Origin of the sequence: Flavobacterium sp. (assembly GCF_021151785.1) — a bacterium.
Taxonomy (GTDB): Bacteria; Bacteroidota; Bacteroidia; order Flavobacteriales; family Flavobacteriaceae; genus Flavobacterium.
On the sequence record NZ_JAGKWP010000005.1, the window covers coordinates 1 to 46,105 of the forward strand.

At 31.6% G+C, this 46,105-nt stretch carries 38 protein-coding genes and 3 tRNA genes; 22 read left to right on the plus strand and 19 right to left on the minus strand.

The genetic code is table 11. From position 1 onward, the window contains the following. The 4 genes from QZ824_RS01050 to QZ824_RS01065 form a co-directional block, all read right to left on the minus strand. On the minus strand, positions 1-470 hold a 470-nt coding region (locus tag QZ824_RS01050; protein ID WP_291274191.1), incomplete at its 3' end, for a restriction endonuclease subunit S. Further along, positions 467-2,089, minus strand: a complete 1,623-nt coding sequence (locus tag QZ824_RS01055) for a type I restriction-modification system subunit M (protein ID WP_291274192.1) — start codon at positions 2,087-2,089, stop codon at positions 467-469. The genes QZ824_RS01050 and QZ824_RS01055, both read right to left, overlap by 4 nt. A 2-nt stretch (positions 2,090-2,091) precedes the next feature. Beyond that, complete coding sequence (locus QZ824_RS01060) at positions 2,092-3,138, minus strand: nucleotidyl transferase AbiEii/AbiGii toxin family protein (RefSeq protein WP_291274193.1); 1,047 nt, start codon at positions 3,136-3,138, stop codon at positions 2,092-2,094. Positions 3,139-3,163: 25 nt separating this feature from the next. Continuing rightward, positions 3,164-3,889, minus strand: coding sequence for a DUF6577 family protein (locus tag QZ824_RS01065; protein WP_291274194.1), 726 nt, complete (start codon positions 3,887-3,889; stop codon positions 3,164-3,166). A 380-nt stretch (positions 3,890-4,269) separates the two neighbouring features. On the opposite strand from QZ824_RS01065, the gene QZ824_RS01070 reads away from it, so the two are divergent. Together QZ824_RS01070 and QZ824_RS01075 are read left to right on the plus strand one after the other, a co-directional pair. Continuing rightward, positions 4,270-4,665 carry a hypothetical protein gene (locus QZ824_RS01070; protein WP_291274195.1) on the plus strand — a complete coding sequence of 132 codons (396 nt, stop codon included), beginning with the start codon at positions 4,270-4,272 and terminating at the stop codon, positions 4,663-4,665. Positions 4,666-4,804: 139 nt separating this feature from the next. Further along, positions 4,805-5,257 (plus strand): RadC family protein, encoded by a 453-nt coding sequence (locus tag QZ824_RS01075; protein WP_291274196.1) that lies wholly within the window; start codon positions 4,805-4,807, stop codon positions 5,255-5,257. 117 nt (positions 5,258-5,374) lie between these two features. Here QZ824_RS01075 and QZ824_RS01080 read toward each other — a convergent pair whose 3' ends face one another. Beyond that, on the minus strand, positions 5,375-5,605 hold the full coding sequence (locus QZ824_RS01080) for a helix-turn-helix transcriptional regulator (RefSeq protein ID WP_291274197.1): 231 nt from the start codon (positions 5,603-5,605) through the stop codon (positions 5,375-5,377). A gap of 116 nt (positions 5,606-5,721) precedes the next feature. On the opposite strand from QZ824_RS01080, the gene QZ824_RS01085 reads away from it, so the two are divergent. The 3 genes from QZ824_RS01085 (at position 5,722) to QZ824_RS01095 (ending at position 7,231) form a co-directional block, all read left to right on the plus strand. After that, positions 5,722-5,997, plus strand: a complete 276-nt coding sequence (locus tag QZ824_RS01085) for a hypothetical protein (RefSeq protein ID WP_291274198.1) — start codon at positions 5,722-5,724, stop codon at positions 5,995-5,997. A gap of 345 nt (positions 5,998-6,342) precedes the next feature. Beyond that, entirely contained in the window at positions 6,343-6,840 is a 498-nt protein-coding gene (locus tag QZ824_RS01090; RefSeq protein ID WP_291274199.1) for a hypothetical protein, read from the plus strand. Positions 6,841-6,847: 7 nt separating this feature from the next. After that, entirely contained in the window at positions 6,848-7,231 is a 384-nt protein-coding gene (locus tag QZ824_RS01095) for a hypothetical protein (RefSeq protein WP_291274200.1), read from the plus strand. Positions 7,232-7,285: 54 nt separating this feature from the next. On the opposite strand, the gene QZ824_RS01100 is transcribed toward QZ824_RS01095, so the two are convergent. The 8 genes from QZ824_RS01100 to QZ824_RS01135 form a co-directional block, all read right to left on the minus strand. Further along, positions 7,286-8,062, minus strand: coding sequence for a DUF5131 family protein (locus QZ824_RS01100; protein WP_291274201.1), 777 nt, complete (start codon positions 8,060-8,062; stop codon positions 7,286-7,288). 4 nt (positions 8,063-8,066) lie between these two features. Then, positions 8,067-9,464 carry a primase-helicase family protein gene (locus QZ824_RS01105; protein WP_291274202.1) on the minus strand — a complete coding sequence of 466 codons (1,398 nt, stop codon included), beginning with the start codon at positions 9,462-9,464 and terminating at the stop codon, positions 8,067-8,069. Next, positions 9,461-9,757, minus strand: a complete 297-nt coding sequence (locus QZ824_RS01110) for a helix-turn-helix domain-containing protein (protein WP_291274203.1) — start codon at positions 9,755-9,757, stop codon at positions 9,461-9,463. Before QZ824_RS01110 ends, QZ824_RS01105 begins: the two co-directional genes overlap by 4 nt. 135 nt (positions 9,758-9,892) lie before the next feature. Further along, complete coding sequence (locus QZ824_RS01115) at positions 9,893-10,810, minus strand: hypothetical protein (RefSeq protein WP_291274204.1); 918 nt, start codon at positions 10,808-10,810, stop codon at positions 9,893-9,895. Positions 10,811-10,932: 122 nt separating this feature from the next. Continuing rightward, positions 10,933-11,006: transfer RNA gene (locus QZ824_RS01120), tRNA-Asn, on the minus strand. A 37-nt stretch (positions 11,007-11,043) separates the two neighbouring features. Continuing rightward, positions 11,044-11,117, minus strand: a tRNA-Asn gene (locus QZ824_RS01125). Positions 11,118-11,195: 78 nt separating this feature from the next. Then, entirely contained in the window at positions 11,196-12,785 is a 1,590-nt protein-coding gene (locus tag QZ824_RS01130; RefSeq protein ID WP_291274205.1) for a site-2 protease family protein, read from the minus strand. Between the two features lie 74 nt (positions 12,786-12,859). Further along, complete coding sequence (locus QZ824_RS01135; protein ID WP_291274206.1) at positions 12,860-14,791, minus strand: M1 family aminopeptidase; 1,932 nt, start codon at positions 14,789-14,791, stop codon at positions 12,860-12,862. A 171-nt stretch (positions 14,792-14,962) separates the two neighbouring features. Between QZ824_RS01135 and serS the strand changes: the two genes are divergently transcribed. The 3 genes from serS to QZ824_RS01150 all read left to right on the plus strand — a co-directional run bounded on the left by serS (position 14,963) and on the right by QZ824_RS01150 (position 19,308). Then, entirely contained in the window at positions 14,963-16,234 is a 1,272-nt protein-coding gene (gene serS / locus QZ824_RS01140) for a serine--tRNA ligase (protein ID WP_291274207.1), read from the plus strand. Between the two features lie 103 nt (positions 16,235-16,337). Beyond that, complete coding sequence (locus tag QZ824_RS01145; RefSeq protein WP_291274208.1) at positions 16,338-18,122, plus strand: tetratricopeptide repeat protein; 1,785 nt, start codon at positions 16,338-16,340, stop codon at positions 18,120-18,122. 40 nt (positions 18,123-18,162) lie between these two features. After that, complete coding sequence (locus tag QZ824_RS01150; RefSeq protein ID WP_291274209.1) at positions 18,163-19,308, plus strand: cystathionine gamma-synthase; 1,146 nt, start codon at positions 18,163-18,165, stop codon at positions 19,306-19,308. Between the two features lie 233 nt (positions 19,309-19,541). On the opposite strand, the gene QZ824_RS01155 is transcribed toward QZ824_RS01150, so the two are convergent. After that, the gene (locus QZ824_RS01155; RefSeq protein WP_291274210.1) at positions 19,542-20,147 is read right to left on the minus strand and encodes a 50S ribosomal protein L25/general stress protein Ctc; all 606 of its coding nucleotides are present in this window, start codon (positions 20,145-20,147) and stop codon (positions 19,542-19,544) included. Between the two features lie 24 nt (positions 20,148-20,171). Beyond that, positions 20,172-21,113, minus strand: coding sequence for a ribose-phosphate pyrophosphokinase (locus QZ824_RS01160; RefSeq protein ID WP_291274211.1), 942 nt, complete (start codon positions 21,111-21,113; stop codon positions 20,172-20,174). A 147-nt stretch (positions 21,114-21,260) separates the two neighbouring features. Between QZ824_RS01160 and QZ824_RS01165 the strand changes: the two genes are divergently transcribed. Further along, positions 21,261-21,340: transfer RNA gene (locus QZ824_RS01165), tRNA-Leu, on the plus strand. 124 nt (positions 21,341-21,464) lie between these two features. On the opposite strand, the gene QZ824_RS01170 is transcribed toward QZ824_RS01165, so the two are convergent. After that, entirely contained in the window at positions 21,465-23,540 is a 2,076-nt protein-coding gene (locus QZ824_RS01170) for a M13 family metallopeptidase (RefSeq protein WP_291274212.1), read from the minus strand. A 229-nt stretch (positions 23,541-23,769) separates the two neighbouring features. Here QZ824_RS01170 and QZ824_RS01175 point away from each other — a divergent pair, with 229 nt between their 5' ends. Continuing rightward, positions 23,770-24,444 carry an SCO family protein gene (locus QZ824_RS01175; RefSeq protein ID WP_291274213.1) on the plus strand — a complete coding sequence of 225 codons (675 nt, stop codon included), beginning with the start codon at positions 23,770-23,772 and terminating at the stop codon, positions 24,442-24,444. Here the strand turns inward: QZ824_RS01175 and QZ824_RS01180 are convergent. Next, complete coding sequence (locus tag QZ824_RS01180) at positions 24,435-25,571, minus strand: ATP-binding protein (protein WP_291274214.1); 1,137 nt, start codon at positions 25,569-25,571, stop codon at positions 24,435-24,437. The genes QZ824_RS01175 and QZ824_RS01180 overlap by 10 nt on opposite strands. A gap of 21 nt (positions 25,572-25,592) precedes the next feature. Continuing rightward, positions 25,593-26,462: an aldo/keto reductase gene (locus QZ824_RS01185; RefSeq protein ID WP_291274215.1), complete on the minus strand. Its 870-nt coding sequence runs from the start codon at positions 26,460-26,462 to the stop codon at positions 25,593-25,595. A gap of 293 nt (positions 26,463-26,755) precedes the next feature. Here QZ824_RS01185 and QZ824_RS01190 point away from each other — a divergent pair, with 293 nt between their 5' ends. The 9 genes from QZ824_RS01190 (at position 26,756) to recO (ending at position 38,989) form a co-directional block, all read left to right on the plus strand. Further along, entirely contained in the window at positions 26,756-27,760 is a 1,005-nt protein-coding gene (locus QZ824_RS01190) for a MoxR family ATPase (RefSeq protein ID WP_291274216.1), read from the plus strand. 63 nt (positions 27,761-27,823) lie between these two features. Next, positions 27,824-28,690, plus strand: a complete 867-nt coding sequence (locus QZ824_RS01195; RefSeq protein ID WP_291274217.1) for a DUF58 domain-containing protein — start codon at positions 27,824-27,826, stop codon at positions 28,688-28,690. Continuing rightward, positions 28,690-30,297 (plus strand): hypothetical protein, encoded by a 1,608-nt coding sequence (locus tag QZ824_RS01200; protein ID WP_291274218.1) that lies wholly within the window; start codon positions 28,690-28,692, stop codon positions 30,295-30,297. The genes QZ824_RS01195 and QZ824_RS01200 overlap by 1 nt, the downstream gene beginning before the upstream one ends. Beyond that, positions 30,290-31,291: a VWA domain-containing protein gene (locus tag QZ824_RS01205; protein WP_291274219.1), complete on the plus strand. Its 1,002-nt coding sequence runs from the start codon at positions 30,290-30,292 to the stop codon at positions 31,289-31,291. Before QZ824_RS01200 ends, QZ824_RS01205 begins: the two co-directional genes overlap by 8 nt. Further along, positions 31,291-33,042 carry a VWA domain-containing protein gene (locus QZ824_RS01210; RefSeq protein WP_291274220.1) on the plus strand — a complete coding sequence of 584 codons (1,752 nt, stop codon included), beginning with the start codon at positions 31,291-31,293 and terminating at the stop codon, positions 33,040-33,042. Before QZ824_RS01205 ends, QZ824_RS01210 begins: the two co-directional genes overlap by 1 nt. Before the next feature lie 5 nt (positions 33,043-33,047). Beyond that, positions 33,048-34,796 carry a BatD family protein gene (locus QZ824_RS01215; RefSeq protein ID WP_291274221.1) on the plus strand — a complete coding sequence of 583 codons (1,749 nt, stop codon included), beginning with the start codon at positions 33,048-33,050 and terminating at the stop codon, positions 34,794-34,796. Next, positions 34,796-35,539, plus strand: a complete 744-nt coding sequence (locus QZ824_RS01220) for a tetratricopeptide repeat protein (RefSeq protein ID WP_291274222.1) — start codon at positions 34,796-34,798, stop codon at positions 35,537-35,539. The genes QZ824_RS01215 and QZ824_RS01220 overlap by 1 nt, the downstream gene beginning before the upstream one ends. 58 nt (positions 35,540-35,597) lie before the next feature. Then, positions 35,598-37,874 (plus strand): two-component regulator propeller domain-containing protein, encoded by a 2,277-nt coding sequence (locus QZ824_RS01225; protein ID WP_291274223.1) that lies wholly within the window; start codon positions 35,598-35,600, stop codon positions 37,872-37,874. A 401-nt stretch (positions 37,875-38,275) separates the two neighbouring features. Then, positions 38,276-38,989 (plus strand): DNA repair protein RecO, encoded by a 714-nt coding sequence (gene recO / locus QZ824_RS01230; protein ID WP_291274224.1) that lies wholly within the window; start codon positions 38,276-38,278, stop codon positions 38,987-38,989. Between the two features lies 1 nt (position 38,990). Here recO and QZ824_RS01235 read toward each other — a convergent pair whose 3' ends face one another. Then, the gene (locus QZ824_RS01235; protein ID WP_291274225.1) at positions 38,991-40,013 is read right to left on the minus strand and encodes a WG repeat-containing protein; all 1,023 of its coding nucleotides are present in this window, start codon (positions 40,011-40,013) and stop codon (positions 38,991-38,993) included. A 266-nt stretch (positions 40,014-40,279) separates the two neighbouring features. Between QZ824_RS01235 and ileS the strand changes: the two genes are divergently transcribed. The 3 genes from ileS (at position 40,280) to QZ824_RS01250 (ending at position 46,100) form a co-directional block, all read left to right on the plus strand. Beyond that, entirely contained in the window at positions 40,280-43,873 is a 3,594-nt protein-coding gene (gene ileS, locus QZ824_RS01240; protein ID WP_291274226.1) for an isoleucine--tRNA ligase, read from the plus strand. 41 nt (positions 43,874-43,914) lie between these two features. Then, positions 43,915-44,295, plus strand: a complete 381-nt coding sequence (locus QZ824_RS01245) for a TraR/DksA C4-type zinc finger protein (RefSeq protein ID WP_291274227.1) — start codon at positions 43,915-43,917, stop codon at positions 44,293-44,295. Between the two features lie 125 nt (positions 44,296-44,420). Continuing rightward, positions 44,421-46,100 (plus strand): T9SS type A sorting domain-containing protein, encoded by a 1,680-nt coding sequence (locus QZ824_RS01250; protein WP_291274228.1) that lies wholly within the window; start codon positions 44,421-44,423, stop codon positions 46,098-46,100. The last annotated feature ends 5 nt before the right edge of the window (positions 46,101-46,105 follow it).

A 46,105-nucleotide genomic window follows, 5' to 3' on the forward strand; every position in this document is an offset into this window, starting at 1 on the left:
TTATGAATTAAAGAATTAGCTTTATCAAGGACAGAGACAATTTTATTTTGAATATTAATATTTGGTAAATCAATTTTAAAATTTTTAATACTATTAATGGAGATATTTCTAATTATTGCTTCTTTAGCAGTATCTGAAATTTTCTGTGTTTCATATGATAGTTGATAAAAAATCCAGTCAATGTTTACTTTATTTGAATCCTTCGATGTTATTTTTAGTATTCTTTGATTTAATAAAGCTTCGGGTCCATTCCATTTAAAAGTTTTGATAGTTCCTGAAATACTCAGCAACAAATCTCCTTTGTTAACAATATACTTTTTGTCATAATACTCATTCCAATGTACAAAATTGTTATCGTTAGAATTCATGTTATTTATCCTTATTATAGGTATTCCGCTGTCTTGGAATCTACTAGCTTTCCATGCATTTCCAGACAAAAAATCACAAATATCTTCTAACTTTACCATCATCCTATTAAATTATTTAATTCTTCCATATCGGCTAAAATTTCATTTTCCAATACAATTAATTTTGCTAATATTTCTTTAGGGGGATCATAAGTTTGCTCGACATAAACATATTCTTTATAGCGGTTATAACTTAAATCTAAATCATTTTCTTGTATTTCAGATATTGGAACATAAAAATAAGATTTTCTATCTTTAATTTTGGATTTACTTCGATTATTAAATTCTTTTACTGTTTCTGGTAAGGGAAAATCTTTTAATCTTCTACGATTATCATCTAAAGAATAACCATCACTTTGTAATTCATAAAACCAAACTCTTTTTGTATTCCAATCTTCACTATTCTCTTTAATTTTTGTAAAAACTAAAATTGCAGTTTTTACACCAGTATAGGGTTTAAAAGCCCCACTTGGTAGAGATATTACTGCTTCTAAATTATTATCTTTTAATATGATTTCTCTTGTCTTTTTATGAGCATTTGAACTACCGAATAAAACTCCTTCAGGAATTATTACAGCAGCTTTTCCTTTAATTTTCAACATTGATGAAATCCTATCTAAGAATAATAATTCACTTGAAGCAGAATCAACTCTTAAATTAGAATTTAAGTCATCTCTATCTAATTTTCCAGTAAACGGAGGATTTGCAAGAATGATATCATAAAAATTAGTTTCATTATATGACTTACTTAGAGAGTCTTTATAATCAACTTTTGGGTTATCTATTCCATGCATTATTAAGTTCATTAACCCTAATCGAACCATTGTAATATCAATATCAAACCCATAAAAACTTTCATCTATTATTTTTTTTGTTTTAATATCTAAAATTGAAGAATACGAGCCAATTTCAAATCCATCTTCATCTTTTTCTATATTAATATTTCCATTTTTTCTAGCTAAGTCAGTAATTATAAACTGGTAAGCTCCAAGTAAAAACCCAGATGTTCCACAAGCAGGGTCTGCTATTTTATCTCCTAATTTTGGTTTTACCAATTCTGCCATTAGTTTTATTATGTGTCTTGGAGTTCTAAATTGACCATTTTTACCTGCCTGTGCAATTTCACTTAAAAGCATTTCGTATACATCTCCTTGAATATCTTGAAAATTATGTCCTTTTTCTGTCGCATCTTTCTCAATCTCAATAAATATATCGTCAATTTTACTTATTGCTTCAACTAATAGTGATGGCTTCTCAATTATAAAAACAGCATTTTGCATATACTTTGTAAAAGGAGAGGTTTCACCATTTAAAGTTTTAATAAATTGAAATACATTGTATCGGACATGTTGTAATAAAGCATCACTTGACTCTATTGTACTAAAATAGCTCCATCTTAATTCCGACTTAGGTCTTTGAGTTTTATTTTTTGATTTTTTTTCAGCTTCTGTTTCGTTTAAAATAAATTCTGGTTTATATTTTCCAGAAAATTTAGATGTATATTTTTTACCTTCTTTCTTAGCTTCATTTTCTCTTTTAGTTTCTATTTCATCCAATCTTTTCATGAATAACAAATATGTTATTTGTTCAATTGCTGATAATGGATTTGAAATACCTCCACCCCATAGAGTATTCCAAAGACTATTTATTAATGATTTTAATATAGGATTGTTGTTTAGCATAATTAATTATTATTTGAAGCTTTAAACCAATAGTAAAAAGCTTCTGGGTTACTCTTTTTTAGTTTATTTAGTTTGTTATGTTGCGGGTTTTCAATTAACCAATCTTTTATTTCTAATGGATTTTTGAATCTTTCTATAGCTGTCAATTTTCCTAATTGTATAAGTTTTGCTAGATAAGCCACTTTTGCTCCTGCGGTTATAGCTTCATCAATGCTGAATCTGTCAATAGTGAAATTGGTAAAATTTCTAATACCTTGTTGCAATTGATTGAATTCTTCCGACTTGCTATTTCTTTCAAATAAAGTGTAACAAGTATCTAATGTATCAGCTAAAACATTATTGGCATTTAAGTCAAGTTTTCTGAATCCTATTTCTTCCTGAACAACTTTCATATAGCTATTTATAACTACCTCCAAGTTTTCTATATTGTCAAAAAGAAAAGCAATATCATATAATTGTTTTATTATTTCTGTTGGACGGTTTTTAGAATATAATATCCCAGTAGTTCTTGGCGCAAAAGCAGTTAGTTTATCACCTAAAAGAGCTTCAAATGTAGGCATACTAATAATTACATCTTCTCCTGATGTTGAAATCCAAGAATGTTTTATGGGTAATTCTCTAATTTCAGGATATGGATTAGGAGTATATAAAATATCTAACAAAATTGGTTCAACATTACCATCTACAACACTTGTATAATACACTTTGAAATGTCCTATTGGAGCATCAGGAATATGTTTACGGTCATTATCATCTTCCCATTCACTAAATATTTTTTCTTTTACAATTTCTTGAATAGCCGTTTTTATATCTTCTTCCAAATGCTCAGTTATGATATCAATGTCAATTGAAAATCTTTTTGGAACTTCTGTTGCCAATAATAATGCTGTGCCTCCTTTGAATGTAAAACGCAGTCCTTTTAATCGAAGTTGTTCCAATAATGTTAATGCCCAGATTACTTTTTCAATAAGTTTGGGGTCAACACGCCTGCCTAGCTTATCTTTCAAGCTAGTTATCCATTCAATAGTATGCGTTTCTTTGTTTATCATTTGTATAATATTGGCAAAAATTAATTTATTTTGCCAAAGTTGTATTTATTCTTTTTTGTAATTCTACTTCTCTATTTCTTCGAGAGGCATATCGTTTCATTTTGGATTCATTAATTGTAAATTTCTTGTATGCTGATTTAAAAATATAATCCAATTCTCCTTGTTGAGCAGAAAATAAATTATCATCAATCAACATATCAACTAGCATTTTTTCAAGCATTGGAACATTAATATTACCTGTTTTAATTGTTGGCGATTCTGAGTTTAAATTTTTAACTATAATAGCATCATCAATTGAATTAATATACCTATCAAAAAACAAACTATCCGGATTAAGATATACATTTTTGAATTCAAAACTCAAGTTTGTAAAAACCTGTTCAACTGCACTTTTTTCTACTTCTACAACAATGAATTTTTTGAATGGTTGATGCAACATTAAATCATTTAGCCATGAAGTATTCCACACACAATAATCCACAAAAGGGTAGTTCTTGGTAATTCTAGAAGCTATTTTTTTCAACTTAGTATCTACTCTAGGATGAAAAACCCTTCTGTTTTCTAGCGTATAAACACCTCTTGTTACATTATTAATAACATCATTTTTCTTTAGGCGATATAGATAAGTATTAATGGTATTACTAGACCAACTAGGAAAATCTTTTTTTAATTCCCTTACAAGTTGATCACGAGACAAGACTTTGTTGTTCTTGAAGTAAACCTTTATTTTATTCTCTATGTTTTTTGGCATTTTATTGACCTTGAAAGGATAAAGATATAAAAAAATATTTAATATGTATAATTTCGGCAAAAAAAGCAATGTTTTGCCAAATAAATATTTTAAGGTTATTGATGAAATTTAAATATTTCTATTGTTTATAAAATAAAAATTTTTGAAAAAAATTTAGCCCCATTGGTTTTACACACACGCAACCCTCCGCACAAAACACCCCCGCCACTTCTAAAACCCACTAAATACCCCCACTTATTTGGAGCAAGAAAAGATTTCTTGTGCCATATTTTTTTCATTCAAAATTTTAGCTTACATAAATTCAAGGTGATAGTTGTAATTTTTGAAGTTCTGAGGAGTGTTTAAAGTTTGGCAAAGTTCAACTCAAAAAAATTAAATCAATGGTACGAATTGTAAACTATTTAAAAAGACAAGCAGAGGATGGTAGAGAATTCTTTGTTTTAGAAATTTCGGGAGGTATTGAAATGGTAAAAAGCCAAACCTCAAATCAGTTTTATGCAACTGCTAAAAAGGCATTTATTTCATCAACATTTGATGAGCAAACTTGTAAGGCTCTTATAGGTACTGAAATGTCAGGTAATGTAGTGAAACAAGAATGTGAGCCTTATGAGTATGTAAATAAAGATTCAGGAGAAGTAATGATGTTAAGCTACAGATATGTTTATACACAAGATGAAGCTATTACATCTAAAGAAGACAAATCTATTCATAGACTTCTAGCTGAAGAACATACTTTTTCAAGTAATGGGCATCATAAAGAAGAATTTGTAATGTAAAAAACAACAGTGACAAAGTGATAAGTTTTTAAAGAAGTAAATGAGAAAAATCATTCCGTAAATATTAGTCTTGACTGAATTAAATATTTTTCTGAATTTTAATTTTTACTCGTTTCTACTTTTTAGAAATAATATCACTTTGTCACTTTTTTATCCTATGGAAGTAGCTGAAATTAAAGTTTCCTATTCAAATACTAATCCTGATAGAGTCCAAGTCACAAATAGCCAAAAGATGTTTGAAGTGATTATGAAACATTGGGATTTAGATATTTTGGAGTATCAGGAACAAATGAAAGTAATATTGCTCAATAGGGCAAATATTGTATTAGGCATCTATGAGATGTCTAAAGGTGGTGTATCAGGAACTGTGGTAGATATCAGAATTATTCTAGGTGTGGCTTTAAAATGCAATGCATCAGCTATTATTTTAGTACACAATCATCCAAGTGGTAAGTTAGTACCAAGTGAACCTGATAAATCTATTACAAAAAGATTAAAAGAAGCTTGTAATTTGCTTGAAGTGTATTTACTAGACCATTTAATTATATCCAAATTTGGGTATTACAGCTTTGCAGATGAGGGTACTTTGTAACATATATTTAGGATGCTGTTACAAATATCTGTGCGAATGAATGTGTGAATGGGGAGGCTTTTTCGGGTATTTTTGATTAGCTTAAAAAAAATCAAGATATAATAATATAGCCAAAAGTTACAATTCAGGATTATTCGACTTCATTAATTCCTCCATTGTAATTTCAAGACCTTCACAAACTTCCATTAAGTAAAGGTAAGTTGGATTTATGCCACCTCTCTCTAATCTTGCTATTGACTCTCTATCTTTATTAATCTTATGCGCAAGCTGAGCTTGAGTCAAACCTTTTAACTCCCTTATATCTTTAATTTTTTTACCAAACTTTTGAAGTTCTTGTTCTTTATCCATTGAACAAAGTTTGGGCTTTGTAATAATTTTTAAAGGAACGGATGCGTTACGTTTGGATATATTTTGTATCTATGCATTATTATAGTATTTGATTGTAAAATATAAAAGTGTGTATTATGAACATAACAGAAAATGAGGACACTAATCCAAATGAAAGCTACCAAGAAGTTATCAAACAGATTCTAAAAGAGTTTGATGATGAGTTGGGTAGACTTGCCACTTTCAATGACTTTATTGAAAAACAAATTAGATTAAATGGGTATGAAACCACTAAAAATGATTATTCAGATTTGTTAGATACTTGGAGAAGTACCGGTAGGGATTACAATGCAGATGACACATTTTGTAAGTATTTCATAAATACAGAAACAAATAAAATAATACCACAATAATAAAATGAGAATTCATCTTAAAATCCTTCTAATAGCTACAGGAATGCTTTTGATTAGTTGTAATAATACAGATAAATCATTGTTGGAAGTTATACCAAAAGACTTAAATTCTCTAAAAAATATTTTAAAGTACTTGGCTATAATTTATATTCAAATGGCTTTAATTAGAGTTGTTCTTAACTTGATTTTTGGAGTTAAATTAAACATTAATTTAATATTATTTCTACTGTTTTTATATATCTATTTCTCCAATCAATTTGGATTTTTTAGATTATTTGTAATTACATTTTTGCCTAACATTTTTTACTTGATTTATCTCTATCTTAAAAAATTATATTCTGCTAAATGATAAGTAAAATTTATGAACTGCAAAAAAATCAACCTCTAAAAGTAAAGCAAATTAAAACTTGGTTGGTTGAAAATGAAAATTATGTAAATTTCCTTATTAGTGAAGCTAATTGCAGAAAATGGGTTGAATGGCTTCAAGAAAAATCTATTCATATTTACCCTTGTGTATGTTCTAAAAGAGAACAAGACTGCATATTTATTGAAACCTATTACCAATTAGATAGAGTTATACAACTACATCAGAAAGAGGAATACTTTAATATCCTAGTACAAGAATACAGGCAAATTGATACTGATAATGTTGCTTTGTCTAAATGGTTCAATAAATACAAAAAGTTAGCTTCTGAATTAGCTTTTGATACAGAAATATCAATTATGCTTGAGATAGAGCCCTATAAAACTTCAAAAATCAAACTCAATGAAAATGAGTTCAAAAACATCATTGAATTTCAAAAAATATTCAATGAATTAGAATACAATCAAATCATTAAATAATTCCAAAATGAAAAAATCTATTTTACTCTTATTCATTTTATCAATTTCATTATTTACAATTAGCTGTAGTAATGATGATAATGAAGCCAATAACACAAATACAATAGTACCAAAAACACTATTAGTTAGTACAAGTGTTCCTAATAATACATATGTAACGGTACAGATAAAAGACAGCAATGACAATATTCTTGAAACCAAAAAAGATTCACTTCACGCTCATTTTATTTTTAACATAGATAAGGGCTCAAAATTTACTTTGACTATGTCTGTGCCAAGTCAAACTTTTGCAGGTTCGTATCAACTTACAGAAGATTATGGAAATATTATTTTAGTTCAAGATAGCTTCACAAATCACTATAATTCATTTAGTGCTACTAAAAATTATTAAGCTATTATTAATGAAATTAAAATGGGGCTAAACAGCCCCATTTTAAATATTACTCTAGAAGTATATTTTATCATCTGAATATCTTAATCCGTTGGGAAATTCTCTAATTTGAAGATGTGGTGGGAATTCATTCATTTTACCACCTTTTTTTACATCTTGTAAATTATTTTCAATCGCAATATGTGTTCCTAGTTGTTTTACAAAAACAGGAATATCATATGATTTTAAATCATCAACTAAAATTTCTATCCAATCTAATTTACACTCTCTAAAACCATAATCTCCTTCCAACTCTCCACTTTCTCCACCAATAATTGCCCAATCAATAGTTTCTAAATGGCTTTCAGACAAATTTATTTCTTCTAACAACGGTTCGAAACTTACAAACTTAGTTTTACTTGGAATATCTTTTAATACGTCTATTCTGTTAACTCTATTTTGATTTTCTACAGAAACACCAATCCAAACATTTTCATAACCATCACCCCAATCCGAAGGTAAACATTCTAATATTCTCTCAGGTCTCTTGGTTAATATTTGATATACGTGAGGGGTGTTTTTTATTATTTCCCAAACCTCTGGTCTCCATTGATCAGCTTCTGAATTGAAAAAATCTGACCAAGAACAAGTAAATATTAAAGTTTGGGTTTCATTGCTTAAGGGCTTATAAAAAGTTTCTGGTTTTGATTTCAATACAATTGATGGGTCAACCCCATCATTGTATCTATCTCTGTACATATAACAAAATTTGCAGCCTTCTGAAATCTTTTTACATCCATACCAAGGATTGTAAGTTCCTCCTGTCCATTGAATACCTGTTTTACTTATCATAAATTTATTTTTTAATTATTACTTCGAAATATTGTTTCCCATTTGATTTTTTGTGGTCAAATTGATGACCTCTAAAATCTGCCCATATTGTTAACCATTTTGAAAACTGATTTGGACTTAACCCAAAAAACTCAGGTTTATATTTTTCTCTGAACTTCGCTAAGAAATCTCTTTTATCTATCCTACAATCCTCCTTAATCTCTTCATCCATAAATTCTACAAACTTTGGATGAGTTTCAGTTTTTAATCTATTATCAATTAAATTGATTGATTCAGGCTTTATTAATCCATACTTTAAATAATCCTTACAACAGATTAACATAAAAGAATCAAATTTGCTCCATTCATTTTCATCCCAATCATCAAAAAATCTATGACCAAATTCTTGAAACGGGGTTAGATGCTTGCCGTAGTGAGAGGAAATTTCAAATTCTATCTTTCTTCTTTCTTCTGAAAACCCCCTAACTCCAGAGACCATATAATTTGAACTAATAAGAATTTTGGGTGATTCAGAAAAAGGAATTACTTCTTCATTTTTGAATTTTTTCTCTAAAGAAAAATCTCCTGTAATAATCGCATAGAGACTTTCGAAATCAAAATCCTTTTTTACATCATCAAGAAAAATTACTTTATGATGTTTTTCAAGTCCGCTGAATAAAAAGTTTTTATTAAAATTTTTCCCTTCTTTAAAATAATATGGAACAATCATACCAATCCCTTTTGCAAATAATGATTTACCTTTTCCTCCTCTAGCTTCTTCTTGGTTTAAATCCATATCTTCGTCTAACAAGATTATAGCTGGACTATTAGTTTGGTCTTTAAAAGAATGGAGCATATATCCAATAACACTTCTTAAACTTGCAAATCTTTCAAGATTTTGACCAGCAAGATTATTTACAAATTTTGCAAATACCGCTTTTCTACAATCATTAGTTGGAATAAATGGTCTATCGATTATTTGATGCTTCCATACATATCCCTCATATTCATTATATGGCACTATTGAATAGTTCTCACTTGAAATTTTAACAACACCATTTTTATAAAAGAAGTGGGCTTCATTTGAATTTCCATTATTGAAATCAATTTCAATTCCTTTTAAATTTTTAATTAATGAACTTGAAGCATAGTCTTTTTTTAGAAATTCTTCATACACAATTTGATGATTAGATTCTTCAAGATGATTTCTTACTTCATCTGCTAATCTATAATCTTCAACTAACTCTACTATTGAATTGTTACTCACTTTTACCAATTCAAATTTTCCATTTTTGAGTATTAATTTTCTATACCCTAAATTTTCCCAAAAAGCCAATAGCTTTGTTTTTTCAATTATGACTTTTGGATTTCCATTGTTGGGAGCAACCTTATAGAAGCTCCCGTTTACATTGTCATTTGTCATTCTTTAATTTTTTTTAAATTATTAATTACTTCTTTTTTGATTTCTTCATTGGATGGTTGTTTATTGCTGAGCATCCAATTCATTAAATCTTCCCTTTTAAAATAAATTAGTTTCCCGTTGGGTTTGTAGAAACTAATAGCTCGTTGGTGAGTTAACTTGTACAGCATACTGGCAGATACATCCAGCAGAGCTAATGCTTCCTTGAAGCTTAAAACTTCTTTGGCAAGCCAACCCAAATTCTGAGTGGGTTCTTCAATGTTTCCCACTTCTGTTGCGAAATTTAGATTTTGCATTTTATCAATATTTCAATGAGCGTAACAGGTCTTTCCTGTTATCCGATGCAAAGAAAATTCAGAAATAAAATGACATAGCTTTACCATACCTTTACAGTAGTGTATAGGTATAATTGAAAATGAAGTAATTAATAATTAGTTAAAAATTGAATTTATGACAGAGTCAATTCTATCTTTTTGTGAAGGGTTACTAGAATTAGTAGATTTAGATTGTCTTATGTTTTTCAATCTATTGTTTGAGGGATCTCTAAACAAATAATGTATCTTTTTATTTAGGAGTGTTGAGGGAACATCTGTGATTAGTCCTTCTTCTATTAATTTTTCAATAAAGTAAAAGAGTGAAGATTTTGAAAAGCTACCATTTTTACCAATAACTAACCATTTGATACCATTAGTTACTTTACGCATGGTAAAAGCTTTTATAAAATCTTCCTTTGAAGATTCAATTAGAGCAGGGGATTGGATTAGTAAATCATAAAGTTTTTCAATGTTTGGAATTGTATCTTCAGGATTTAATGAATCCCAATTTAATGAATCCTCAGAATAATCTTCAATATCAATAAGGTTTGGAGAACTAGTATTAATAGATATTATTTTCTCAACTAGATATTTTTCTTGAATGTAATTTATTAAACCAACAATAGCATTTTTTACTATTGGTTTATCTAAATAAAGAGATTCTGTTTTTACAAATAAATCTTTTAATAATAGTATCTGAATATTTATGAACTCCTTTGGGCTAATACCATTATAAGAAATGCTTAAAACAATGCTGTCTAAAGATTTTTTGGCTTTAACAAATTCAGAGCTAATTGTAGAGTTGAAAGATTTATTAAAATCATAAGTAACTAATCCCTCGATTTGAGAATCTGTTGATTCATCATAGAAAAAATCCCAATAGGTAACTATTCCATTTTCATTATCAACTTTTTCAATCATTGAACCATAATGCTCAATTATTTCTGAAATATAAATTGTCTTAAGCTCATTAGATTTATCTTTTTCTAATAAACTTTGAAAGTATTCTAAAGGATTTTTGTTTACATTTTCCACAAATCAAATGTAGTAAAAAGAATAATAGTAATGTGGAGGTAAATAATAATTGTTGTACCTATGTTGTACCTGTATAAAAAGAGAAAGGCTCTACATTTCTGTAAAGCCTTTGCTCATCTAAGCTCCCCCTCTTGGGCTCGAACCAAGGACCCTCTGATTAACAGTCAGATGCTCTAACCAACTGAGCTAAGGAGGAATCACCTTAAAAGGTTAATATGTTTGCTAAAAAGTTGCTCCCCCTCTTGGGCTCGAACCAAGGACCCTCTGATTAACAGTCAGATGCTCTAACCAACTGAGCTAAGGAGGAAGATTACTATCTTTTTAGCGAGTGCAAATATAATTGAATTTTTAAATCCTCAAAAATATTTTTTCACTTTTTGTAAAATTATTTTCTACTCAAGATATCCATTACCCATTGATAAATATCTTTTCCGAATGTAAAAGCCATCAAAGTCAACAAGATAACCATTCCCGCAGTTTGAACATAACCTGCAGCTTTATCCGATAATTTTTTTCCTGTAACCATCTCAACAATCGTAAACAAAGCATGCCCACCATCTAAACCAGGTATTGGAAGCAAGTTCATAAAGGCTAAACCGATTGAAAATAACGCTGTAAAATTCCAAACGAACTCCCAATCCCACGTTTCAGGTAATTGACGTGCAATTCCAATTGGACTTTTAATTTGTTTATAAGCTCCTGTTTTTGGTTTTAATATCAGTTTAAACTGTTTTACATTATAAACTAACATTTGCCATGATTCTTTAATTGCTGCTGGAATCGCCTCAGAAATAGATAAATGATTAATTACTTGATATTGTTTTTTATCAAGAGCATTGAACATGATGCCTAATTTACCTTTTTCATTTACTTTTGTTATAACGTCCATAGCAACGCCATCACGAACTACTTGTAAAATAATTTCTTTGTTTTTATTTGCCTTCAAATAATCTGTAAATTCATTTAAAGTTTTAATTTTTTGTCCTTGAACACCAACAATACCATCCTTATTTTGCAATCCTGCTTTTTCTGCATTAGAACCCGATTCCACTTCTTGCACATAAACATCTAATAGTCTTGTTCGCAAATTAGGAAACACTGTTTCGCCAATTCCAATTGAACCCTCTTTATTGACGGGAACAGAAATTACAGTATCTTTCGCATTTCTAGTAATGATAAAATCAACTGATTTATTTTTATTTGCTTTTAGGTAATCTTTAATTTGGTCAAAATAAACAAACTTTTGTTCTTTAATTCCTTTTATTTGATCTCCAACTTTAAAATTGGATTTTGAACTGATACTATCAATTGTAATACCTTCAGAAATTTCAAATCTTGGTTTCACAAAGTTTTTACCTTCTGAACCTAATATCTCTCCAATTTGTTCATCTGTTAAATGAAGCTTAACTTGTTTTCCGTTTCTTTCAACAACAACTTCATTACTTAACAACACATCTACGATTAACCAATTGAATTTAGGCTGTAACTTTCCATCAACTGAAATAATTTTATCTCCGTTTTTGAAACCTACTTTTTCTCCAACTTCACCAAATGCCAATCCATTTTGTTGTAATTTTTCAGATGAAATATATTTTTGTCCAACTGATGCATACATTATGGTATATATCAACCATGCTAATAAAATATTAACGATAATACCCCCTAACATTACAATTAAGCGTTGCCAAGCAGGTTTTGAACGAAACTCCCATGGTTGTGGTTCCGATTGCATTTGCTCGGTATCCATACTTTCATCAATCATACCAGAGATTTTTACATAACCTCCTAGAGGCAACCAACCAATACCCCATTCTGTTTCACCTATTTTCTTTTTTACTAAAGCAAATCCAGCATCCATAAATAAGTAGAATTTTTCTACTCTCATTTTAAACATTTTTGCAGTAATATAATGTCCGAATTCGTGAAGAATAACTAATACGGAAAGAATAAAGATTATTTGAGCAAATTGAATCATTTTAAATCTATTTGGTATTAAAACGACAAAAGTAAGGTTTTCACCTTACTTTTTATCATTAATTTGTGATTAGACTATTTTTTTATAAAATTTTTATGAAATGTACCTTGTGAAGTCACAATTTTAGCAAAGTGCACTCCTGAGTTTAAATTAGAAATATCCATATCTTCATTTGTGTGGATTGCAACTAATTGTCCAAGTGAATTATAAATTTCCACTTGAACCAACTCAATATTAGTTGGTAATTGAACATGTAACTGAGTATTACTTGGAATAGGATACAATGAAATAGTACTTTCCAATTCAAAAATATCATTACCTAGAGTTACAGTATTATTTTTAGAAATAATATGTTTGTTAGGATCAAATTCTACACCTGTTACTGTGAAAGGAACAGAAACTACAAACTGTTGTCCATTGGAGGTATTATCTATGACAACATCGTGTATTACTCCTCCAGCCCCTGTAAAACGAATTTGTAATGGCATTTCAAAAAAAGAAACACTAGCATCTGATTGAGTTTGATTCACTGTGATTTTTGCTTGACCTGCTCCCCAATTTTGTGCTACTATATTGTATGAAGGGTATCCTTGATTGTATAACCAATCATTAAAAAACTCAGTTAAACTGCTACCATATACATTTTCTAAATGAGATTTTAAATTTGTAGTAACAGCATATCCATAAGCTAAAGAAGGATCTGCTAAATAATTCCGTAACGCTTGAAAAAAAGCAGTATCTCCCATTTTCCATCGCAACATATGAGTAATCATTGAACCTTTGTTGTAGGTTAAACGACTTGAAAAAATTCTGTTTACATTAGTCAAGTCTGAATCTTGTAAATAAACATATCCTGCAGTCTGAGAGGTTATATTAGTAATTTTATCTGCTTTCCAAGAAACAAATGCTGCAGCTCCATCGAGATTTTCATAAACCAAACCAGCCATATATTCTGTCAAACCTTCATTCAACCAAATATCTTTCCATGTTCCACAAGTAATTTTATCACCAAACCATTGATGCGCCATTTCGTGTGCAATTAAATCTCTACCAAAACTTCCCATAAAAGAAACGGTGGTGTGCTCCATTCCTCCTCCCCAACCAAATTGCGCATGACCATATTTCTCATTTCTGAAAGGATATGGTTCCAATATAGATTCATATAAATTAATAATTGTTGGTGTTGTTCCTAATTGTGTCGCGGCTGTTGCAGAACTATAACTCTCCGGATACAAATAATTTATAATTGGAAAATAAGGACTTATAAGTGTGCCGAGACCTCCTTGTTGATTATATATTTGGTAGTTTGTCACCGCAATGGCTACTAGATATGCTGGAATAGGATAACTATGCTTAAAATACGTTGTTTTATTAGAACCAACAGTAGTTACACTTTGTTCAAATCCATTTGCTACACTCACATATGCAGATGGCGCTGTGACGTATATGTCGACCATATTAACTTTATCATTCAAATCTTGTTTACAAGGCCACCAATCCCTAGCTCCATAAGGTTCTGACAAAGTAAAAATAACTGGAGTTCCATTGTGAGTACTTCTAGTAAAAGCTCCTTGAGTTTGAGGAGGTGAACCCGCATAAGTAATAATAACCGTTGCGCTATTTCCAGCAGATAAAGTGGTAGGCAAATTAATGACTAACTCATAATTAGCTTGTGAAAAAGTTAAATTAGCACTATTCATAGTAACGGAACTTACTACTAATGCTGTTGCCATATCAAAAGTCACCGTGCTCATATTGGATAAAGCTGTAAAAGTTGTTTTTACTACTCCACTAATATAAGGTGTCGTGTTATTTGGATCTACTGTAAAACGCAATTCATGATAAGTAATATCATAATTTTGTGTATTAGGGTTTACCTGAAGATTCATTGTTGTAGCGGCTGATTTCATTTCGGCCTCTACCATCCTACTAAAGTCTTCTTGATTTGTCTGAGAGAAACTCAGCAAGCAATACAATGAAAATAAGATTGGGGTAATTTTTTTCATTTTGCAACCAATTAAAAAGTTCTGTTTATTAATATATTAAGCGAAAATACTAATTTTTATTAGAAATTTTCAAAAATATCAACAGCAGCGTTATCAATTTAGCAAATGTTTATCTTAATTCATTACTATTTTAGCACAATTTAGTACATTTGCTATCCAAAATTATTAATCATGTTACAGGTAAATTTTATTAGAGAAAACAGAGAAGAAGTGATTAAGCGCTTGGCTAAGAGAAACATCGATGCAAGTGCTACCGTAGATCTTGTGATTGAATTAGACGAAAAAAGAAGAGCTACACAAGTAGAATTAGACAATCTTTTAGCAGAATCTAATAAATTATCCAAAGACATTGGTGAATTGATGAAATCTGGTGAAAAAGCAAAAGCCGAAATTTTAAAACAAAAAACAGCTCAATCAAAAGAAAAAGTAAAAGAATTGAATGAAGTTTTAAGTGCAACCGCTAATGAACTTCAGGAAGAATTATATAAATTACCTAATGTTCCTGCTGAAATTGTTCCAGAGGGTAAATCAGCAGAAGATAACATCAATGTGTATCAATCTGGTGAAATTCCAGCCTTATTTGAAGGTGCCTTACCACATTGGGAACTAATTAAAAAATATGATATTGTTGATTTCGAATTAGGCACAAAGATAACGGCACCAGGATTCCCAGTTTACAAAGGTAAAGGAGCTAAATTACAACGTGCTCTAATTTCTTATTTTTTAGACAAAAATATTGATGCTGGTTACCAGGAGTTCCAAGTGCCACATATGGTAAATGAAGCATCTGCATATGGAACGGGACAATTGCCTGATAAAGATGGACAAATGTATCACGATGCGAAAGACAATTTATATTTGATTCCAACAGCAGAAGTACCGGTTACCAATATTTTTAGAGACGAATTACTACAAGAGAATCAATTACCTATTTTGTGTACAGGCTACACACCATGCTTTAGAAGAGAAGCAGGTTCATGGGGTGCCCATGTTCGTGGTTTAAATCGTCTACACCAATTTGATAAGGTTGAAATTGTACGCATTGAAAAACCTGAAAACTCTTATGCCGCTTTAGATGGAATGGTAGAACATGTAAAAGGAATTTTAGATGAATTGAAACTGCCTTACAGAGTGTTGCGTTTGTGTGGCGGAGACATGGGATTTGCTTCAGCGTTAACCTATGATTTTGAAGTATTCTCAACGGCACAAGATCGTTGGTTAGAAATTTCATCTGTGTCAAACTTTGAAACCTTCCAAGCTAATCGTTTAAAACTAAGATTCAAAGATGCAACTGGTAAAAACCAATTAGCACATACATTAAACGGAAGTTCACTAGCTTTACCAAGAGTTTTAGCTGGAATCTTAGAAAATTATCAAACACCTGAAGGAATTATAATTCCAGAAGTACTAAGAAGATATACTGGATTTGACATCATAAACTAATCTGATTAAAGCAACTTCAAAAGAGTTGCTTTTTTTATTCTCTTAAAAAAAAGCCAACAACACACTTTATTAACCTAATTTTGTTATTTTAGTGGTTCAATTTATGAAAAAAACAGCCTATATCCTTATTTTTCTTTGTTCCTTATTAACATGGGGACAAAACGAACAATTAGCACAAAATTACTTTGACAAAGGCGAATTTGACAAAGCAGCTACTTTATTGGATGAAATTGTAAAAAAACAACCTGGTAACACATTTTTTGTTCAAAAATTAGCAGCAAGTTACCAGCAACTACAACAATATTCAAAAGCAGATCAACTTTTAACAGAAAAATATAACCAATACAAGTTACCAAGTTATTTAGTCGAATTAGGTTATAATTATCAATTACAAAAAAACCAATCCAAAGCTGACTCTTATTACGAAAAAGCATTCAAAGAAATTGAAAAAAACGCAAACTATGCATATAGTATAGCACAAGTATTTGAGCAAAAAACCTTATTACAATGGGCCTACAAATCTTATGAAGCAGGCCAAAAAGCCAATCCAAATATGAATTTTGATTATCAAATGGCTTTGCTACAAGGACAAATGGGAAATTTAGAAAGCATGACAACAAAACTATTTGATTATGCATACGCTAACCCCAATGCCTTGGTAAATGTACAAAACCAACTTTCTTATTTTCTTCAAGAAGACACAGAAGGAACTTTTTTAGCTTCATTGAAAAAAGAATTATTACTTAGAACACAAAAAAATCAAGATGTTTTTTGGAACCAGTTTTTAAGTTGGCTTTATATTCAACAAAAAGAATATAGTAAAGCGTTTATACAAGAAAAAGCTATTTACAAACGTAATCCTCAATCTTTTGAAGACATCATTCAATTGGCACAATTGTGTATCAACGACAATGACAACGAAACAGCCAATAATATTTTTCAATTCATTATTGATAATACGAACGATGAAGAAACTATAATTGTTGCAAATTATTACATCATAAAAAATCAAATTGAGAAAGCTAAACCCGAAGAATACTTAGCAATACAACAAAAACTAGACAACCTATTAACTCAATTTGGAGATTCTCCTTATGTTTTAGATCTTAAACTGCTTTCTGCTCAATTTTATACCTTTAATCTCAATCAATTTTTGCAATCAAAAACTATTTTAAATGGATTATTAGAAAAACCATATAACATTAGGCAAAAAGCAAAAATTAAAATGGAATATGGAGATATTTTAGTGTATGACGAAAAATTTAACCAAGCTATTATTTATTATGCTCAAATAGAAAATGATTTGCCTAATGATGAAATGGCACATGAAGCTTCTTTTAAAATGGCTAAAACCAGTTTTTTCAAAAAAGATTTTGAATGGGCTATGAAACAAGCAAAAGAATTAAAACAAGCATCAACTCTATTAATAGCTAATGATGCTGTAGAATTATTTTTACTCATTAGTGATAATTCAGCGGAAGATTCACTTCGTGTTGCTCTACAAGATTATGCAAAAGCTGAATTATTAGAATACAAAAACAAACCAACCGAAGCGTTAACTGCTTTTCTTCAAATCCTAGAGAAACATAAAGGTAATAGTATTGAACCAAGCACGATTTATCGCGTTGCCCGAAATTATGAAAAACTAGGGGAATACAACAAAGCTATCGCGTATTATGAACAAATTTTAGCCAAACACAAAGATTCTTATTATATAGATGAAGCCTTATATTTTAGTGCCGAAATCTATCGCAAATATTTAAACGAATCTGAAAAAGCAAAAGGCTATTATGAGAAAGTTGTCCTAGAACATCCTGATAGCATCTATTTTACAGCTTCCCGAACTCAATTTAGAACACTTCGAGGCGATAAACAAGCTGGAATATAAAGTTTCTTATCTTTGCAAAACAATTACAATATTAAATAAAATGAAATTTAACACTAAAGTAATACATGGTAACCAACACCATGATCCTAGTACAGGAGCTGTAATGCCTCCCGTATACCAAACTTCAACGTTCGTTCAAACTAGCCCTGGAAAGCCTTTAGCTGAATATGAATACAGTAGAGCAGCTAACCCTACAAGAACAGCTTTAGAAAATGCCTTGGCCAGTATTGAAAATGGGACTAGAGGTCTAGCTTTTGCTTCTGGATTAGCAGCAACCGATTCGGTAATGAAATTATTAAAACCTGGTGATGAAGTAATTGCAATGGATGATTTATATGGCGGAACGTACCGAATGTTTGCTCGTATTTATCAAGAATTTGGCATCAAATTTCACTTTGTCGACATGAATGATTTAGTAAAATTTGAAGGCTTAATCAATGCCAACACTAAATTGGTTTGGGTAGAAACGCCAACAAACCCTTTAATGAAGTTAGCTGACATTGCCGAAATCGCTAAAATCACTAAAGAACATAAGTTATTATTTGCCGTTGACAACACGTTTGCTACGCCATATTTACAAAAACCACTAGATTTAGGTGCTGATATTGTAATGCACTCAGCTACTAAATATTTAGGCGGTCATAGCGATGTGATTGCGGGTGCTTTGATTGTAAAAGACCAGGAATTAGGTGAAAAATTACATTTTGCTCAGTTTGCAACGGGCGGTACTTTAGGTCCTCAAGACAGTTATTTAGTATTAAGAGGAATCAAAACCTTGCATTTACGTGTACAAAGACATTGTGAAAACGGAGCTAAAGTAGCAGAATTTTTAGCCAATCATCCTAAGGTAGCACGTGTATATTACCCAGGATTAGCAAGTCATCCGTTCCATGAAATTGCCAAAAAGCAAATGATTGGCGGATTTGGTGGTATGGTAACCTTTACTTTTAAATCGGGAGCCAAAGCAGACGCAATTGATTTCTTAGAAAAATTAAAAGTATTCACTTTAGCCGAATCGCTAGGAGGTGTAGAATCGTTAGCCAATCATCCGGCATTAATGACACACGCTTCCATACCGGAAGACAAACGAAAAGAAATAGGTATCACAGATGATTTAGTTCGTTTAAGCGTTGGAGTAGAAGACATCGACGACTTATTAGCTGACATCGCACAAGCCTTGCAATAAATACTCTGAAACTCGTCTACAAGGCGAGTTTTTTATTTTAGGAGAACCCACTTGGGTATGAAAGAAAAATCCACAAGTTGTCCGCATTCGTTTTTTAAGGCTTCGAGAACCTCAGCTTGTAAAAGAAACTTAAAGAAAGTTCCCATCTAGTCTATACTTGACGTATTTTGAACTAAAGACATAAAAAAATCCCAATCTTTCGATTGGGATTTTGTATATAAGAAAATTGAAAATTATTTTTTCTTTCCTTTTGCAGCTTTCTCTGCTTTTGCAGCCTCTTGAGCAGCTTTCATCGCCGCACGAGAAATCTTCACTTTACAAACAACCGTATTATCTGGGTGTAAAATTTTGAAGTTGTTAACTGGTAATGAAGTAACATATAATTTGTTACCCATATCTAAATCAGAAATATTAGCTTCAACGAAATCAGGTAAATTAGCAGGTAACGCTCTTACTTTTAATTTACGTTGGTTTACTTGTAAATCTCCACCAGCCATAACACCTTTAGAATTACCTACAAATTTAACAGGCACTTCCATAGTTACTTCTTTAGCAGCATCTAATTCAAAGAAATCGATATGCATAATTTTATCAGAAACTGGGTGGAATTGAATATCTTGTAAGATACCATTGAATTTTTTATCCCCTAAATCAATCTCAACAGTGTGAGCTTCTGGAGTATAAACTAATTTAGAAAATGACTTTTCTTCAGCAGAAAAGTGAACTGGGTTTTGTCCTCCGTAAAGTACGCAAGGAACCATTCCAGCATTACGTAAGGCTTTAGTAGACACTTTACCTACGCTTTCTCTTTCAGATCCTTTGATCGTAATTGATTTCATAAGAAATAAATTAAAAATTAAAAATTACATTAAAAACTTTCCACTAATGGAATTATTGTTTTGAACCATGTGCATTACTTCTGCAAATAATGGCGCACAACTCACTACTTTTATTTTGCTTGACTCTTTCTTTAAAGGTATTGAATCCGTTACGATTAATTCTTCCAATTTAGAGTTTTCTATTTTTTCATAGGCTGATCCTGATAAAATAGCATGTGTACAAATAGCACGTACACTCAATGCTCCTTTTTCAATCATTACATCAGCTGCTTTTGCTAATGTTCCACCTGTATCTATCATATCGTCAACCAATATAACGTGTCTTCCTTTTACTTCACCAATCAACTCCATAGTATCAATAACGTTGGCTTGTTTACGTTGTTTGTAGCAAATCACCACATCTGATTCCAAGAATTTAGAATAAGCATAAGCTCTTTTAGAACCACCCATATCAGGAGATGCAATTGTTAAATTTTCTAAATGCAAACTTCTCACATAAGGTAAGAAAATGGTAGATGCAAACAAATGATCAACTGGTTTTTCGAAGAAACCCTGAATTTGGTCGGCGTGTAAATCCATCGTCATGATTCGCGTCGCACCTGCTGTTTCTAACAATTTAGCTACTAACTTGGCACCTATTGGGACTCTTGGTTTGTCTTTTCTATCTTGTCTTGCCCATCCAAAATAAGGAATCACTGCTGTAATATGACGTGCTGACGCTCTTTTAGCGGCATCTATCATTAACAATAGCTCCATTAGATTGTCTGCACTTGGGAAAGTAGAACAAACTAAGAATACACGTAATCCGCGAATTGACTCTTCAAACGAAGGCTGGAATTCACCATCACTATATTTTGAGAACGTTACTTTACCTAACGGAACGCCATAATGATTGGCAATTTTTTCCGCAAGATACACACTTTGAGAACATGCAAATATTTTTGCTTCCGGCTCGTTGTATGACATTTTAATTTGTTGTTTTGTAGTTAGTTAGTGTTGTGTTGTGTAAATCGGGTGCAAAGTTAGTAATTAAAATGAACTCTGAAAGTAATTTTTTAAGTATTTTTAAGTTTGTTTTTTTATAAAGTTTTATATATTTGCAACCACAAACAAGCCATGGTGGCGGAATTGGTAGACGCGCACGACTCAAACTCGTGTTCTTCGGAGTGTGGGTTCGATTCCCACCCGTGGTACAAAGCTCAGTGAAAACTGAGCTTTTTTTATTTCAACTAAAAATAAAAAACCGCAATAAATTACTTTTTACTAATAACAAGGCAAAAGAATAATTTATTGCGGTAAGTAAATAAAACTATAGAATTACCAAATTTTAACGCGTTTATCTGGCGCTACATACATTCCATCTCCTGGTTTAATATTAAATGCTTTATAGAACGCTTCAATGTTTTGCAATGGCACATAAGCTCTATACATTCCTGGCGAATGTGGATCTGTTTTTACTTGATTTTTAATAGCCTCATCACGCATTTTACTTCTCCATATAGTAGCCCAAGAAATGAAGAAACGTTGCTCTGGCGTAAATCCATCAATCAATCCAGGGTTTCCTTTTTCTTTTAAATAAATTTGTAACCCATCATAAGCTGCATTCACACCTCCTAAATCTCCAATATTTTCTCCTAAGGTAAATTTACCATCTACATAGATACCAGGTAATGGTTGTAAAGCAGAATATTGATCAGCTAAAGCACCTCCTAATTGAGTAAATTGTTTTAAATCATCTTCACTCCACCAGTTAATTAAATTTCCTTCTGCATTGTATCTTGAACCTGAATCATCAAAACCATGTGAAATTTCATGACCAATTACACCTCCAATTCCTCCATAATTTACAGCTTCATCAGCTCTGTAGTCATAAAAAGGTGGTTGTAAAATAGCTGCTGGAAAAACAATTTCATTATTTGTTGGATTGTAATATGCATTTACCGTTTGAGGAGACATACCCCATTCTTCCTTATCCACTGGTTTACCATATTTTTCGATATTTTTCTTATTGCTCCAACGACTTAAAGCTAAATTATTTTCAAATAGAGTTCCGCCTTGCTCAGGTCCTTTTATAGTTAAATCGCTGTAATCTTTCCATTTGTCAGGATAACCAATTTTTACTCTAAATTTTTTCAATTTAGCAATAGCATTAACTCGAGTAGCTGGTGTCATCCAAGGTAAATTATTAATTCTATTTTCATAAGCTTTGAAAACATTGGTAATCATAGCTTCTGCCTTTTGTTTAGCCTCTGCTGGGAATTTTTTTTCTACGTACAATTTACCCAATGCCTCACCTAAAGCACCATTCACCTCTGCTAAGGCACGCTCTGTGGCAGGTCTTTGTTTAATCGCTCCTGTTAACGTTTTACTATAGAATTCCCAATTAGCCTTCTCAATAGTGGTAGTTAACTCATCTGAAGCTCCTCTTAATAAAGTCCATTTCATATAAGCTTTCCATGCATCTACTTGATTTTCTTTAAAAAGTTGATCTAAAGCCGTTAAATATTTAGGTTGTGAAACCACTACAGAATCTAACTTTGGTAATCCCATTTTTTCAAAATATGCATCCCAATTATTGGTTGGAAACATTTTTTGTAAATCTGAAACAGACATTGGATTATACGTTTTTCTTCTATCTCTTCTCTCTACTCGGTCTAAAGTAGGTTTAGCTAAAGAAGTTTCAAAAACCAAAATCTTTTCCGCATTAGATTTTGCCTTAGCCGCGTCATCACCAATAAATTGTAACATTCGTGCTACGTGAGCAACATACTTTTCTCTTTTCTCTTTATTATCAGGTGAATCAGAAACATAATAATCTCTATCCGGCAAACCTAAACTCCCTGTTCCTACATATACAACATTGCGATTACTGTTTTTTGCATCAGCTCCCACATAAGAACCAAAAAAACCGATACCTACCTCAGCTCTAAATTCAGACAACAAACGCATTACATCAGCGCTGCTTTTTACTTCGTCAATTTTAGCCAAATAAGGCTTTATAGGTCCGATTCCTGCTTTATTTCTTGAAACTGTATCTAAAATTGTTTTATACAAATTGACTGCTTTGGCTTGATCTGATTTTGGATCTAAATTTTTATTTGCTACAGCCTCTTTCAAGATAGCCATTACGTCATCATCCGTATTTTTGCGCAATTCATCAAAACTTCCCCAACGAGTTCTATCAGCTGGAATTTCAGTATTTTTTATCCATGTCCCATTTACATAATTAAAAAAATCTTGTGTTGGACTTACGGATTGGTCCATAAATTGGGTTTGAATCCCTACACTTTTGCTAGAGACAACCTGAGTAGTTTGCTGCTTAGATTTACAACTGTAAAAAGCAGTAGTGAGTATAAGAAGTCCTATACTTCCTCTAAAAAATTTTGTGTTCATTGATTGATATTAAAATTAAGGATTATATTGAATTTACAAATAAAAGAACAAGCATGAAATTTCACAAACGATTATTGTTAAAACTTACAACCAAAAAACAATTATTGTTGATTTTCAACATGTTGAACGAAACAAACTTAATAAAAAAACAAAGATTCAACAAGAACAGATGTTAAAAACAAAATAGCTGTGAGTTAGATTTCATACTTTTGCACTAAATTTTTTTATCATGTTTAAAAATAAAGTCTTTACTGTTTTCTTTATTGCCTTGTTAGTAACCATCTTTTTTTCTATATATTCACTTATAAATAGAAAAGATTTACCCATAATCACACCAAGAGATGTAAATCCAGAGTTGGTAGATTCAACGGTACAACATATTGGTTACAAGCACACTATCGCTCCCTTTAAATTCATTAATCAAAATGGAAAAGTTGTTACAAATAAAGACTATGAAGGTAAAATTTATGTAGCTGATTTTTTCTTTACTACTTGCCAAACCATTTGCCCTAAAATGACCACAAACATGACTTGGCTTCAAGAACAAATTAAAAACAATCCAAAGGTGAAATTGCTTTCTCATACCGTTTTTCCTGATGAGGATACTGTTGAAGTTTTAAAACGTTATGCAAAAGAAAGAGGAGTTATTGACAGCAAATGGAATTTGGTAACAGGCAAAAAAGAGGAAATTTACAAAATAGCTCGTCAATCTTATTTAGTAGTAAAAACGGGAAAGCCTGAGGAATTATATGATATGGTACATACAGAAAATTTTGTTCTAGTAGATCAAAAAGGAAGAATTCGTGGTTTTTATGACGGAACGCTTTTGGATGAAGAAAAAGAAGGAGTAAAAAATGTCAAACAGTTGCTAGAAGACATTGAATTTTTATCTAATCAAGAGTAATTATATTTCATTTTTCTAAGAATACGAAGAGCTTCTTTGAAACTAGTGTAAACCTGTGGGTTTTTATATCCTTTTAGTAAAGCTTTGGTAGCTATCAATTTATCCTTTGCGTCTTTAAAATCATTTAAAAAACAAAGCATCAACGTAGATGGAATGTTCAAGACTTCTCTTTCTTCAATGATTTGTCCTTTTTCTAATTTGTAAATATTATTTAAAGTAGCATTATAAATATGATGCAAAAGCTTTTTATTATATTGGGGAGGATCAAAAAGCATTTTAGTTTCCATTTTATAGTAACCATTGTCATAAAATGTAAATGACACCTTTTCCAAAGGGTAATAACTAGTTTTATCATTCAAGCCTAAAGGAACATATTCTGTAATGTGAAAACTATCTTCATCATGAGTTATAACAACATCATCTTGATTGGAATAAAATAGTTTTACTTGTTCATTGACCAATTCAATATCTACACGTGAATAAAAAAGTTGCTCCCTGAAAACTCTTTTTTGACCAGCCCAACATACTACAAAATTTTCTCTAAACACTTTATAATGACAAGGTAAATCCTTATGTCTTATGGTAATGAAATCTAAAACACTGTCTAACGTGTTTTCTATACTGTTCCTTGAATTATTTTCAATACTAATTACCGTTTCAACATTTGATTTAGACAATGGGATTTTTTCAATTGTTGGTGAAGAATTACTTCCAATCCGAACAAATGTTGTTTGTGCTGGTATGGTATGAATAGATTTTTTAAAATAAGAAATTTTATTTTTAGGTTTTATCGTTACTAATCCCACCACCTTGTCTTTTGATAAATTAGGAAAAGGCACATTTTCATACAAAATCTTAGGTGGGTTTTCTAAAAAAGCGTTGACTAAATTTTGAATACGACTGTCGTCAAAAAAATCATCTCCCAGAATTTCATTGGTATCATCTTCTACACCCACCACAATATAAGAATGATTGAATGGATTAGAATTAGACAAAGCACAAATATGTTTTAAAAACTTAGCTTTACCTTCTTTGGTGTGCAAATTTAATTGCCGCTTTTTATCATAAAAGCTATTTTCATTATTGTAAGCCAATAAATTTTTAATAAGCAAGCGCTTGTTAATCATAGGACAAATATTCTAATGAATTTAAGGCACTTTATTCCCTTGACTTTCAATCCAAATAGCAAACCAATCTTCTAGTTCCAATTCAAATTGATTCAATTGATTCAATTGTCGAATACGTTCTAAATTAGTAGTTCCAATTACAGGAAGTATGAGAGCCGGATGCCGAACTATCCACTGAAGAAGAAGAAGTTCAGATGTTACTTGATATTTAGCAGTTAATCGTTCTAACAAGCTTCTTAATCTAAGGGTTTGAGGTGTTTCTACACGAAAAACAGTACCTAAAGGATTCCATGCCATAGGTTTAATACTATGATGTTGCATATAATCTAATGTTCCATCTAACATGGGCTCTAAATGAGTAGCTGAAAATTGAATTTGATTGAAAGTCACGGCAGTATGTCTTCTAATCAATTCTATTTGTGAAGGTGTAAAATTAGATAAACCAAAATTAACGATCTTTCCAGAAATTTTCAACTCTGTTACCGCATCAGCAATTACTTCCGGCTGCATTAGTGGACTAGGACGATGCAATAACAATACGTCTAGGTAATCTGTTTGTAAGTTTTTTAACGATTGTTCTACACTCCAAAGAATGTATTCTTTACTATAATCATAATGTTTTAGATTGTAAGCTCTAGCCTCACTAGGATATTTTATTCCACATTTTGAAATAAATTGAACCTGTTCTCTTGGTAATTTTAAAGCGCTCCAAGCTTTGCCAAAACTAGCCTCGGTAGTGTACCCACCATAAATATCTGCATGATCAAAAGTGGTAACTCCTTCTTCTAAATATTGAAGAATTAATTGTTCCATTTCTCGAGTATTGAAGTGCTTACCCCAAACACCCCAATTCATTGTTCCTGCTATAATTGATGAAAGCGGAATGGACATAAGTATAAATTTTTTATTAAAAGTAAACATTTTTATTGAGATGAAAAAAAACAGGATGTTAAAGCTTTGTTATGTTATAAATAACACAAAATAGTTTGCTCTTATTAATTAAAAAATCAACTAGCATTTCTTAAATTTATGTTTAATTTTTCTATCAATTTGCTAAAACAATATTAATTTCTCAATAAAATAAATAGTTTTAACGGAGTATTAACATCAAAACTGCTTAAAAAAATTCAATTTGCACCCTACAAAGAAAATTATATTTTTGTGCCTCGTAAAATCGGATGAAAATGGAAGGAAATCAAACTAATTTAGACATTGCTGCTATACATGAGCAAATTCAAAATGAAAGTGCATTTGTAGAGGTCTTAACCTTTGAAATGAATAAAGCAATTGTAGGTCAAAAACACATGATTGAACGATTGATGATTGGATTGTTAGGACAAGGTCATATCTTACTTGAAGGGATGCCAGGTTTAGCAAAAACCTTAGCCATCAATACGCTTTCAAAAGCCGTACATGGTTCATTTAGCCGTATTCAATTCACGCCCGATCTTTTACCAGCAGATGTGGTAGGTACGTTAGTATACAACCCTAAAGACGCTGCCTTTTCAGTTAAAAAGGGACCTGTGTTTGCTAATTTTGTACTTGCTGATGAAATCAACCGAGCTCCCGCTAAGGTACAATCCGCTTTGCTTGAAGCCATGCAAGAAAAACAAGTTACCATAGGTGAAACAACTTATAAGTTAGACACACCTTTCTTAGTGTTAGCAACTCAAAATCCAGTTGAACAAGAAGGAACTTATGCCTTACCTGAAGCTCAAATGGATCGTTTTATGCTTAAAACAGTCGTAGATTATCCTAAAATGGATGAAGAACAAGCCATCATTAGGCAAAGTTTTCAAGCAGGATTTACGTCAATTAACCCAGTTGTAAGTTTGGAACAAATCAAGCGAGCTCAAGAATTGGTTAGAAAAGTATACATGGATGAAAAAATTGAGAAATATATTCTAGATCTTGTTTTTGCTACACGTTTTCCAGAAAAATACAGATTAGAATCTTTAAAACCCTTTATTCAATATGGCGCATCTCCTAGGGGAAGTATTAATTTGGCGCTTGCTGCTAAATGTCATGCTTTCATTAAAAGAAGAGGATATGTAATTCCCGAAGATGTTCGGGCAGTAGTTTATGACGTTCTACGTCATCGCATCGGAATTACTTATGAAGCCGAAGCTGAAAATATCACAACAGAAGCTATTATTACTAAAGTCTTAAATCAAGTTCAAGTACCTTAATTTGCCCTTCAGTCACTATTTTTAACCTGAACACTAACACTGAATTCAGCAAAAAAAGCCAAAATGAAAACTAAAGACCTACTTAAAAAAGTAAAAAAGATTGAAATCAAAACCCGAAAGTTGAGTAATCATCTTTTTTCGGGTCAATATCATTCATCTTTTAAAGGTCGTGGAATGACATTTTCTGAAGTACGTCAATATCAATATGGAGACGATGTCCGGGCGATAGATTGGAATGTAACAGCTAAAAACAACGATACTTATGTAAAAGTGTTTGAAGAAGAACGTGAATTAACACTTTTATTAATGGTTGATGTTTCTGAGTCACAAAAATTTGGTTCTGCTGAAATAGATAAAAGAGAATTAGTCGCTGAAATTAGTGCAACTCTTGCCTTTTCCGCTACTCAAAATAATGATAAAATTGGTCTTTTACTTTTTTCTGATGAAATTGAATTGTTTATTCCTCCTAAAAAAGGAAAATCTCACGTGTTAAGAATCATAAGAGAATTAGTTGAATTTGAACCTAAAAGCAAAAAAACAGATATAAAAAAAGCACTTGAATATATATCTCAAATCATGAAAAAGAAGGCAATTGTATTTGTGATTTCAGATTTCATGGCAACAGATTATGAAAAGGCACTACAAATAGCGGCCAAAAGGCATGATATAACAGGAGTTCGTATTTTCGACTTAAGAGAACAAAAGCTACCTAATTTAGGTCTTATTTCAGTAGTAGATGCTGAAACAGGAATGCATTCTTGGCTAGATACTTCTGAAGAAAGTGTACGCACAGCATATGAAAAAGAATTTTTAAGAAATGAATCGTATTGTTCTTCCGTATTTTCAAGTTGTAAAGCTGGTCTTATTCATACCTGTACGAATGAAAGTTATGTGTCTAAATTGATTACTTATTTTAAATCAAGAGCCTAATGAAATCAAGAGTACTGTTTTTTGTTTTTTGTTGGTGTACATTGGGTTTTACTCAATCGATAATATCTACTACCAACAAAAAAAATATAAAAATTGGGGAAGAAATCCAAGTCATTTTACGAACTAAAGTGCATGCTAGTGATTTCGTAGTATTTCCTATAGTAGATTCCATTGGAAAATTTGAAGTCATTGAAAATTATCCTGTAGACACCTTAAAATCCAATCTCGAAACGGTGCTTGTTAAAAAATATGGTTTAACACAATTTAATGCCGGAACATTTACCTTGCCTGGTATAGAAGTACTTTTCAATAAGAAAAAAATAACAACATCAAAACAAGTTATTCAGGTTAAAGACATTGCTGTTGATACAACCAAACAAAAAATGTTCGATATCAAAGCAGATGCAGTTATTAAACCTGAAATAGAACAGATTCAAATCGAAGAAATCACCACGCAACAAATTGTGTTGGCACTAATTGGAATTTTTATATTGTCTTTTATAGCTTACGTAATCACGAAAAAAATACAACTAAAAGTAGAAGCCAAACAACAAGCGTACAAACCTCCTTTTGAAAAGTTTGAACAAGAAATGAAGCAAATGGAAGGGCTAGAGAAAAACAGTAAAGCCTTTTATTCAAAATTGACTGAGGCTGTAAAACGTTATTTTGAAGTTACTTTAGAAATCCCTGCACTAGAAAGCACTTCAAATGAATTACTTTTATGGGTCTCAAATAAAATTTCGGAACAAAAAATTCAATTAACATCCACTACTTTACTGCACTTAGAAAGAGTTTTTCAAAATGCTGATTTGGCAAAATTTGCAAAAATTCAATTAGAAGAAAAAATGCTATTAGCAGACCAAAAAAGTTGTATAAATGTAGTAGAAGAGTTTCACCAATTACTCCCAGCTTCTAATGAAGAAAAAAGAGTGAAAAAAGCTCAAGAAATTGAAGAAAAAAGAAAGATGAAACAAGTAAATAGTCGTCAACTAATAGTCGTTACTACTTTTGTACTAGCCACATTAGCAAGCGTTTTTTGCTTGGGTTATCGAAACATAAAGGATTATTTTCATCAACAATGGGAAGGTAAAGATGCTTATTATTATCAGAAAAGAGAATGGGTAACTTCAGAATATGGTTATCCGCCTATTCAACTTGAAACGCCTGAAATCTTAGCCCGTATAAAATCGGATTGGAAAAGTCCAGAAATAAAAAATTTTGCTTCCTTTCAATGGCAAACTCTGAGCGATTCTTTGTCCATTGCTGTTCGTACTATTGCTTTTAAAGATTCTGTTCCATTTGTACTGAATGATGTAGTGAATAGAGAATTAGGTGAATTAATGCAACAAAATGCCAAAGGCATCAAAATGGACATGAAGAAATTCAAAAATAGTAAAGGCGTTGAAGGAGATCAAGTGATTGGAACATATACATTTAATGATGAAAAAGGAAGTCAAAATCATAAATTTTGTACTTTGATTTTACACGACGATAAAAGTCAACACATCATAACCATGTCGTACAAAGCTTCTGACAAAGAAGCTGTTAGTTGGGTAGATAGAATTTGTAATAGTGTAGAATGGATAGCATTGGAAGAAGATGAATAGTACTTGGACACATCCAGCTTTTCTTTTGTTATTATTGCTCCTACCAATAATAGCAGTGGGTTACATGCAATTCAAACAAGAGCAATACCCAACATTGAAAATAAGTCAATGGGTTTCAAAACCAGAATTAATTTCATGGAAAGCTCGCTTACGACCCTATTTATTTGTGTTGCGAATATTGACTCTTGCTGGAATCATCGTGGCTCTTGCCCGACCTAGAAGCACCGAAAAATCAAATTTTAGCAGTTTTAAAAACGGCATTGATATTGTCATCGCTTCTGATGTGTCAGGTTCAATGATGGCAACGGATTTGAAACCCAATCGTTTGGAAGCAGTAAAAAATGTAGCAGCTAATTTCATTAAAAATCGTCCAAATGATCGAATTGGGCTCGTTGTATATGCAGGTGAAAGTTATACTAGAACGCCAGTTACCTCAGATAAGCTAATGGTACTCCAATCATTAGGAGAAGTTCAATACAATGGTTTTGCTTTGCAAGACGGTACAGCTATAGGTCTAGGATTAGCTACCGCAATAAATCGATTAAAGGAAAGCCCAACAAAATCAAAGGTGATTATTCTTTTAACTGACGGAGTGAATAATGCAGGAAGCCTTGACCCAATAACTGCTGCTGAAATTGCTAAAGAATACGGAATTAAAGTTTACACAATTGGTGTGGGAACAAATGGGATTGCCAACTTTCCAATAGCTAAAGATGCCGCTGGAAATTTAGTGTTCCAACCACAAAAAGTAGAGATTGATGAGTCTTTAATGAAACAAATAGCCACTATTACAAAAGGAAAATATTTTAGAGCAAATAGTACTGAAAAACTTGAGGCCATTTATAAAGAAATTGACGCATTAGAAAAATCAGTAATCAAAGAGGAAAAGCACATTCAATTTGATGAAAATTATAGACCTTGGGTACTAGTCGCTTTATTTTTTTTACTTGCTGAATTTGTTTTGAACCGAACTGTTTTTAAAAGTTTTATCTGATGGTAGCTATTGAAAAACCAATATATCTTTTTTTATTGTTGCTAATTCCTTTAAGTATTGGCCTTCATCGCTATTTTCGATATTGGCAAATAAAAAAGCAAGAAGAGTTTGGAAACACAAAAGCGTTAGAACAGATGGTTTCCAATCGAAATCATATTCGTAATAAACACAAAGGAATGTTGCAAATGGGAGCATTTATTTGTTTAGTCATCGCATTAATCAATCCTAAATGGGGAACAGAAACAGAAACAGTTAAAGCACAAGGTGTTGAACTTGTTTTTGCACTAGATGTTTCTAAAAGTATGTTGTGTAATGATGTTAAACCAAATCGATTAGAAATCGCAAAACAAATCATAGCACAAACCATCTCCAAATTGAGTACAGACCGAATCGGAATGATCGCCTATGCAGGAAATGCACATCCTGTATTACCAATGACAACAGATTATGCTTTGGCAAAAATGTACTTGCAAACCATCAATACAGATCTAATTTCTTCTCAAGGCACTGCTATTCAAAGCGCCATTGAAACGGCAGTTGATTTTTTTGATAATCCAAATTCTGGTAAAGCTATTATCTTACTTTCTGATGGAGAAGACCATGAAAGTGGCAGTAAAATTGCATCTTATGCCAAAGAAAAAGGAGTTAAAATTATTACAATAGGAATTGGCACTCCACAAGGAGGTAATATCACTTTTTTTGATGAATACGGTGAACCACAATTAAAAGTAGATCGTGAAGGTAAAGTAGTTATTACTAAACTCAACACGGAGGTATTAGAAACTATTGCATCGGAATCTAAAGGTAAATATATTCTTGGAAATCAAACCACATTTGTCGTTGAACAAATTAAAGAAGCGTTAGAAGAGATTAAAAAATCAGAATTTAAATCTCAACAATTGGCGCAACAAAAATCACAATTCCAATGGTTTTTACTTGCGGCTTTGCTATTACTTTTAGTGGACTTATTTTATTTAAAAAGAAAAGCATTCTCCTTAAGATTTTTTCTTCCCAAAAGAGCGCTAAAAGGGATTGTGGTATTAATTTATATATCCTCTTCTTATGGCTTAGCACAACAAAAAATACCATCTAAAACTCCTGATTTAGAAGAAATGAATAGAGAAGAAAAACTTCGACTCATTAAATCAAAAGCTAAAGAGGCTAAAGAAAAAGCTACTTATAACTTAGGAAATACGATTTATAAAGCAAAAAAATATAATGAAGCAAAAGATAAATATTTGGCAAGTATAGAATCAGCTAAAACAAAAACAGATAAGCATAAAGCATATCACAATTTAGGAAATGTTTACATGCAGGAGAAAAATTATGAAAAAGCGATAGAGGCCTATAAAAATGCATTGAAAAACAATCCTTCAGATGAACAAACTCGTTACAACTTAGCATTAGCAAAAGATATGCTGAAGAAGAATCCGCCTGAAAAAAAGCAAAAAAATAAAAAAAATAAGAATAAAAACAATTCTAAAGACAATAAAGACCAACAGGAAAATCAAAAAGAAAACAAAAAAAAGGGGGATAAACAAAAAAACAAAGAAGATAAAAAAAATCAAAATAAAGAAAAAGGAAATCAAAGAGAGAATCAAAAACAACAAAGTCCTAAACCAAAAGGAGCTTCAAAACAACGCATAGAAAACATTTTAAACGCAATAAATAAGGACGAAAAACGCGTGCAACAAAAAGTCAATGCACAAAAAATTAAATCTAAAACGATAGAAACAGATAAAGATTGGTAATAAGGATGAAGCGTAATATTTTAATTTTGTTTTTAGTTCTAGTCAATGTTTCATTGGCACAAACTAGATTAGAGGTAAAAATGTCGAAAACCACCTTAAAAGTGGGAGAATCGGCTCAGCTTTCTTTTATCTTTAATGCTGTAGGAGATGATTTTATACCACCTAAAATAACTGGATTTCAAGTGAATGGCCCCATGGTAAGTCAAAGTGAAAACATCATTAATGGCGCCTATTCTGGAAATCAGCAATTTGCTTATGTGATTCAAGCAATTCGACCAGGAAAATTTACGATTCCATCAGCTATGGTTGAATTCAAAGGACGAATTTTTAAGTCCCAACCTGTAATTGTTACTGTTTTAAATCAAAATATTAAAGGAGAAAAACAGACCAACGAAGATTCTTATGTATCCAAAAACAATGTAGGCAAAAATGCTCCAGTTTTCATAGAAGCGGAAATCTCTAAAACAAATGTTTACATTAACGAACCTGTTGAAGTAAGCTATCGTGTTTATCTAAATCCGAAATTCAAAATTGAAAAAGAGAACAAAATTAATTTCCCTAAATACAATAATTTTTGGAGCCAAACAGAAGATTTGAGAGACAACCATTGGGAACAAGTAGTAGTTAATGGCCGTATTTATTACACGAAATTGTTCAGAAGAACGGTTTTATATCCTCAAAAAACGGGTAACTTATCGATTGATCCATTAAGTTTAGATTTCAATATTGCATATCCAACGGGTGAGTTAGATTTTTTCAACGACCCTCAATATGAAACTGCTAGAAGAGTCATTGCAACGCCTTCAAAAACAATAGTGGTAAAGCCACTACCAGAAAAAGGGAAACCAGAAAATTTTACTGGAGCAGTGGGAGTCTTCGAATTTAATGTGATAGTTGATAAACTAGAAAGCAAAACTGGTGAAGCCATTCAAATGGAATTTGTGGTAACAGGTACGGGTAATTTAAAATTATTTGAACTACCAAAACCTAATTTACCTGCTGATTTTGAAATTTTTGAACCTACACACAAAGAAGACATAGAAGAAAATATAAGAGGAATGTCTGGTTCGATTTCAGATTCGTATACCATTATCCCACAAAATAAAGGAAAATTTCTTGTGAAACCTCAACAATTCAGCTATTTTGATATTCAATCCAAATCATACAAAACCATATCATCAGATGAAATAAATCTAACAGTAGCTCAGGGAGATAAGCATATATCACAATTACAAAAAAACAAAATGGCTTCACCTAAAACGATATTACCTATTTTTACTGAAGCCACTTTCTTTACCCTGAATTCATCGACTTTTTTTAACTCGGTGTGGTTTTATCTATTACTTGGTTTACCCATATTGACTGCTTTATTCTTACTTGTAGATAAAAGAAAAATAAACGAAAAGGAAGAAAAAGAACACAAAATAATTCTAAATAATAAAAAACCCATTGCTCCCGTATCATGGCAAAATTTAGAACAAAAAAGTACAGATAAAGAGGTGTTCTATGCAGAAATAGAGCAGGAACTTAAAGCATTTATTACGACATATTTTCATATAGACCCGACACTTTCAAATGAAACTCTACGAGAACAACTTTCAGAAAAAGGAGTCGAATTGTCTCTTATAGTACAAATTGATAAATTATTACAAACTTGTGAAATAGCTAAATATACGCCTGTTTCTAATTTAAATAAAACCCAAGATTTGGAACAAGCAAATGAAATTATCAATCAACTGAAAGGATATTTATAATGAAAAAGAAACTATTACTTTTAATTTTGTGCTTTTCGGGACAAATGTATTGGGCTATTGATAAGCAATCTCAAGCCGAAAGCTATTTTAAAGAAGCAAATCTGTTGTACCAAAAGGGTGAATTTGGACAAGCAGCTGAGGTATACCAGCAAATGGAGCAACTAGAAGTTGAGGCGGCTGAGGTTTATTTCAATTTAGGGAATTGTTTCTATAAAATGGGGCAACTACCTCAAGCAATATTCAATTATGAAAAAGCAAATATTCGCGCGCCTTTTAATGAAAAAATAGAATCTAATTTAACAGTGGCTTATGACAATACTCATGACAAAATTGCCTTTAAAAATACCGCAACTTTTTTCACCTACTTAAAAGCTAAATTTTTGCCTTACCAATTTTGGATTTTTGTCTTTACAATGGTAATGGCCGTTTTGAGTCTGATTGCGTTGTATAATCATAGAATAAATAGAAAAAGTAGTTTCTCATTTATAATGTATTCAATAGTTTTATGGTGTTTTGGATTGGTACTTACTCTAATTTTAGCTGTAAACAAACCTTCTAGAATTGGAATCGTTTTTGCCTCTCAAACGCCCGTAATCGCAACAGATCACAAGCAAACAATCAGAAATATTCACGAAGGAACTAAGGTAATTATTGAAGAAGAACAAGGAACGTATCTTTTAGTACACTTATCCGATGTAACCAAAGGATGGGTAAAAAAAGACGCCATAAAAGAAGTGGACTAATTCAATAAATGCTAATTAATTTCGTTTGTAGTATATTTGTGAGACCAATGCATTTTTTATGAAAAAAATCACTCTTTTTTTAATTGTGGTATTACCCACTATAATTTTAGCCCAACAAAATGCTTGGAAAGGTTATTTTTCCTATAATGAAATCACAGATGTGACTACCAATGAAAACAAAGTAATTGCTTCAACTAAGAATTCCTTATTTTCAAAAGAAACGACCACAGAAAATTTGGTTACTTTTACTTCTATAAACGAAGTTAAACCAGCAACTATTACTACTATTTACCAAAGTTCTACCCAACACACTTTTATTGGTAATGAAAATGGATTAATCATTATCATCAAACCGGATGGATCAGTTGTAAATAAACCAGATATTATTCTTGAAGTTCCAGTACCACCAAATAAGAAAAAAATAAATGATTTTTATGAGTACAATGGAAAAATTTATGTTGCAACACAATATGGAATAACGGTTATTAACTTATCCAATTTAGAAATTGATGAAACCTATTACATTGGAAGCGCTGGCGAAAGTCTAGATGTATTACAAACTACTGTTTTTAACAACGAAATTTATGCCGTAACACGAACACAAGGAATAAAAAAAGCACTATTATCGAATCCTTTTTTATATGATTATTCACAATGGACGGTTTTCGATGGTGGATTTTGGATTGGTTTAGTTACTTTCAACAATCAACTTGTAGGAGCAAATACTAATTCGATACTATATAAATTTATTGGAAATACTACTCAACAATTTGGGACTTTTGGATCGACAGGAATAAAACTTAAAACCTCAGCTAACTACTTAGTTTTTTTAGCTAACTATCAAATTCAGGTGTATAATCAAAATTTAAGCTTGGAATCCCTTGTTTATAATATTCCTGATTACCCAGATTATTTCACAGGAGCCACTATTTTAAACAATAAATTATATATAGGCACCAGTAAAAATGGAGTTTTTGAAACACCCATTCCAAATACAAATACTTTCACATCAATTTCACCTAATGGTCCTATTCAAGATTATTCTTTTAGAATCAAAAAAACAACAGATGAATTATGGATAACTCATGGTGGTTTTGATCGAACTTATACTCCTGATTATAAACATGAAGGAATAAGTACATACCAAGTGAATTCAGGTTGGAATAAAATAGCGAAAGAGAATTTTCCCGACGTAGTGTCATTAGGAACAATTTTAGAAAATAATTTAAATAAAAAACAAAAATTTGTTTGCTCAAATCACAAAGGTCTACTGAAAATAGTAGATAAAACAGCATTTACTTTATTAGATCAGACCAATACTGGAGCAAATGGTTTAGAAAGTTTATACTATGCTCCTGATCCTAATTACAAATCTACAAGACCTAATAGCCTAATTCAAGATAAAGAAGGTAATATTTGGATGACTAATGCATATGTAAACAAAGGACTTAAAGTTTTACGAAGCAATGGCTCGTGGCAGTCATATGATTTAAGCACTTTAATTCAAGATGCTACTAATGAACGATATGGAAACATGGAAATTGACAAAAATGGCACTAAATGGATGGCTACTTTTTTTAATGGTGTGGTAGCTTTTAATGAAAAATATAACAACAAAACCATTGTCATTAATACATCCCAAGGGCTGCCTGATTCCGATGTTCGTTGTGTAGCACTAGATAAAAAAGGACAATTGTGGATTGGTAATTACAAAGGCTTACGCATCATAAACAATGTAGATCGCTTTTTATCAGAAAATGAATTGACAGCGACCAACATTGTGATTCAAGAAGGCGATTTAGCTCAAGAATTATTTTACCAACAAACCATTCAAGATATTTATGTTGATGGGTCAAACAACAAATGGGTTTCAATTGCAGACGCAGGTGTTTTTCATGTGAGTAGTAATGGACAGAGAACCTTACATCGTTTTACTAAAGAAAACTCACCTTTACCAAGTAACAACGTATTAGATATTGAAATTGATGAAGTTTCAGGGGAAGTTTTCTTTGCTACTGATAAAGGAACAGTATCGTTTTTAGGTTCATCAACTAAAGGAAGTGATAATTTAGAAAATGCCTATGTATATCCTAACCCTGTTCGCCCAGAATATACTGGAACCGTAAAAATTGCTGGTTTGATGGACAAGGTAAATTTAAAAATTACTGATATTGAAGGAAATTTAGTTTTTGAAACAACTTCCCAAGGAGGAACAGTAGAGTGGGACACTACGGCTTTTGGTAAATACAAAGTTGCTTCTGGAGTTTATATGATCTTTATTTCCTCAAATGATGCGGCAGAAACAACAGTAAAAAAAATAATGATTATTAGATAAATAGTTTAACGAAAGAACATAAACGAAATCTAGTCTTTAAAAACCAGTTAACAACTACACACATATGATTATAATCTCAAAAGGAAAAAAGTAACGTTCGTTGGTTCCATAAGTTGCAAGAGTTTGAAAAATAGAAGAACTCAACACAATAAAGATATAAGTAAAAAAGTAAAATTTTTATGACATCTTAAAACCAACAAACATCCATTTAAAACCCAAAAAAGACCATTTTTTGAATACGTTTAAGTACCCAAATAGTCCTAACGAGTTCATTGTATTCATTAAAATGTAATTTAGTAAAATCAAAATTGATGTCTACTTTCCAAAAATGAAAGCATATCATTTATGGATTGAACTTACTACTTTTGCTTTACTTACATTAGAAGAAAAGATCAGAAAAAATGCTAATCAAAACGAAAGCCATTGTACTTAGTGCAATTAAGTACCAAGAAAAAAGCTTGATTGTGAAATGTTATACCCACTATCATGGAGTAAAATCATATTTTGTTCCTGCTGCTTTTTCAACCAAAAAATCAAGTCAGCGAGTAGCATATTTTCAACCGCTAACCCTACTAGAAATTGAAGCAACACACAAAAACAAAGGGACTTTAGAACACTTTAAAGAAGTAAAGTTAGCTCATCCTTACCAAACAATTCCTTTAGACATTATAAAAAGCACAATAGTTATTTTTCTATCCGAAATCTTACATCACAGCATTTTAGAAGAAGAAAAAAATGAAGCCTTATTTGAATTTCTAGAAACAGCTTTACTTTGGCTCGATACGCACGACAATATTGCCAATTTCCATTTAATTCTTTTAGTTCAAACAACGAAATTTTTAGGTTTTTTTCCTCAACAACCAGTAGAAAACCAACCTTTTTTCGAAATGATTGAAGGTGTATTCACTTCCTTTCACGGAGTCAGTTGCTTGACCGAACACGAAACATTACTACTCAAAAAATTAATACAACTCAAACTAGATAGCGAACAAAAACTATTCACTGGAATCGAACGACAACTATTACTTAAAATTCTACTAGACTATTATGCAATCCATTTAGATGGATTCAAAAAACCTAAATCACTCGAAGTTTTGAAAGAGGTTTTTTCTTAAATTATTTAGGCTGTTCCTCAACATCAATCTTGCGTTTAGACGCTAAATTTGGGATATATTTAGGTTGTCCGTTTTCTAAGAAACCTATTTTTGAATAATAAGGATTAAGATTGGTTTGGTATTCATATCCTTGTTTATCTACATAATAAATCATATTGTCTCTTTCTGCTTCAGCATAATTATATTGATGATAAATATAGGAACTCAACCTAATATAAATAGATGGTATTATAACCTTTTCATAGTTACACAACCCAATTTTATCCCCTATTTTTATTTCAAGAAACTCACCATTATTTTTAATTACATCATAAATTACAGGAATTGTTATTTTACCCGTAGAATTAATTATTCCTGTCTTCCCATTTAAATAAACAAAAGAATATTTCAAATAATCATCATTATCAGATACAATTGGAACAATATTATCATAGATTATTTCAGATAATTTGTTTCCTTTATTATCAATTAAACCCCATTTATTGTCTATACAAACTCTTGCGTAATTTTCGTCAAAAGTTCTAACAAAGTCATATATAGGTTCTATTATAATATCGTCTTTCTTTTTAAATCCCCATTTACCATTTTTAGAAAAAGGAATTAGTGTTGAACTTTTTTCAACACTCTCAAAAAGATATTTACTTTCTCCACTAAATCCACCGCCAATAAAAAGAATATTGCCACTACCATCAGAAAAATTTCTGATTAAAATTTTACCCGACTTGTCAAATCCTATTCTTAATCTGTCAATGTCAAAATTTCCATATAGAAAGGGTATAAAAAATTGTTTTTTTGAAAAATATACTTCAAAAAACTTCCTCTTTCTTTTTCCGTTTAAGATAATCTCTTTTGATACAAATTTATTTTCAACAATCTCATCATAGCTAATTTTTAAATTATTATTGTCTATAAATTCTAAATTAAAAAAATCAGATTTAACACTATTTTTATTTAGTAATGAAAAAAAATCTTGATTGTAGTTATTCCTCAAAAGAAATGGTTTAGAAAAGTATTTGCCTTTCATCGAATCAAGATTTGCATTCTTTTTAAAATCAGAGGTGTTATTTATTCTATAAGTCCCGCAAGAACAAATAAAAAATAAACTCGATATTAAAAACAAAAATGTTTTTTTATTTGTCATTACTCATAAATTTTAAGAAATAAAAGTAACAATAATATTTTATTTTAAAAGAGAAGTTTTTATTGATTAAACCACAACTTTTACCTTTTACCTTTTGCCTTTTACCTTTTAATCACTACTTTCGCAAATTGATAAAAGAAAACGACAAAATGAGTACAAAATTTACTGAATACAAAGGACTTGACTTGCCTACAGTAGCGTCAGAAGTTCTTGATTTTTGGAAAAAAAACAATGTCTTTGAAGAAAGTATTTCTTCTCGTGAAGGGAATACTCCATATGTGTTTTTCGAAGGGCCACCATCAGCAAATGGTTTGCCTGGAATTCACCATGTAATGGCGCGTGCGATTAAAGATATTTTTTGTCGTTATAAAACTCAAAAAGGCTACCAAGTAAAGCGTAAAGCCGGTTGGGATACGCACGGATTGCCTGTAGAATTAGGTACCGAAAAAGAATTAGGCATTACCAAAGAAGATATCGGAAAAACCATTTCAGTAACCGAATACAACGAAGCGTGTAAAAAAACCGTTATGCGTTACACCGACGTATGGAATGACCTTACCGAAAAAATGGGCTACTGGGTAGACATGGAAGACCCATATGTGACGTACAAATCCAAATACATGGAAACTGTTTGGTGGTTGCTAAAACAAATTTACAACAAAAATTTACTATACAAAGGCTACACCATTCAGCCATATTCACCAAAAGCGGGAACAGGTCTATCTTCTCATGAAGTAAACCAACCGGGGTCGTATCGAGATGTTACAGATACCACAATTGTAGCACAATTTAAAGCAAAAGAGGAAACGTTACCAAGCTTCTTACAAGGTTTTGGAACGATTCATTTCTTAGCTTGGACAACAACTCCTTGGACGTTGCCATCAAATACGGCGTTAACCGTTGGTCCAAAAATCGATTATGTTTTAGTGAAAACATTTAATCAATATACAGGAGAACAGATTAATGTAATTCTTGCTAAATCTTTGGTTAATAAAGTTTTTGACAAGAAAAATTATATAGAAACTTTTTCTAAAACAGTTTTTAATCATAATCATTTAAACTGGTTAATTGATTTTGAGAAAAAGGAAGCTGAAAAAAGAAGAACTAACAGATATTTTGAATCATTATCTCAAGAAGAGAAAAATGAATTGAATAAAATTCATAATGAGTTTGATCCAACTAAAGTTCATTGGACAAATGAAGAAATGTTCAAAATGAATGAAAAGTTGAAAGAAATTTCAAAAATTGAAAAGCCATTAATTCCATTTGAAATAGTTGCCGAAGCAAAAGGCGCTGATTTAGTAGGAATTCGTTACGAACAATTATTACCATTAGTATTACCTTATCAAAATCCAGAAAATGCATTTAGAGTAATTTCAGGTGATTTCGTTACAACGGAAGATGGAACTGGAATTGTTCACACAGCACCAACATTTGGAGCCGATGATGCTAAAGTAGCAAAAGAAGCAACTCCAGAAGTACCACCAATGTTAGTATTGGATGAAAATGGAAATCCTGTACCATTAGTAGATTTACAAGGGAGATTTATCCAAGGTTTAGGCGATTATTCTGGAAAATACGTTAAAAACGAATATTATAACGAAGGCGAAGCACCTGAGCGTTCTGTTGATGTTGAAATCGCTATCCAATTAAAAGAAGAAAACAAAGCCTTTAAGGTTGAAAAATACGTGCACAGTTATCCGCATTGTTGGAGAACCGACAAACCAATTTTATACTATCCATTAGATTCTTGGTTCATCAAAGTAACCGAAATCAAAGATAGAATGTTCGATTTAAACGAAACCATCAACTGGAAACCAAAAGCTACAGGTGAGGGTCGTTTCGGAAATTGGTTGAAAAATGCAAATGATTGGAATTTATCACGTTCACGCTACTGGGGAATTCCATTACCAATTTGGAGAACGGAAGATAAAACCGAAGAAATCTGTATTGGTTCGGTAGAAGAATTGTATAACGAAATTGAAAAAGCAATTGCAGCTGGTTTCATGACTGAAAATCCATACAACGGATTCCAAATTGGAAATATGGATGAAAGCAACTACGATTTAGTGGATTTACATAAAAATATCGTAGATAATATTGTTTTAGTTTCAGCTTCTGGCCAACCAATGAATCGCGAAACCGACTTAATTGACGTTTGGTTCGATTCTGGAGCAATGCCTTATGCACAATGGCATTATCCATTTGAAAATAAAGAATTAATAGAGGAAAACAAGGCATTCCCAGCAGATTTTATTGCAGAGGGTGTTGATCAAACACGCGGTTGGTTTTATACATTACACGCTATTGGAACATTAGTTTTCAATAAAATTGCCTATAAAAATGTAGTTTCAAACGGATTAGTATTAGACAAAAACGGACAAAAAATGTCGAAACGTTTAGGTAATGCGGTTGATCCATTCAAAACCTTAGAGGAATTTGGTCCAGACGCCACACGTTGGTACATGATTTCCAATGCCAACCCTTGGGATAACTTAAAATTTGATATCGAAGGCGTTGCTGAGGTTCGTCGTAAATTCTTTGGAACATTATACAACACCTATTCCTTCTTTGCTTTATATGCTAACATTGACGGATTTACATATGCTGAAACCGAAATTCCTTTAGAAGAAAGACCTGAAATTGACCGCTGGATTTTATCTGAATTACACAGCTTAATTCAATTAGTAGATGAAGCTTATGCAGACTACGAACCAACCAAAGCGGCAAGAGCCATTTCTGATTTTGTACAAGAAAATTTAAGTAACTGGTATGTGCGTTTATGTCGCAGAAGATTTTGGAAAGGAGAATACGGAACAGACAAAATTGCAGCCTATCAGACGCTTTATACATGCTTAGATACAGTAGCTAAATTAGCAGCACCTATTGCTCCATTCTTTATGGATCGTTTATATAAAGACCTGAACACCGCAACAAATAAGGAAAGTTACACCAGTGTACACTTAGCAAACTTCCCTGTTTTGGTTGAAAACTTTGTTGATAAATCATTGGAAAGCAAGATGTTGAAAGCACAGACCGTTTCCTCTTTAGTATTATCTTTACGTAAGAAAGAAATGATTAAAGTGCGTCAGCCTTTACAAAAAGTAATGATACCGGTACTTGACGATATTTTCAAAGCAGAAATCGAAGCGGTTTCAGATTTAATTAAAGCGGAAGTAAACGTTAAAGAATTGGAGTTATTAGACGATGCTTCTGGCGTTTTAGTAAAACAAATCAAGCCTAATTTTAAAGCCCTAGGGCCTCGATTCGGAAAAGATATGGGGTTGATTTCTAAAGAGATACAATCTTTTAATCAAGACCAAATAAACCAATTAGACAAGACTGGATCTTTAATTATTGTGATTTCAGGAAAAAGTATTACTTTAACCACCGAAGATGTAGAAATATCTTCTCAAGACATTCCTGGCTGGTTAGTAGCTAATGCAAATGGTATTACAGTAGCTTTAGACATCACTATTTCTGAAGAATTGAAAAAGGAAGGAATTGCAAGAGAATTAGTAAACAGAATTCAAAACATAAGAAAAGATTCAGGTTTTGAAGTTACTGATAAGGTTAAGGTTAAAATTCAAAATGAAATAAATATCAGTGCGGCTATCGAAGCCAATGAAATTTACATAAAGTCAGAAACCTTGACAGAGCATATTGAAATTGTTGAGAATTTAGAAGATGGTATTGAAATTGAATTTGATGGAATAACAACCAAAATTAAAATACAAAAATAACAAGTAATCAAAAAAATAGTACTAACATAAATTAGTGAATTATGGTAGAGGAAAAAGTAAGGTTCTCAGATGCTGAATTAGCAGAGTTCAAAGAATTAATACTAGCTAAGTTAGAAAAAGCGAAAACCGATTTAGATTTGATTAAGAGTGCTTATTTAAATGATTTAAACAACGGTACAGACGACACGTCACCAACATTTAAAGCGTTTGAAGAAGGGAGTGAAACAATGAGCAAAGAAGCCAATTCACAATTAGCTACCCGTCAAGAAAAATTCATTCGTGACTTAAAAAATGCATTAATTCGTATAGAAAACAAAACATACGGAATTTGTAAAGTAACGGGTAAATTAATAAATAAAGAGCGTTTAAAGTTAGTCCCTCATGCCACTATGAGCATTGAAGCGAAAAATATGCAAAAATAGAAACAACCCACTTCGGTGGGTTTTTTTATGTATTTAAATATATTTAACTAAAAAACAATAATTAAATGTAATGTTTTTTATAATATTTTATTAATTTTATAAAAAATAAACTAAACCTTTAAATTATGAAAAAAACTACACTAACTATTTTATTAACTTTATTCTCTTTTGGATTTGTCTTAGCACAAACCAACCTTATTGTAACAGCTCCAAATGGAACTACTACAACTCAAGTTAGGGCTCCAAATGGTTTATCAAACTATGCTTATTTAAGAGCATCAGCATTAGTTTTAGGTTCAGAACTTACAGGAATACCCACATCTAACACTATCAATACGTTTGGATTTATCACAACAGGTGGTGCCGATGTAGCAGTTACCGGAACCATGACTGTTTATATGAAAAATAGTTCAGACCTTACCTTTACATTAGGCACAAGTTGGTCAAGTATCATTACAGGAATGACTGCTGTTTACACAGGACCTTACACCATACCAGCTGGAGCAACAAATATTGATTTAACTTTAACCACACCATTCACTTATACTGGGGGTTCAATTTATGTCGCTTATGATTTTTCAAGTGCAGCACCATTTGCAACAACACCAGCCACTTACTCTGCAAGTAGTTCGTTATCAGGAGGATGTGTTTCTGCTAATAATGCAACTACCCCACCTACAACCTTAGGAGCCACTTCATTTCGTCCAAGTTTCCGTTTTGGTTATCCTAATCCTAACACAAACGACATGGCTGTAGAATCAATAAATACATTAGGAAATGTAGCCACTACACTTGGAACACAAGTACCTGTATCAGCTCTAGTAAGAAACAAAAGTAATACCACTTTAACAAATATAAATGTTACTGCTAATATGACTGGTGCCAATACTTATAATGATACTAAAACAGTTACTTCTTTAGCACCAGGAGCATCAACCACAGTTAATTTCGCTAACTGGACACCAACTGCTTTGGGAGCAAATGTCTTAAGTGTTTCCGTTCCTTCTGACCAAGTTAACACTAATAACTCTTTAAATTTTAACACAACAGCAACATGCTACACACAAGGCGCAGCACAAAACCCTACAAGTTATAGTGGTGCTGTTGGTTTTAACACAGGTTCAGGTATTATTTCTACACCTATACAAAATACAGCAGCAACCTCAATAACAGGTGTTAATATAGCTATTTCCTCTCCTACAGAATCAATTGGAAATACTGTTTTTGGAGTGGTATTAAGTAGTACAGGTGCTATTTTAGCTCAAAGTTCAAGTTTGACGCTTTCAAACAGTGATTTAGGCACTATTAAAACATTCACGTTCAGTACCCCTGTATCGGTAGCAGCTAATCAAATGGTATATATAGGTTTAGGACAAAACGCTAATGCAACTACTGGTTATTTTCCAATTGGTGCCTACACAAACAACAATTTAACTACTTCTTATTACACTTGTGCTCTTGCAGGAGGTGCATTAACATTAGTTACTAGTAATCTCGGACAAATTGGAATAGAGGCTAATTTTGGCGGTAATTGTGTACTTGGAATAGATCATGTAGAAACGATAAACAGTACAATACAAGTTTATCCTAATCCAACAAATGCTGTTTTAAATGTAAAATTAGATGATTTTAATAAAAATGGAAATATTGAAGTATATAATATGATAGGTAAACAAGTTCTTCCAGCACAAAAAATTAATGGAAACACACTTGAATTAAACGTTTCAACTTTAGCAAAAGGAATTTATTTCTTAAAAGTACATCATGACAAAGGCGTGAATGAAATTAAATTTAATGTAGAATAAAGTAC

Coding starts and splice junctions, on each gene's coding strand:
- QZ824_RS01225 (WP_291274223.1), top strand. CDS start 35,598: ATGAAAAAAATCACTCTTTTTTTAATTGTGGTATTACCCACTATAATT.
- QZ824_RS01105 (WP_291274202.1), bottom strand. CDS start 9,464: ATGACAAATGACAATGTAAACGGGAGCTTCTATAAGGTTGCTCCCAAC.
- recO (WP_291274224.1), top strand. CDS start 38,276: ATGCTAATCAAAACGAAAGCCATTGTACTTAGTGCAATTAAGTACCAA.
- QZ824_RS01235 (WP_291274225.1), bottom strand. CDS start 40,013: ATGAAAGGCAAATACTTTTCTAAACCATTTCTTTTGAGGAATAACTAC.
- QZ824_RS01100 (WP_291274201.1), bottom strand. CDS start 8,062: ATGATAAGTAAAACAGGTATTCAATGGACAGGAGGAACTTACAATCCT.
- QZ824_RS01090 (WP_291274199.1), top strand. CDS start 6,343: ATGATAAGTAAAATTTATGAACTGCAAAAAAATCAACCTCTAAAAGTA.
- QZ824_RS01055 (WP_291274192.1), bottom strand. CDS start 2,089: ATGCTAAACAACAATCCTATATTAAAATCATTAATAAATAGTCTTTGG.
- QZ824_RS01215 (WP_291274221.1), top strand. CDS start 33,048: ATGAAGCGTAATATTTTAATTTTGTTTTTAGTTCTAGTCAATGTTTCA.
- QZ824_RS01200 (WP_291274218.1), top strand. CDS start 28,690: ATGAAATCAAGAGTACTGTTTTTTGTTTTTTGTTGGTGTACATTGGGT.
- QZ824_RS01130 (WP_291274205.1), bottom strand. CDS start 12,785: ATGATTCAATTTGCTCAAATAATCTTTATTCTTTCCGTATTAGTTATT.
- QZ824_RS01170 (WP_291274212.1), bottom strand. CDS start 23,540: ATGAACACAAAATTTTTTAGAGGAAGTATAGGACTTCTTATACTCACT.
- QZ824_RS01065 (WP_291274194.1), bottom strand. CDS start 3,889: ATGCCAAAAAACATAGAGAATAAAATAAAGGTTTACTTCAAGAACAAC.
- QZ824_RS01245 (WP_291274227.1), top strand. CDS start 43,915: ATGGTAGAGGAAAAAGTAAGGTTCTCAGATGCTGAATTAGCAGAGTTC.
- QZ824_RS01195 (WP_291274217.1), top strand. CDS start 27,824: ATGAAAACTAAAGACCTACTTAAAAAAGTAAAAAAGATTGAAATCAAA.
- QZ824_RS01205 (WP_291274219.1), top strand. CDS start 30,290: ATGAATAGTACTTGGACACATCCAGCTTTTCTTTTGTTATTATTGCTC.
- QZ824_RS01145 (WP_291274208.1), top strand. CDS start 16,338: ATGAAAAAAACAGCCTATATCCTTATTTTTCTTTGTTCCTTATTAACA.
- QZ824_RS01160 (WP_291274211.1), bottom strand. CDS start 21,113: ATGTCATACAACGAGCCGGAAGCAAAAATATTTGCATGTTCTCAAAGT.
- ileS (WP_291274226.1), top strand. CDS start 40,280: ATGAGTACAAAATTTACTGAATACAAAGGACTTGACTTGCCTACAGTA.
- QZ824_RS01175 (WP_291274213.1), top strand. CDS start 23,770: ATGTTTAAAAATAAAGTCTTTACTGTTTTCTTTATTGCCTTGTTAGTA.
- QZ824_RS01070 (WP_291274195.1), top strand. CDS start 4,270: ATGGTACGAATTGTAAACTATTTAAAAAGACAAGCAGAGGATGGTAGA.
- QZ824_RS01110 (WP_291274203.1), bottom strand. CDS start 9,757: ATGCAAAATCTAAATTTCGCAACAGAAGTGGGAAACATTGAAGAACCC.
- QZ824_RS01185 (WP_291274215.1), bottom strand. CDS start 26,462: ATGTCCATTCCGCTTTCATCAATTATAGCAGGAACAATGAATTGGGGT.
- QZ824_RS01250 (WP_291274228.1), top strand. CDS start 44,421: ATGAAAAAAACTACACTAACTATTTTATTAACTTTATTCTCTTTTGGA.
- QZ824_RS01220 (WP_291274222.1), top strand. CDS start 34,796: ATGAAAAAGAAACTATTACTTTTAATTTTGTGCTTTTCGGGACAAATG.
- QZ824_RS01180 (WP_291274214.1), bottom strand. CDS start 25,571: ATGATTAACAAGCGCTTGCTTATTAAAAATTTATTGGCTTACAATAAT.
- QZ824_RS01095 (WP_291274200.1), top strand. CDS start 6,848: ATGAAAAAATCTATTTTACTCTTATTCATTTTATCAATTTCATTATTT.
- QZ824_RS01080 (WP_291274197.1), bottom strand. CDS start 5,605: ATGGATAAAGAACAAGAACTTCAAAAGTTTGGTAAAAAAATTAAAGAT.
- QZ824_RS01135 (WP_291274206.1), bottom strand. CDS start 14,791: ATGAAAAAAATTACCCCAATCTTATTTTCATTGTATTGCTTGCTGAGT.
- QZ824_RS01085 (WP_291274198.1), top strand. CDS start 5,722: ATGAACATAACAGAAAATGAGGACACTAATCCAAATGAAAGCTACCAA.
- QZ824_RS01210 (WP_291274220.1), top strand. CDS start 31,291: ATGGTAGCTATTGAAAAACCAATATATCTTTTTTTATTGTTGCTAATT.
- QZ824_RS01060 (WP_291274193.1), bottom strand. CDS start 3,138: ATGATAAACAAAGAAACGCATACTATTGAATGGATAACTAGCTTGAAA.
- QZ824_RS01155 (WP_291274210.1), bottom strand. CDS start 20,147: ATGAAATCAATTACGATCAAAGGATCTGAAAGAGAAAGCGTAGGTAAA.
- QZ824_RS01150 (WP_291274209.1), top strand. CDS start 18,163: ATGAAATTTAACACTAAAGTAATACATGGTAACCAACACCATGATCCT.
- serS (WP_291274207.1), top strand. CDS start 14,963: ATGTTACAGGTAAATTTTATTAGAGAAAACAGAGAAGAAGTGATTAAG.
- QZ824_RS01190 (WP_291274216.1), top strand. CDS start 26,756: ATGGAAGGAAATCAAACTAATTTAGACATTGCTGCTATACATGAGCAA.